The sequence below is a fragment of the Nocardia fusca NBRC 14340 genome (assembly GCF_001618425.1).
GTDB lineage: Bacteria > Actinomycetota > Actinomycetes > Mycobacteriales > Mycobacteriaceae > Nocardia > Nocardia fusca.
Genome location: NZ_BDCU01000033.1, coordinates 56,076 through 110,878, shown reverse-complemented (window position 1 = coordinate 110,878; position 54,803 = coordinate 56,076). Strand labels below are relative to the sequence as shown.

Genomic DNA, 54,803 nt, shown 5'->3' with positions numbered 1-54,803 from the left:
CCGCGATGGTCGAGGCCCGGCTGACCGGCCAGAATCCCGGCGCGTTCGAGCTCACCGTCGTACCCGACGAAGCGGCGGCCCGCGCGGCCATCGGTGACCGCGAGGTCTACGGCGCGATCGTGACCGGTGGCGGCGCGCCGCGGGTGCTGGTCGCTTCCGGCGCGGCCCCCGCGGTCGCCCAGCAGCTCACCCAGATCGGCCAGCAGATGTCCGGGGCGCCGGCCGCGCCGGTCGAGGACGTCGTCCCCGCCGACCCCGACGATCCGCGCGGAGCGGGTTTCGGCGCCATGGCGCTCCCGCTGGTCATGGCCGGTATCGCGGGCGGTGTGCTGCTGACTCTGCTGATTCCCGCCGCCGGTGGTCGTGCGCTCGGGGCGCTCGTCTTCGGTCTCGCCGGCGGTCTGCTGAGCATGCTGGTCACCCAGACATGGCTGTCCATTGTCCCCGGTAGCTACCTCGCCCTGTCGGCGGTGGCCGGGCTGGTCTCGTTCGCGGTGGCCGGCACGGTCGCCGGGCTGGCCACCGTGATCGGCCGGGCCGGTATCGGCATCGCCGCCCTGACCATGCTGCTCATCGGCAACCCGTTCTCCGCCGCCACCGCCGCTCCGGAACTGCTGCCGCAGCCGTGGGGCACGATCGGGCAGTTGCTGCCCCCGGGTGCCGCGGCATCGCTGCTCCGCTCGGTGGCGTTCTTCGACGGCGCGGGCGCGCAGCGTCCGGTGCTGGTCCTGCTGGCGTGGGCGGGATTCGCGCTCGTCCTGTTCGGTATCGGAGCGATCCGCGATCGGGCCCGTGTCGAGCCGGCGCCGACCGCCGAGTCGGCGCCGGTACCGGTCACCGCGTGAGTCGCGGACGGAATACGGCGAAGGCCGCTACCACCCGGTGGTAGCGGCCTTCGCCGTGGTTCGGAGGTGCTCCGAGGTGCTAGCCCCGGCCGACCGCGGAGCAGGAGTGGCAGGTGCCGAAGATCTCCAGCGTATGGCTGACTTCGGTGAACCCGTGGCTGGAGGCGGTGCTGGCCGCCCACGCCTCCACGGTTGGTCCGGCGACCTCGACCGTGCGGCCGCAGTGGCGGCACACCAGGTGGTGGTGATGACCGGTCGAGCACTGCCGGTAGACCGATTCGCCGTTGTCGGTGCGCAGGACATCGACCATTCCGGCGTCGGCCAGTGATTGCAGAGTGCGGTAGACGGTGGTCAGTCCGATCCCCTCGCCGCGCCGGCGTAGCTCGTCGTGTAGCTCCTGAGCCGACCGGAACCTGTCGATGTCCTCCAGTAGCGAGGAGATCGCGTTGCGTTGCCGCGTGGTGCGAATACCGACTGCTCTCTGTGTGGCGGTCCCTTTGCCGGTGACCAGGTTCTCGGACACGAATTACCCTTCTTCTTCGGCGTGCGCTACTGCGTCGACCACGATATGCGCCAGATGGTCGTCGACGAGTTCGTAGAGGACCTCCCGGCCCGAACGCTCACCGTGTACCACCCCGGCCGATTTGAGTATCCGCAGATGCTGGCTGACCAGTGGTTGTGTAACGCCGAGGGCATCCACCAGCTCGTGCACACAGCGCGGCGACTCCCGCAGTTGTAGCACGATGGCGATGCGAACGGGCGCCGCGAGCGCGCGCAGCAGTTCTCCGGCGTTCTCCAGCACGGTCCGGGTGGGTATGGGGACCGGTGCCGGGGAGCGGTAGGGATTGTGCTGCCCGGCGGCGGCAGTGTCGGTTGTCATCGTCCACTCCTTATTGGAAACCGGTCCCATTTTGATATGCATGGGTATGCATGTCAAATATCCATGCCGATACGCACGCGAATCGTGCTCGCGCGGACACGGCGGCGGTACTCCGGGCGCGGGCGGGCTGCGGATGGGCCGGGCCCGCGGGCACCTACTAGGCTGTACCCGATCAGCCGTGCACGGCGGCGCAGCTACCGTGGGCAACTGCGATCACGTAGCCCGATCCGGGCAGCGTAACTACTGGCGATTCGTAGTGGATGGAGAATTCTCGCGTGGCACCCAAGTCGAAGGTGGACACCGTTGCCAACCTCGCCAAGCGCCGGGGTCTGGTGTACCCGTGCGGTGAGATCTACGGCGGTACCAAATCGGCGTGGGACTACGGTCCGCTGGGCGTCGAGCTCAAGGAGAACATCAAGAAGCAGTGGTGGCGGTCCATGGTCACCAGCCGCGAGGATGTGGTCGGCCTCGACTCGTCGGTGATCCTGCCGCGCCAGGTCTGGGTGGCCTCCGGCCATGTCGAGACCTTCTCCGATCCACTCGTCGAATCCCTGCACACGCACAAGCGCTACCGGGCCGACCATCTGCTCGAGGCCTACGAAGCCAAACACGGCCACCCGCCGGTCAACGGACTCGCCGATATCAACGACCCGGAAACCGGCCAGCCCGGCAGCTGGACCGAGCCGAAGAACTTCTCCGGCCTGCTGAAAACTTTCCTGGGCCCGGTGGACGACGAAGAGGGCCTGCACTATCTGCGGCCGGAGACCGCCCAGGGCATCTTCGTGAACTTCGCGAACGTGATGACCACCGCGCGCAAGAAGCCGCCGTTCGGTATCGCCCAGATCGGCAAGAGCTTCCGCAACGAGATCACCCCCGGCAACTTCATCTTCCGCACCCGTGAGTTCGAGCAGATGGAGATGGAGTTCTTCGTCAAGCCCGGCGAGGACGCCGAATGGCACAAGTACTGGATCGACACCCGCTTCTCCTGGTACACCGACCTGGGTATCGACCCGGAGAACCTGCGCCTGTACGAGCACCCGAAAGAGAAGCTCTCGCACTACTCGGCCGGTACCACCGATATCGAGTACCGCTTCGGTTTCCAGGGCGGTGAATGGGGCGAGCTGGAAGGTGTCGCCAACCGCACCGATTACGACCTGTCCACGCACGCCCGGCATTCCGGTGCGGAACTGAGCTACTACGACCAGACCACCGAGGAACGCTACGTCCCATACGTGATCGAGCCGGCCGCCGGCCTCACCCGGTCCCTGATGGCCTTCCTCGTCGACGCCTACGCCGAGGACCAGGCCCCGAACGCGAAGGGCGGCGTGGACACCCGCACGGTACTGCGCCTGGACCGTCGCCTCTCGCCGGTCAAGGCCGCGGTGCTGCCGCTGTCGCGCAATGCCGACCTCACCCCCAAGGCCAAGGACCTCGCCGCCCGGCTGCGCAAGAACTGGAACGTCGAGTTCGACGACGCCGGCGCCATCGGCCGCCGCTACCGCCGCCAGGACGAGATCGGTACCCCGTTCTGCATCACCGTCGATTTCGACACCCTCGACGACCAGGCCGTCACGGTGCGCGAACGCGACACCATGACCCAGGAGCGGATCGCCCTGGATCAGGTCGAGGGATATCTGGCGCAGCGGCTGATCGGCTGCTGATTCCGGCGGCGTGGCGTTGAGGGCCTGAGAACGCCGGCGCGAGACGCGGGACCATCCTACGGCCGCTCCCGCGCCGGCATCCGTGCTCGGGTCAGGTCGGGCGTCGTGGGGTTGTGGTGGTGTCGTAGCGCGTCGTGTCTTTGTTCCGCTTCGCCAGGCCACCCAGCCCGAGCAGACCGAGCAGTCCCAGCAGGCCCCACAAGCCGGTCTTATCGCTCTCCTTCTCGTGCTCGGCGTCCACGTCGTTCTGCGCGACCACCGCCGGCTGTGGCTGTTCCAGTGGATCGGCCGCGACAACGCCGACTCCACCGAAAGTCAGTACGAGGGACGACAGAGCAACTGCAATGGTCTTGCGCATGTATGTCTCCTTTTCCTCGTTGGGCGAGGCGGCATTACCCTGACCCGGTCGCGCTAAACCGCACGCAGAGCAATAGGCTGCCGACCTGGGCTCACGTGGGTCGCACGGCCGGAAGCCCTGGTTCGGGGCTGCGAGCCCGCCGGTTCTCGAGCACTACAGTGGCGCTCGCGCGGCCCACAGCTGCCGCGCATATCGCTAGCATCGGGGGCGTGATCACCATCGATACCTCCTACACCGGCCATGTCACAGCGGGTTCGGCGCCGCAGCGCCGCGAGGTCCCGGGCGCGAGGGTGACCAAGATGTCGGTCGGCCCGATGGACAACAACACCTACCTCGTCCAGTGCGCCGCCACCGGAGCCGCCCTGCTCGTCGACGCCGCCAACGAAGCCGACCGGATCCTCGAGCTGATCGAGCAGGAGACCACCGAGGGGGTCGGCCTGATCGTCACCACCCACCAGCACGGCGACCACTGGCAGGCCCTGGAAGCCGTCGCCGCCGCCACGGGCGCTCCGACGGCGGCCCACTCCCTGGACGCCGACCCGCTTCCGGTACCGCCGCAGCGCATCCTGGCCGACGGGGACACCGTCACCGTCGGCGACCTATCCCTCGAAGTGATCCATCTGGTCGGGCACACGCCGGGGTCGGTAACTCTCGCGCTCACAGACGGGTCCGGCCGGACCCACCTGTTCACCGGCGACTGCCTTTTTCCTGGTGGTGTGGGGAAAACCTGGCGTCCCGAGGATTTCGCCACCCTGCTGGACGGGGTGACCACCAAACTCTTCGACCGCTACGGCGACGATACGGTCGTGTATCCGGGCCACGGTGACGACACCACGCTCGGTGCCGAACGGCCGCAGCTGGCGGAGTGGAAGAGTCGGGGCTGGTAGTTCCTGGCGCGATGCCGTCTCGGCGCGGGGGCGACTCGGGGAGCTGTCCGCGGTAGTGCGTGGGAGGTGAGTCGATGGGACGGGTCCGGGCGCTGCCGGCACCGGTCGGCCGCGCTGACGGAAGCACCGACAGCCGGCCCGGCGGCGGCGTGCGGTATCGGCCGCGGAACTGTCCACGGCGGTCTGACGGCCGGAACTGTCGCCGGTACGCTAGGAGATCCGCGCGCGAACTCCGTCGGCGCGGCGACCGGGGGGTCTTATACAGTGAAAGACTTTCCTGACGGCACTGCCAAGGAGCTGGTCCGGCGGTTGCGGGACGACTTGATAGAGCTGCTCAGCAGACGGGCCGGCGGCCACCTTCACGGCAGAGTGGACGGCATCTCGGATCGCGCCGACCGGGCAGCGGTTACGTATCGAGGCGCCGAAGAACACGGCAGACAGCAGATCCCGGCGGATGGTCCGGAGCGGTTACCGGCGGACTCCAAGCAAGTGTCCGCGGAACGTCCGGCACCGGGATCGCCGCCACTGGAGACGGAAACTTCTCTGCCGGTCAGCGGATCCGGCGACAACGGGCCGGCATCCGATCGCGCACAACATTTCGTTCTGAGACTGACCCAAGCAGACAGAGATGCCTTCGCGAGCCTCGCCGACAAGCTCTCTCTGCACAACATGGTCGGCGACGCCAAGCTTCTTGCGACCTTCGAGGAATTACGCGGGAAGAGGTTTTCGCCGGAGGAGAACAGGCTTATCGGGCTGTTGGACCAAATGCAGGCGGAGCGAGGCGGGAAACTGATCAAAACGAATCTGGAGTTCCGCTGGGTCTCGGCGGAACCAGATCTCGGAGTTCCGAAGCTCGTGGAGGACGCACGCGTGCACGGAGGATCGGAACCGAACAGACCCTGGACGCATATAGGGGGCAGCGTCGTACAGGATTTCATGGCGCGAGATCGCGATCCTGGTGTCCTGTTCGTCTATGACGGCGACAAGCTCAGACCGCCGACCGAGGAAGAAAGAAAGGACCCCAACGGGAAGCACATGTACATGTACGCCAAGAAGCCTGTTGACGGGCTGGAATTGAAAGACGCGCTGTTGGGGATGATCCGCTTCGACCCTCCCAGCGGCTGAGAGTACGGGACGTCGCGAGCCGGCGAGCGCCGGACTTCGGGCCCGACTCGCCGCGTGCCTACTCCATGACCGCAGCGATCACCGACAGATGGTGATCACTCGTCCGGAGGTAGGTCCGAATTGGACCTACCTACACCGCTGCCGGTGACCGCGGCGACAGCGCCGGGAGCGGGCTGATTCAGGACAGTTCGACCAGTTTCTGCCGCAGCCAGTTCAGCGTGGTGACCCCGCCGGCCACCTGGTAGCTCGGGTAGCTCTGGTGAATACCGGATTTCACGAAATCGTCGACCTGCTTCTTGCGCTCCTCGTAGGCGGTGCCGTTGAGCTGGTCGTGCAGCAGGCCGAGGCCGCCGGCGGCGAGGGCGTCGTTGAGCAGCTGCATGCCGAGGGTCTGGTAGTTGCCGAGCTGGGTGGGGTCGGGATTGGAGACCTGGGCGAAGAATCCGGCGATCCGGGCGGCGAAATCGCCGTCGGGGGTCGAGCAGTACAGGTCGCCGACGGCACAGAAGGTGTAGGTGCGGTTGCTCAACCAGCCGAAACCGGTCAGCCGGGGGCCGCCGGCGCCGGCGCCCAGGACCGGTGGGCCGATGAGGTTGTCGAGGGGGGAGCGGCGCGGGTCGGCGATCAGGCCGACCAGGCCCACCCGGTCCGGCGGGACCACGCCGAGTCCGGTGCCGATCTCGGAGGCGAGGTCACCGGCGGCGTCGGCGCCCTGGCTGTAGCCGAGCAGTGCGAATCGGGTGTTGCCGCAGCGTCGTGCCACATCGGAGATCAGGCCGCGGGCTCCGGAGACGGCCTCGTTCTTGGAGCGGCCGTAGACCTCGCCCTCCCAGGGGAAGGCGGTGGCGGTATAGGTGACGTAATCGGTGTGGGCGCTGCCCGGCAGGTCGTCGGCGGCCAGGGCGAGCATTCCCTTGCCGGGGTCGGACTTCGACGTCTCCCAGGTGCCCGGGATCGCGACCACGTACAGGTCGGGGCAGTTCGCGGGCGCCGCCTGGGCGGTCGTGGCCACGGCGGGGGCGAGGACCGACGCGAGGGTTACCGCCATACCGGCGGTGGCGCTCTTCCAACGAGAAAACATCGTGTGCTCCATGTACTCACCGAGACGGCCACGGCCGTTCATCTGTTCACAGGATTCCAAAACAGTCGACGGGCATGCCACGCCTTTGTGGTGTGACGTGTGGGTGCGAGTTCGTCGACCCCGATGGATGGATCAGAGGCACTTCAGATCTCGCCGAGGGATAGCCAAGCACATCGGCGCCCGTTCCGAAAGTCGAATCTACCGGTGTTCGGCCCTGATCAACGGGATATTCACCGTCCGGCGCCGCTGTGCCGCGAAATCCTCCCGCTCACAGTGTTTTCGGTGCCCGGCCGGCGTGGCGCGCTCACTCCGTACCGGCGGTGTGCTCGAGAAAGCGGGCGAGCAGGCCGTGCAGGTTCCGGCGATCCCCCGCGGACAGCGGTGCCGGCAGTCCGGCCATCACCCGGTCGGTCGTGGTCGCCGCGGCGGCGAGCCGTTCGCGGCCGCTCGGGGTGAGGTGCACGGCGTGGCCGTGGCGGTCACATTCGTCGCGGCGGCGCTCGGCCAGTCCCTGCCTTTCCGGGTCGTCCACGATGTGGACCATCGAGGATTTGGGTTTCTTCCCGCGGCGGGAGGGTCGCTGATAACGATTCGGGCCACAAGAAGTGCCCGGCTGGCCGGAGAAGGGGTGCCCACGCTCTCCCTCTCACGTCCCCGGCGGCGGCGCCTCCCCTTTCGTAATTCCGTGACCAGCGCAAACCTCGAATCCCTGCGTTACGGCGGGGCGGGGGACCGGTGCTCGCGCGGTGTCCGGGGCCCCGAGCCTGCCTGGCAGACTTGTGGCGTGACATGGACACCAGTGCGTACACGACCGGATTCGCGTGCCGATTCCGGTGCTGCGCGCGGGATCGGTGCCGGGATCCTGCGCTGGGCAGGACGGCTGCTCGGCGGTGCCCTGGTGGTGGGGATGATCCTGGTGGGCGGTACCGCCGTGCGGGTATGGCAGGTGGCGCGGATCGAGGACTACACACCTGCCGACGCCATTGTGGTGCTGGGCGCCGCGCAGTATTCCGGGACTCCGTCGTCGGTGTTCGAGGCGCGCCTCTATCAGGCGGCGAGCCTGTACGAGCAGGGGGTGTCGGACCTGGTCATCACGGTCGGTGGCAAACAAGAGGGTGATCTGTACACCGAGGCCGCCTCGGGAAAGATGTACCTGATGGACGCGGGCGTCCCGGAGAGCGCCATCCTCGCCGTGGAGACCGGTTCCGATACGCTGCGCAGTGTGGAGGCCGTGGCGGCCGCGATGCAGGAACGCGAACTCGGCTCCGCGGTGCTGGTCAGCGATCCGTGGCATTCGCTGCGAACCCGCACCATGGCCCGCGACGCCGGACTCGACGCCTGGACCGCACCCACCCGCACCGGTCCCGCGGTGTACACCCGGGAATCGCAGGCGCACGGTATCGCCCGGGAGACCGCCGCCCTGCTGTGGTATCAGCTCACCCACTTCTCGGCGGATTTCAACTACACCGCCGGGCAGTGAAACCTTCACCCGCCGGTGCCGCCGGACCTCCCGGCCGGTCACTGCCCGATGGCAGACTGGGTGCGGTGATCTACACCGAGCACGACCGCGAACGCCTGGTCGGGGAGGCGCCCAAAACGGCCGGCCTCGCCGGTGCCGGTGCCCACGGAAACGGGCACCGCACCGAATTCGCGCGTGACCGTGCGCGCGTACTGCATTCGGCCGCGCTACGCCGCCTCGCCGACAAGACCCAGGTGATGGGTCCCCGCGACGGTGACACGCCGCGCACCCGGCTCACACATTCGCTGGAGGTCGCGCAGATCGGCCGCGGTATCGCCGACGGCCTCGGCTGCGACCCCGACCTGGCCGAGCTCGCGGGTCTGGCGCACGATATCGGCCACCCGCCCTACGGTCACAACGGCGAGAAAGCGCTGGATATCTTTGCCACCGATTTCGGCGGATTCGAGGGCAACGCCCAGAATCTGCGGATCCTCACCAGGCTCGAACCGAAGGTCCTCGATTCCTACGGTGGCAGTGTCGGGCTCAACCTCACCCGCGCCGCGCTCGACGCCGCGATCAAATATCCGTGGCATCGCACCGAGGCGGGCGGCAAATTCGGCGCCTACGAGGCGGACGCCGACCGGTTGTCCTGGGTCCGCAAAGGCGCACCGGAGCGGCGGCCGGCGCTGGAATGCCAGGTGATGGACTGGTCCGATGATGTGGCCTACTCGGTGCACGACGTGGAGGACGGCATCATCGCCGGCCGGATCGATCTGCGTGCCCTGGCCGATCCGGTGGAGCGGGTCGCGCTGGCCGAGCTGGGGCATGTGCAGCATCGCGGCCTCTCGGTCGACGATCTGGTGGCCGCCGCGCAGCGGCTGTCCGAATTGCCGGTCGTCGCGGATGTGTTCGTCTACGACGGCACCCTCACCAGTTCGGTTGCCTTGAAACGGCTCACCAGTGAACTCGTCGGCCGATTCGCCAACGCGGCGGTTGTCGCGACGCGCGCGGCCCATCCCGGACCGCTCGCCCGCTACTCCGCCGACCTGGTGGTGCCGCCGGTGGCCGCCGCCGAGGTCGCCGTCCTGAAGACCGTCGCGCTGCGCTACGTCATGTCCGATCCCGACCACAAGTTGCGTCAGGCCGAGCAGCGCGCCCGCCTCACCGCCGTCGCCGAACACCTGCTCGCCACCGGCCCCGCCGCGCTCGACCCGCTGCTGCTGCCCTGGTGGGAGACCGCCGCCGACGACAGCGCCCGGGTCCGGGTGATCGTCGATCAGATCGCCTCCTACACCGAGAGCCGCCTGGAACGGATCGCCGCCACCCTGAATTCGTGACGGCACGCACGGCGTCGCGGCCGGCGTCGGGGTGCTCGGGTTCCGGCGGGTACCCGCTCGCCTAGACTCGACTCCGTGACCGGACGAATACCTGCTCGCGATATCACAGCCATTCGGGAGCGCGTCCGGATCGAGGATGTGGTGGGCGAGTATGTGGCGCTCAAACGGGGCGGCGCGGACTCGATGAAGGGGCTGTGCCCGTTCCACGACGAGAAGTCCCCCTCCTTCCATGTGCGGCCCAACCACGGCCTCTTCCACTGTTTCGGATGCAACGAGGGCGGCGATGTGTATGCCTTCCTGCAGAAGATCGAGCACATCGGTTTCGTGGAAGCCGTCGAGCAGATGGCCGACCGGATCGGCTACCGGATCAACTACGAGGGCGGCGGGACATCGGTCCAGCGCGACCGCGGCACCCGGTCCCGGCTGGTGGCCGCCAACGCCGCCGCCCACGAGTTCTATGTCGAACGGCTGCGCGGCCCCGACGCCACGGTCGCCCGCAAGTACCTCACCGACCGTAACTTCGACGACGCCGCCTGGACCCAGTTCGGCTGTGGTTACGCCCCCGACGGCTGGGACACCCTCACCAAGCACCTGCTGAACCGGGGCTTCGATTTCAAGGAACTCGAGGCGGCCGGTCTGTCGCGGCAGGGCCGGCGTGGCCCGATCGACCGGTTCCATCGGCGGCTGCTGTGGCCGATCCGCAATCTCGGCGGCGATGTGATCGGTTTCGGCGCCCGTAAACTCTTCGAAGACGACACCATGCCGGGCAAATACGTCAACACCCCGGAAACCCTGCTGTACAAGAAATCCCAGGTGCTGTTCGGTCTCGAACACGCCAAGCGGGAAATCGCCAAGGGCCATCAGGCCGTGGTCGTCGAGGGCTACACCGATGTGATGGCCATGCATCTGGCCGGGGTGAAAACCGCGGTGGCCGCCTGCGGCACCGCCTTCGGTGACGACCACCTGGCGATCCTGCGCCGGCTGCTCATGGACGACAACTTCTGGCGCGGCGAGATCATCTTCACCTTCGACGGCGACGCCGCCGGTCAGGCCGCCGCCCTCAAGGCGTTCCTCGGTGACCAGAAGGTCGCCGGGCAAACCTACGTCGTGGTCTCGCCCGACGGCCAGGACCCCTGTGAGATGCGCCAGCAGTCCGGTGACGCCGCCCTGCGCGATATGGTCGCCCGCCGCGAACCGCTGTTCGATTTCGCGCTGCGCCAGGAGATCGCCAAACGCGAGGACAGCCGCACCCGGGCCCTCACCTACGACAGCCAGGTCGAGGTGATGCGCTGGGCGGTTCCCATCGTCGCCCAGATCAAGGACCACGGCCTGCGCAAACGCTACGCGACCCAGCTCGCCGAATGGACCGGCTGGCAGGATCCGCAGCTGGTGTACCGCCGGGTCGATGAGGAGGCCCGCAAGTTGCGCGGCGCGGCGGCCGCCCCGCCCACTCGTGCGCCCCGAGGCGAGCAGTCCGGTCCCACGCCGCCTGCCGCCCGCCCCGACCCCCGGGACCCGGTACTGCGCTCCCAGCGTCAGGCCCTTACCGCCGGACTGCAGTACCCCGAGATCGCCGGCCCGGCGTTCGACGCCCTCGAAGCCGACGCGTTCACCCATCCCGCCTATATCGCCGTCCGCACGCTCATGGCCGAAGCCGGGGGAGTGTCGGCGGGCCTCTCGGGTGCGGACTGGGTGAGCGCGATCACCGACCGCACCGACGACCTCACGCTGCGCGCCCTGGTCTCCGAGCTCGCCAGCGAACCGCTGCCGGTGAAGACCACCGGCGATATCCCCCGGTTCATCACCGGAGTCCTCGCCAACGCCCAGGCCGCCCTGGTCGGACGGCAGATCGCCGAACTCAAGTCACGGCTGCACCGTGTCTCCTCCGTCGACGAACCGGAGACCTATATGGCGCTGTTCGCCGACCTCGTGGCTCTCGAGCAGTACCGCAAGAGTCTGCTGGAACAGGCCATGGGCACCAGCGAATTCGGCGCCGCCTGACCCGTAGTGAGCTATCGCCGCCGTAGCTGGTCGTGCGGGACCATCACGGTGGTGCGCTCGTCGAGCGGCTCCATCGGCTCCAGTTTCGGCTGGGTGCTCAACTTGTCCGACAGCTTCTGTCTGCTCACCTGCACCAGCTTGCGCGTCACCGGGCTCCCCGCGACCGCGCGGGCACTCGCGCTGATCTGTTCATAACGTGCCCGCCCGGCCTTACTGCCCAGCACATAACCGGCAGCGATACCGATGATCAACCGCAACATTGTGGGTGGAGCTCCTCCCAGTAGTCCGTGCCGACCCATCCTGCCCGACCGCACCGACACCTGTCGATCCGGTCCCCACGGCCGGTCGGGCCCCGTTTCGGCCTCCCGCCCCGGCTCGACCCGGCGATTTGGGCACGCACCCACCCATACGCTAGAGTTTCGTCTCGGTCAGCCCGGTACGGGCGAGGCCGCCGAGCAATCCCCTATAGCTCAATTGGCAGAGCAGCCGACTGTTAATCGGCAGGTTACTGGTTCGAGTCCAGTTGGGGGAGCAAGAAAACAACCCCCTACCAGCGCAAACAGGTAGGGGGTTGACCTTTACCCGGCGAATGTGCGTCCGAAAATTCCCGTACTTTCCCCGTACATTCAATCCCGTACTTTCCCGGACGCGTACCGATCGAGCACGACGCGCACATCCGGGCCATGCGTACGGCGCTCGACATAGTGCTGTTCGGTGGTCGACTGGCGGGCGTGCGAGAGCTGGTGCTGTGCCTCGGCAAGGCCGAGTTCACCCGTGATCACGGTCGCCACCGTGCGACGGAACGAATACGGCGTGACCCAATCCAGGCCGTCGTGTTCCTTGAGCGCTGCCCGTAGTGCGCGGCGCAGATTGGCAAGGCTCATCCATCCGCCGTCGCGATTCGCGAACACCTGTCCGTGGTCGCCGGACTGGCCGATCATCTCCGTGAGTGCAGCGACCGCGAGCGCGGGCAGCACGAGGGTGTGAGGCGGCGCCCCACCCTTGCGTTCGTCCTGCCGGTGTACGGGCAGCGGCTTGCCGTCCTCGTCCTCGGCCTGCCCATGGTCAATGATCGTTCCCGTAACCGTCATGGTCGGTGGATCCGCCAGCAGGTCGACCTCATGCCACCGCACGGCCAGCAGTTCATTCGGCCGGCACCCTGTCGACCCGAGAACATCGACGACAGCAGGCAGTAAGCGGCCCGGTTTCGGACCGTTCCGGCGCGGGCGGTCGCAGAATTCCCGGATCGCCGCGCGGATCGCTATGAACTCCGCAGGCGTCGCTGCACGGGCGTCCGCAGTGGACACCTGGACCGTCTCGGTCTCCCGGATCGGGTTCACCTTGATCACGTCGTACCTCACCGCCAAGCCGAACATGCCCACGAGGATCGTCCGCAACTGCTTGCCGGAAGCCGCCGACCGGGCGGAAATGATCTTCAAATGTGCTTCGCCGCGGCTGGTTGGAAACTCCCGGATGCGAAGGGCTCCGATCTGCTTGTCAGCGTTCCTCTCCCAGCCCCGGCGGTACTGAGTGACTGACTGCCGCTTGATCTTCTTGGTTGCCAGCCAGATAGCGAACAGCTCAGACAAGGTCGTCTTATCGGTCACGAGCGCGGCCGCCGTGACGGGTGCCGAGCGTGAACGCAACTCCCGCAGTAGGTTTCGGCGTGCATCTTCGTCGCTGCGGCCGCTGCGCTCGACCTCCCGGCGCTTACCATCCTCGTCACGGATATACGTTGTCGCGGTGAACCTGCCCGGCTCGACCTCGCGCACGGTGATCTTCCCCCACTCGCCGGGGCGCATCCGTTGCCTAGGCATCGTCTATCGGCCATCCGTTCGCGCGTATCTGCTGCTCGATCTCCTCGACCCGATCTTGAGCGATGCGGAACGCCTGCCGTACCTCGTCCGACGCTGAGGCGGGATCTCGGTAGTTGAGGGCTGCTGACTTCCTGACTTCCTTCGCGCGTACGTACTCACGCGCCAGCTGCACGCGTGCATTCGTACTGGCCTCCGTCCACGGGCCGAGGAAGATGTCCGATGCTCGTATCTCTCCTGAAAACCATTGCAGCGCAGTGGCTTCGCTCGTCCCGATCCTGGGCCAAACGTCCACCTGCCCGCCCGGCAATCCCGGGTAGATCAGCTGTACCGGCGGAACGCCGAGCGCCAGCGCCAACGTGATGACCTCCGCGAGGTCGAGCTTCCCCCCGCGGCTGTTGGTCTCGATTTTGGTGATGGCGACACGGTGAATCGGATAACCCAGGTCGCGGGTCCGGTCGGCCAGTTCGGCCGCCTTGATCCCCCGCTCTTTCCGGTAGGTAGCCACCGCATCGCCGAAGCGTTGGGCCAATTCGGATTGCCACGCCTTGGCGGTCTCGTCAATGTTCGGCATCTCGACATGATTGCACACGTACGAGAACATCCGCTATGCTCCCGACAGGCAGTTTGCTCGACAGAAACTGTCGCATTCCCGAACATTGGAGGAAGCGGATATGAGCACTACGGCGCAGCTGCACCCGATCCCGGTTGCGTGCCAGCGACTCGGAATCGGCCGGAGCGGCCTGTATGACCTGATGAATTCGGGGGAGCTGCACTCCGTGAAGATCGGCCGCCGTCGGCTGGTCCCGGAAAGCGCCATCGCGGACTACATCGCACGGCTCGTCGGCGGATCGGATGCCGCCTGATGTCTACCCCCGGAAACCAAGACGGCCCGGGAGCGGTTGCCGCCGCTACCCGGACCAACGAAACCCGCTCATCCCATGAGGAGATTTCCGTGAACCACGATACCAACCCCGCCCCGCTCCGTCCCGGCGACTCCGTACGGCTCCGCACCTCCGGTGAGTTGCTGACCGTTACCGAACTCGCGGGATCGACGGATCGGCCCACGATCGTATGTCGCGATGACGTGCCCGGTTCGTCGCTGCGGTTCTGCCAGCCGTCCGACCTCGAGCCGGTGGAGCTGGACGGACCCACGGAACTGGACTTGATCCGCGCGTTCGCCGACCGCGACCTTGCCGCCGACCGCGCGGCCCAGCTGCGGGCTCAGCGAGAGATCGCGGAAGCGAAAGCTCAGAACTACGCCGAAGGGGTCACCCGGCGCGTCATCGACGCTATCGAGGCATCGGGAACCCCGGTGTTCGACCTGCTGGAAGGCACCGGCATCAGCATCCACCGGTTGGCCCAGGTGTGCGACGGTGCCGATTGCTTCACCGTCAGTGAGGTCTGCGTCCTGACCCTCGCCGCCGGGGTGGGCATCCGCGACATGTTCGGCCCGGTCGACGCCGCGGAGGTGACCCGGTGATCGCGCCTACCCGGATCGAAACCGCGGCCGCCATCGGCGTGCACCTTGACGCGGAGCTCGGCGAACTCTCCATCGTCGGCCGCGCCTTGCGTATCGGAACCATCGTCATCCAGGACGACGGAGAGATCCATGCCGTTCCCCGCCGAGGGATCGGCGCCTACACCGCCGAGCTGCTGGCCGTCGCCGAGGATGTCGCGGTCGCCGGTCGGGACCGGTCGGTTATGGGCCGGGACCGTTCCGCCGCATGGGGATATCAGGCCGATCTCGGTTGGTACGCCGGGGTGGTTGTCCCGCTGCACCGCCGGTCCGAGATCGCTGAGGAGGTGCGGGGATGACGCCCCCTTACCCTGCCCCGGCTCTCGGCAGGGCGATCAAGTGTCCCGAGGACGCGAAGCGGGTCTATGAGCAGCACACGGGCCCCGGTGCTGTGCCGCCCGTGGACTACTCGCCGCAGCGGTGGGCGGTCGCCATGTTCCGTACCCGGGTCGAGACCTTGGCGCGGCACCTGGCGGAACTCGCCATGACCGAACGCACGGATGACCTGCTCGACGACTGGCAGCGCGCCCACGACGAGGTGCAGCGGTTGGCCGCCGAACTCACGAAGGCGACCACCCGCCAGGAGTAACCCCGCACGCATGGAAACGGCCCGCCCCCGAGGTGGTGGGGCGGGCCGCATGAACCCTGTACAGAAAGGAGGTGCCGTATGACCGACGAGTCCACGGTATCGACGCCCGGCGAAGACAAGGACCGCAATCGGACCACGGCCGCGCGGAAGATGCCGGAACCGACCGCCCACTGCGCCGAGCATCAGCACCACGTTCGCGAGTGCCCAGAGTGCTACGTCGCGGCTGAGTTCCAGAAGATGCGGATGCGACAGAGGCGCGAACGTGAACAGGCACGTGCGGGGTTCCGGTCGGTCAGGCTCTCCACGTTCGCCGATGAATCCGACGACGTTCCGGTGTGGGCATGGAATCACGGCGGTAAGGGCCGGATCGCGGTCGGCACGCTCGCTCTGTTTGCTGGCCGGCCCGGCGCGGGTAAGTCGACCGGTGGGCGGTACATGGCCGCTCAAGTGAGTAACGGCACCCTCGAAGGGCATTGGTTCGGCCGCCCGGTCAACGTCGCCTATATCGCGGCCGAGGAGTCAGCGCGATACGTGGTCAAACCTGGCCTGCGCGCCGCTGGTGCTGATCTCAGCCGGGTGTTCATGCCACGGGTAGAACTCGACGGAGAAGAGGTCCGGTTCCTGTCGTCGCATGACATGGCCGACTTGACCCGCGAGCTGAACGACCATGACGTGAGGCTGGTCGTTGTCGACCCCCTCATGTCGACCATCGGCTCGCGCACCGATATCAACCGGAACAACGAGGTTCGTTCCCTGATCGAGCCGTGGGCCAAGCTCGCCGAGGACATCGACGGTGTGGTTCTCGGTATCGCGCATCTGAACAAGTCCGGCAACGGTGATGTCGTCGCGGGCATCAACGGGTCATCGGCGTTCGGTGAGGTCGCGCGAGCGGTGTTCGGGTTCGCCAAGGACCCGGAATCCGAAGACGGTGACCGGATCATGTCGCAGGAGAAAAACTCCATCGGCGAAGAGGATCTTGCGCTGACGTACCGGATCGAGTCGACCACCGTCACGACAGACTCGGGTCGTACCGCGGAGGTGGGTCGGTTCGTCATCGTCGGTGACTCCGACAAGACGGTCGGCGACGTTCTCCGGTTCCAGCCGAAGGCCACCACGGACGGCGCCGGGTACGAGGACATCGACGCCTGGTTGCTTGAGCTACTGAAGAACGGTCCCGTCCTGGCGAAGGATGTCTACGACTCGGCGAATGCTGCCGGGTACTCGACCGACAAAGCCAAGCGTTCGAAGACGCGTATCAACAAGGCACGCGGCGTGGAGTTCATAGAGGCATTCCGGCCGGAGGTTCCCGGGCCGTGGTTCTGGCGCCGAATGGACTTCCCGGAGGAGGCCAAGGGAGCAACGGAGCACCAAGAGAGCGTCCACGCCCAGGAGGATGCTCCCTTGCACTCTTCTGCTCTCTTTGAGGTCAGAGGGGGTGCGGACACTGCCGGTCAGCCCCAAGGGAGCAAGGGAGCAAGGGAGCAAGGGTCTACGCGCGAGACCAACGTGACTCCGCTCGATGCCGCTCGTGCGTCCGACCGACAGCACCAGAAACCCCGCCGCCGGATCACCCGCGGGGGCCGTCCCATAGACCGGAGGCGTACCGATGACGCTTCGTGAGGATGAACTCAAGGCGTGCCGGTACGCCGTCTCCGAGATGCTGCGCGCCCGTCGTCGCATGGGCGCCCCGGTCCCGGAATGGCTCAGGCGCATCGACACCCGCCTCGACGCCGAACTGGTCGAATGCGCGTCCCACACCGGACACGGCCCCGACACCACCGATCGAAACTCGGAAGTGATCGGAGTGACGGAAGCCGCCCGGCTACTCGGGTGCACCGCCCGCCACGTCCGCCGCCTGGCCGCCGACCTCGACGGGCAGCGCGCGGGCCGAGCGTGGGTGTTCGACCGCCGCACCGTCAGCGAATACGCCCAAGGAAGAACGGAGTAACACAGTGGCAGATTTGACCATCCTGCGAGACGCCGCGTACGCCTACGCCGCATCCATGAGCGATGCCGAGTGGGAAGCATTCGCCGCCAGCGTGCGGGAGCCCAGCGACACCGAGGAGGCGCCGCCGACCAGTTCGGAAGCCAAGAAGGCCCGCGCCACCGCGGCATTCCGCCGTGCCGGAGGAGGCACCGCCGCATGAGCAATATCGGACAGTTCCGCAACGCTCAGCCGCAGTTCACTGCGCACCGGACCTGCGACGGTCTCACCCACCGCGGCATCAAGCTCCCCAAGCCGGTCACCGAAGCGCTCGACCTGCTCAACGACGTCGAAGCCGCACAGCCCCGCAACGAGGTCGACCGAGAACCCATCATCGCCGCCTACCTCAACCGGGAATCCGCCGAGCGCATCGAAGCCCTGTCGGCCAGTCAGTACGCCGCGGGACTCAGGTTCACCGCCTGGTCTCAGGCCCGCGACCGCGCCGGCCGGGCAGTGGTCGAAGCCCTGCGAGTTCACCACGACCACCTCACGGCCGAACTCGCCGCACTCGCCGCGCCGCTCATCTCAGCGATCGAGCATGTGGCCGGCCTCGATGACAAGAATCTCTCGGCACTGGTCAAAGGCAACCGCCACGATGACGCGCGGGTGGTAGCCGAGCTGCCCACCAACGTTGCCGAGCTCGACGCGCTCTATGCCCTGCGCCGTGCCACCACCCCGCCCGGATACGGGTATGAGCACAAAGGCGTGGACTGCGGGCAGTGGCGAGACCCGCGGCCCGTGCGCAACGCGAGCGCCACCAGCGTCCCGGACTACTACCTCACCGGCGCCATGGCCGGGGCCGAGCTGTGGTTCCCCACCGCCGATGAGGCCACCACCGCCGCACGCAAGGTCTGGGCGCTCGAGGAGAAAGAGCGGACCGAGACGCGCGATGCAGCGGTACGCGAAGCGATCAGGAACGGCGCATTCTCCGCCGGGTGACGCACAGAGCAGCCACCACCGCACACATCGAGAGAGAGGCAAGGCAATGCCACCGAGGAGACCACGCAGTCAGAAAGTCACCACCAAGGTGACCCGCAGCAAGGGCGTACCGGTCGTACAGCAGACGGTCAGCATCAACGGCCGCCCGGTCATGACCCGAGAGATACCAGTCAGTGCACTACCGGGCCGCAACAGGCAGCAGCGCGGGACAGCCAGCAAGAGCAGGGCCAGCAGCGACGGCTGCGAGTGCGGCTGAGGCGTGTGATCCACCCTGGGGGAGGGGGTCAGCCGCCCGCCGCTCGCCTCCTCCGGCATAGGCGAGTCCTCCCCCCGGGCGAAAAAAACGTATGGAGGTGACAGCGCATGTCCCGGAAAAAACTTCATGTGGTCAGCGACGATGAGCGGCCGCAGGAGATACTTGCCGCCGCCCAGGTCTCGGAACGCGCGCTACTGGTGGCGTTGCGGGACAAGCTGGCCGGCCACCTCGACGACGGGGTGCCGCCCCATGTGATCGCGCGATTGGTCGCCGAGCTCCGCGACGTTGACCGGAGTATCCGGGTGCTCGATCGGTGGGAAGCGGAGGAAGACTCCGTGGTGGTTCCCCTTGAAGTCGAGCCGTGGGACGGAACGGGGTACTGATCCGTCCGGGATACCCCCCCTCCCCCCGGGGGGCAGGTACCCCATAGTCGTAGACGCTCAGGCCGGATACGGGTCTGGGGATCCCGGGGCAAGGGCGTCTGCTGAACCGACACCCCTGGGAGTGAGCCCGGCTCACACTCACCTGTTGCTCCGCGGGCAACGGTAGGCCGGCGCCCACGGTTCAAGGGGGTCAATCTCGCTGACCCCCTTGCGAGGTCCCGGCAGGACCCGGCAACCGTGTCGCTCATCGACGCGGAAGGGGGTACGTCGAACGCACACCCTTTTCGGGGGATCCCCTGAAAACTGCCCTGCTGTCCGCCTGGCTGACACCAGGTATGTCACAGTGACGATTGCTCGAGCTACGCCGGTGTCAGTCGTCGATGCCCGCAGCGTTCGCCAGACTCCGAAGGCTGTCGTTCGCACGCCGCTGCTGCTGGGCCGTGGTGCGGATGGCGTTCTTCACGGCCGGGCTCGATCGGAAGTGCTCCGGCGCGGCCAGACGCGATTCCAGGAGTGCGCCGATCGCGGAATCGGGGTCCCCGTTGAGGAGGTGCGCCCGCGCGGCGTCGACCCAGAAATACGCCTGCCGCTCGGCGGCCATCCCTTGCGGGAGCCGAGTGCCTTTCGCGATGTCGACCGCGCGCCCCGGCTCGCCCAGGTCGACCTCGGCGCACAGCTGATACAGGCGCACGTTCGCGGGCCCGACCGGACTGCCGTAGATCACCCGGTCGCCGATCTGGGGCGCGAGCCGCTCCGCTACCGCGAGGTGGCCGCGGGAGGTATCAGCGTCGCCGGTCGCAGCGGCGATGGTCCCGGCGCGCATATGCAGGATCGAATACACGGCCGCCGCGGTCGCGTCCTCCTCGACGAGCGGCTCGATATCGGACATGGACCGATTCAGCAGCCGCAGAGCGTGTGCAGACGCACCGATACGGGCCAGACTCGCGGCCTTCACGTAGTGCGTGGTCGCCAACAGCAGTGGATCGCCGGACCGGGTGGCTGCCCACTCCATGCGCTCTGTAGCGGTGAGAGACAGGTCGGTGTATCCGAACTTGTGCGCGACTGTGTTCGCGGCCCGGTAGGCGTCGGTCAGCATCGCATAGGCCGGCCGTCCGGTCTGGTCCCCGGCGACCAGCAGGGAGTCCACGAGATCTGGCAGGACATCAGCGATGCGTCGATACCGGGCGTCGATTCGCCAGCGCGCCACCTTGGCCGACAGGCGCCGCAATTCGTCGAGCGGCACGGGCTCGGTATCGGGGTCCAGTGGATCGGTCGCGGCGAGCGCGCGGCGCAGGACCGGCAGGACATCCGCCAGCGGTTCGGGTTCGTGCCCGGCGCCGTAGAGCCGGGAGGCGTCGACCCGTAGCGCGTTGGCGATGGCCCCGACCCATACCGTGGACGCGGATGCCTTCCCGGTTTCCACCTGGGCGAGCATCGACCGGGAGACGTTGGCACGGGCCGCCAGTTGGTGCTGGGTGAGCCCGCGGACCTTGCGCCAGTGTGCAATGTGCTCGCCGACAGTCTCGCCTTGCTGCATGTCCTCGACGGTAGCAGGTTTCGTTTCGAACAATCGTCGAACATTCGTTGTCTACCAGCAGATTTAACGTCACGGTAGCCCCGCCGTCAGGTTTGACCCCGACTGCCCTGGCGGCGGGTGCTCTCCAATCTGCAGAGTCGGGGCGCAAGGGGTGCACAGTGGTCGGGGATATTCAGCGGGCTGTCGCCATGATCCGCAGAGACGTGTTCGGGGACGGGGTGGACGTCTTCAAGGTGGCGGAAAAGCATGGCTACACGATCGTGTGGACGGTCCGTATCGATACCGGGCCGCTGGCAACGTCGTTGATTCTGGCCGGCGCCATCATGGAACACGGCGCGGCGGCGGTGGTGGTCCCATCGTTTGAACACGCCGACGCGGTCCGCCACGCGATCACCGAGCACGCCGCCTTGGTCACGCCGATGCAGATCTACCCGCGCGGGTACCGCTGGCCGGTCGTGCAGCTGTGAGCGGCCACGGCGTCGCCCTGGTCCTGCTCTCCGCGGGGCTGGCCTGGTTCGCCGTGGTGATGTTCCGGGCGTAGGTGCTACTGACCCATTTGGGTCACTTGCCAGCAGGTGAGCACTGTTGCTCACCTGTGCGGGGCTGGTGACCGTGCAGGTTCGAATGCAGTCCGCCGGGCGTAGGGAATTCCCTGGTCGCCCAGCTTGCCGAGGTCGACAACCTGGGATCACAGGAAGTGGCCGGGGTACTCACCACCGAGTACCCCGGCCGATCATTTTGTCGGCGCCAGCAAAATGACCCCGCTGGAGTTCTTCGGCGATCACCGAAATCGGAGGGCAACCGCGTCGATGAGCGACATGGTTGACCTGTACTCCGTACTTTCCCCGTATAAACGGTGTCGGATTCGGCCGGATTTAGGCGGACGGTAGCGGACGCTAATTGGACTGTAATCCACTGTGTAGCAAGGCCTTCCCGGACAACGGTAGACGAGTGCGGACGTACCGGAATGGCCGAAAACGTACCGGCAGGTTACTGGTTCGAGTCCAGTTGGGGGAGCAGAAGCAGCAGGTCAAGCCCAGAGAGTGGCTTGACCTGCTGTTTTTTATCGGTGCATAACCAGGAATACGCCAGAGTTTCCGGGTCGGACTTCCGATATGGGGCACTGTCGCGCAAAAGGGAGTGAGTTCGGCGCGGTTCTCGAACTCGTGAACCAGCTGCGGGGGTCGGGATCGCCTGCCGACGAGCAGGTCATGCACGGGCGAGGGCCTCGGCTTTCCGCTGTCACCGCGCGGCCCAGCGGTCACTCGGCTTGCCGGACTCGGGCTGAGCTGTGGTAGCGATCCTGTCGCGCATTCGGGTCGGCCGCACTGCAACGCCCGCCGGTTCAACAGCCCGTCCGGGCCGCGCAGCTCAACTCCCTGTTCCTCGACCCGCGCAAGTAGTTGCTCGGCAGGCTGCTTCTGGTCACGGATTCGCGTGTCTCCGACATCAATCGATCCTTCCTGCCGAGCACACAGGCTCGGCAGGAAGGATCGAGATCGGATCCGCCGAAGGTCGGAAAGTCCCGGCTGCGGGGCGGGCGGCGGAGCTATGGCGTGCGGGGGATGACCGGCAGGATGATGCGCGAGGGTCGTACCGTGTCGTGGAAGATCGTCTGCCGGGCGGTGCGCATGGTGATGGCGGTTCGGGTGGGTTCGCCTGTGTTGGGGTTGCGGTCCCAGCGGGGGAAGTTGCTGGAGGTGACCTGTACCCGGATGCGGTGGCCGGCGAGGAAGACGTTGCTGGTGGACCACAGGTCGATCTCGTATTCGCCGGGTTCGCCCGGGGTGGCATGGATGCGCTGGATGCCGTCGCAGAGGTTGCGGGAGACACCGTCGGTGTCGACGTCGCACAGCCGCACCACCCAGTCGGTAGCGGGTCCGTCGGTGGCGGCGTGCAGCCGCATACGGACCCGGCCGGTCACTTCGAGGTCCTCGGTGAGGGGCTCGCTGGTGTAGACCAGCACGTCGGGACGTTGCTCGGTGGCGGCCTGGTCGAACTGTCCCGCGGGGAATTCGTAGGCCATCACGAGATGGCCGCCGCGGGTGCGAACCGGGTCCGCGGGGTCGTAGAGGTAGTGATCGGGGGTCTGCTCGGTGGTGGGTGGAGTCGGGGTGAGGGTGGCGTCGGTGCCGAGGTACCAGGGGGTGTCGACAGCGCGGGCGGGCGGCCATTCGGATTCGTCGCGCCACTGGTTGATGCCCATGACGAAAATCTTCACGGGTGGTTCGGCGTCGGCGCCGTTGTCGACGCCTTTGAGCCAGCGGTCGTACCAGTCCAGCTGTAGCTGGTCGAACGCGATGCCCTGATGTGTCGAGGCCAGGCCGAAGTTCACCTCACCGGCGACGCTGCCCGACGCTCCGATTCGGATCATGTGGGTCCACGGCCCGACGATCAACCGGGTGGGTTTGCCCAGAGCCGCCATGGCGGTGTGGTTGTCGAGGGTGCCCTGCAGGAAGATGTCGAACCAGCCACCGGTGTTGAGCGCGGCGGCCTCGACGGTGCTGTGTTTGCCGGCGATCGTCGCTCCGTCGGAATTGGCAGGGTCGGCGAGTGCGCGCTGCACCCCGATATCCGGGACACCGTGGCGGGCGATGGCGGGCAGTTCCCCGGCGGGCAGTTCCCAGTAACCGCGGGGGACGAGCCCGTCGTAGTCGGTGGTGAGGGCGGCGAGGGCGGTGACGGCTGCTGCCGGGTCCTGTGCCCGCGCCGCGATCGCCCCGGCACCGGTCATCAGAGACCAGAACCCGTAGAGGCCCAGTTCGATTGCGCCACCGCGGAAAAGCAGCCCGTCACTCGGGTCGCACCAGGTGACCTGCGGACTGATTGCCCGCAGCTCCGGGGGTGCCGCGACTGCCGCTGCCCACTGGGTGTTGCCGGTGTAGCTGGCACCGAGCATGCCGACGGCGCCGTTGCTGCCGGGCAGGCTCGCCGCCCAGCGCACGGTGTCGTATCCGTCCTCGACCTCGTAGGTGAACGGGAGCCACGGGCCGTCGGAACCGAACCGGCCGCGAGTGTCCTGATGGATCAGGATGTAGCCGCGAGAAACCGTCTCGAACGGGTCGATGAAATTCTGCAGCATGGCGCGTCGGTCATAGGGCGTGCGCTGGATGAGAACGGGCCACGGACCGTCTCCGACCGGGCGATACACATCCGCACGCAGAATGGTGCCGTCGCGCATCGTGGCCTCGACATCGAACTCGATTTCCATACCGGACATAACTGGTGTGCTCTCTTTCTGACGTGCGGAAACGATGGTGAAGAAACCCGTCGGCATTCGAGACGGGTGGAAGGCTGCGGGATTTCAGCGAATGGCGGATCCGATGCCGAGGCCGCCGTCGACATCGAGGACGACGCCGGGCACGTAGCCCGCCGCGGGTGAGCAGAGAGAGGCCGCAGCCTCCGCGATATCGCCGGGGTCACCGGTGCGAGGCAACGGGACCTTGGCTACGAGCTTGTCGCGCGCGAATAGTTCACCGGCGCAAGCGCTCACGTCGGCCCATCGAAGGCGAGATCGACGGTGGAGCCATCCGGCACGACGAACGTGAACGCCACCGCGCGATTGGATTCCGGTCGGCGCAACAGCCACGCGGGATCGGCGTCAGCCGTAGCGGAGACCGCCACGACCTCGCGGACCTGCGCAGCGCTGCCCGCCGTACTCACGTTCGGATCCCGAGCCATGAAACCCTCCATTGGGTACTTTCTTGGGTACTGCCTATCCTGTGAAAGTACCCACAATCGGAATTGATGGCAAGGGGTTCCTGGCATGCAAGGCTTGGAGTAATGCGGGCGATCCCCGCGGATAAGGCCTGGTCGCGTAGTCCTGCGGATTCTGCCGCAGGACTACGCGGCGCGGTCGACGCTCGGTTGAGGTTTCGTGTTCAGGAAATCGATGCCGACCGAGCCCTCCTGAAGGGCTCGGTCCGAGTTGTCGGCGACATGTCCGGCCGCGTGCGGTGTGTTCCGCGACGGTGCACTGCCGGCCGGCGCCCGGACCGGATGGCGGTTCATTCCGGGCTGCGGAGCAACCCGTTCAGCAGCAGTACGGCCAATTCATTGAAAGCATCCGCTGCCGACAGGCCCGTGCGCTCGAGCAGGATGCCGGACTGAACACCCTCGATGGCGAGAGCGACGAGCTGGGAGGCGAAGACGCCGTCGGTGGCGCGGAAACGGCCTTCCTGAATGCCGCCGTCGATCAGTTCGCGGACGCGCTCGGCCGCGCGCGCGGTGTTGCGTGCATAGACCTCCGCGGTGGGCGCGAAGGCCACCATATCCTCGTAGAAGGCCTTCGAGTTGCGCCGCATCGCATTCGCCACGCCACCGAGATAGGTGAGGATTTTCGCCTTCGGATCGTTCTCGGCGGCCACGGCGGCCTCGATCTCGTCGGCCGATTCCCCGAAGAACTGCTTGGTGGCCAGTACGACCAACTGCTCCTTGGTCGCGGCAACGCTGTAGAGAGTGGCCTTGGAGCAATGCAAACGTTCGGTGAGCTCGCCGATCGTGAGGGAGGTGAAGCCCTCGTTCAGAAAGATCTCCTGAACCTGCCGCAACAGGTCGTCACGACGCGCCACATCCACCCGCCGCTTGCGCGGGGTATTGACCGTGGTCCGGCGCGTCGAGGTTGTACGAGGCATGAGATCGAGTGTTGCACATCCGTATCGGACGGCTGTGAGCACTGACTTCTCCGGCGTCTGGCGCTGCGGTACTATTGTGGGTAATAACAAGTTGCTTAAAGTACCCACATGGGAGTGGTAATGAGCCCTGACCCCGCAACACGCGTCGGTGAACTGCTCGAGCAATCCGGGGTTCCCGATGCTGATGTGGCCTGGTTGCTGTGTGACCGCCATCCGGACGCGGCCAAGGCCCTGACGATCGTCGACGAGCATCTGGTCGCGACCGATTACACCTATGGCGAGCTGGCCGAGGCGTCGCGGCGGGCGGCCGCGGTGCTGGCCGAAGCCGGGGTGCAGCGCGGGGACCGCGTCGCGACCGTCATGGGCAAGAGCGCCGATCTGGTCACCGTCCTGCTGGGTATCTGGCGTTTGGGCGCGGTGTACGTGCCGTTGTTCACCGCTTTCGCCGAGGACACGATCGGGTCCCGGCTCGTCGATGCCGGTGCGGTTCTGGTCGTTGCCGACGAGGATCAGCAGGCGAAGGTGCCGCCTGGGGATTGGACGCTCATTGTTGCCGGGACCGATTCTCCCGAGGGTTTGAGTGCCCGGCTCGCCGAAGTGTCGTGGCGTGAGGTCGGGTCGGTCCCGGTGGGTGGTGCCGGTGCGCTGGTGCATATGTTCACCTCCGGTACCACCGGCAAACCCAAGGGCGTGGTGCATCCGGTGCGCTATGCCGCCGGTTGGCAGAGTTACCTGGAGTTCGGGTTGGGTGTTGGCCCGGACAGTGTGTTCTGGTGCGGCGCCGACCCGGGATGGGCCTACGGGCTCTATACCGCGCTCGTGGCACCGCTGGCAGCCGGTGTGCCGACGATCTTGTTGCGCGGCGGATTCTCGGCCGCGACCACATGGGCGGTGCTGAAAGATCTCGAGGTCACCGACTACACGGCTGCGCCCACGGTCTATCGCGGTCTGCGTGCCTCGGATATTCCGGTACCGGAAGGGTTGGCGCTGCGCGGGCTGTCGAGCGCGGGAGAGCCGCTGACACCGGAAGTCAACGACTGGGCGCGCGAGGCGCTCGGGCTGGAAGTGCACGATCATTTCGGCCAGACCGAGCTCGGTATGCCGATCGGATTCCCGCACCACCCCGGCCTGCGACGGCCGGTGCTGGCCGGTGCGATGGGGACCGCACTGCCGGGGTGGAAGATCACCGTCTTGGACGAGGACCACGACGCACCGGCCCCGGCCGGGCAGACCGGGCGGCTGGCGATCGTGGTCTCGGACAGTCCTTTGATGACCTTCCGCGGCTATGTAGGTGGCCGCGGCGCCGACCGGTTCTGCGGTGAGGGGGCCTATTTCCTGACCGGTGATATCGCCTCGATCGACACCGAGGGAATCGTCCGGTTCTCCTCCCGCGACGATGACGTCATCCTCATGGCGGGCTACCGGATCGGTCCTTTCGATATCGAATCGACGCTGCTGCAGCATCCAGCCGTGGCGGAAGCCGCCGTCGTGGCGGGCCCCGACGAGGTGCGGGGCGAGGTGGTCGAGGCGTTCGTGGTTCCCACGCCCGGCACCGAGGTCACCGACGCCCTGGTCACGCAGCTACAGCAGTGGGTCAAGGACAACTACGCCGCGCACGCCTACCCGCGGCGTATCCATTTCATCGAGACCCTGCCCAAGACCCCGAGCGGCAAGATCCAGCGGGCACAGCTGCGGCAACGCCGCCGCGAGGACTCCGGCCCGGTGGCGGGTGCTCGATGACCCGGCCCGCACCGGTCCTGGTCACGCAGTCGGGGCCGATCCGCACCCTGACCCTCAACCGTCCCCACCGCCACAACGCCCTGGACCCCGACCTGATCGAGGCTCTCGATACCGCGTTGACCGAGGCCGAAAACGATCCGCACACCCGGTGCCTGATCCTCGCCGGTGCCGGCAAGAGTTTCTGCGCCGGCGCAGACCTGCAATATTTCCTGAGCACCGCCGACCGCCTCGGCGGCCCGACACAGTTCCTGCATCGGGTCTCGGCCGTGGTCACCCGCCTGGAGACCGGCCGCCTGCCGGTGGTTGCGGCCCTGCACGGACACGCGGTCGCCGGCGGACTCGAGCTCGCCCTGGCCTGCGATGTGGTCGTCGCCGCCGACACCACGCTGATCGGCGACGGCCATATCCGCAACAACCTGCTCCCGGCTGCGGGCTCGAGCGTGCGGCTACCCCGCAAAGTCGGTGATTCCACGGCCCGCTGGCTGGCCCTGACCGGACAGCTGATCCCGGCAAAGCAGTTGGGCGCCACCGGCTGGCTCCACGCGATAGTCCCCGCCGACCAGGTCACGGCCACCGCGCACACCGTTGCCACCGAGCTCGCCGAGGCCGCCGGCCCGGCACAGGAGGCGTTCAAAACCCTGCTGCACGAGCTCACCGGCATGGACGACGAACAAGGCCTGGCACACGAACTCGACGCCTTCGAAAAACACTGGAACACCACCGATGTCCCCGCCTCGCTGACCGCGTTCCTCCACCGCCGATCGGGATCAGAGCACGGCAGCCGAACACCAACGACAGGAATGCCATGAACCGATACACCGATCAAGTAGTCCTCGTGACCGGTGGCGCTCAAGGACTCGGCGCGGCCATGGCCGAACGCTTCGCCGCCGAGGGCGCGACCGTGGCCATCGCGGACGTCAACGAGGTCGCCGCCCACGACCTCGCCCGCCGGCTCGAGGAGCAATACGGCCACACCTGTGTCAGCCATGCTGTCGACGTCACCTCCTCCGCGGACGTCACGGCCTGGGTCGACACCGTCGCCGACACGCACGGCCGCATCGATGCCCTGGTCAACAACGCCGGCATCATCCGCGACAACCGCATCGAAGACATCGACGACCGCGACTGGCATGCCGTACTCGAGGTCTCGCTGTCCGGCGCATTCTTCTGCACCCGCGCGGTCCTGCCGCACATGCGCGAACGCAGCTACGGGCGGATCGTGTCGTTCTCCTCGATGAGCTGGCGCGGCAACTTCGGCCAAGCCAACTATGTCGCCGCCAAAGCCGGCATCGTCGGACTCACCCGTACCACCGCCCTGGAAACCGCCCGCCAAGGTATCACCGCCAACGCCATCGCCCCCGGCCTCATCGAAACCCCCATGCTCGCCTCCATGAACGCACCCGCCCGCGAAAAACTCATCGCCAAAGTGCCCCAACGCCGCACCGGACAACCCGACGACATCGCCGAAGCCGCCGCCTACCTGTGCTCACCGGCCGCCGGATACGTCAGCGGCGTAGTCCTCGACGTCGACGGCGGCCTCGGAATCGGATCCTCCATCCGCTAGCGCCTCGTCCGGAAGGTTGGCGTGGTAGTGGAATGGTGGGGTGATCGCGTGCCTCCCGCCGAGCCAGAGGTTCGTCCGGCGCTGCTCGAGCAGAGCCGGGCGGCCATGACGGGCGAATATTCACGATCGCCTCGACACACAGCGCCACGAGACCCCTGGCCGGCCCGATTCCCGGGCCGGTCCGAGGTCGGGTACTCAGCGCCTGGTCTCGTACCTGGTCAGGACCACGCCGTCAGGGAACGTCCGGGTTTCCACCAGGGTCAGGTTCACCCAGTCGTCCAGGGCCGCGAAGAACGGCGTGCCGCCACCCACCAGGACCGGATGGGTGACGATCGCGTACTCGTCGATCAGCCCGGCCCGCATGGCCACTGCGGCGAGTGTGGCGCCGCCGATATCCATGGGGCCGCCGTCCTCGGCCTTGAGCCTGGTGATCTCGGTGACCGCGTCGCCGGTGACCCGGCGGGTGTTCCAATCGACCGTGCCGGTCGTCGAGGAGAACACCACTTTCGGCATGTCCCGCCAGCGGCGGGCGAACTCGATCTGCGCCGGGGTGGCATCCGGCTGCTGGTCGGCGGTCGGCCAGTCGGAGCTCATCGTCTCCCACAGTTTGCGCCCGTACAGCGCCGTGCCTGTCGCCTGCACCCGGTCGGACCACCACTGGAACAGCTCGTCGCTCGGCACACTCCAGCCGAGGTCGTCGCCGGGCGCGGCGATGTAGCCGTCCAGGCTCAGGTTCATGCCGAACGTCAATTTCCGCATATGTCAGCCTCTCGTGAGTCGGTACTCGATATACAGACCGGTACGGCGCGAAAAGGTAATCGGTCAGGCCACACCGAGGGCCGGTTCACCACCGTCGCCGAGTTCGAGGTCGACCTGCTGCGGATCGCCCCTCGAGGGCATGGCCGTGGCCGAGGCGAAAGGCAAGCTGCGCGCCGAACAGCCCAAGCTGTCGGCGCGTCGGCAGTGCCGCCGTTTATCAGGGCACCTCTCGGTGCGTCGCGCTACCGGAATCGCCCGGCTCCGGGGGTCGCGGATCCGAGTCCTGTGCCGATAAAGAGTTGCGGGTGGCGGCTGCGATGGGCACAGTGTCGGCTTGTGTTGGGGACCGAGGTCAGGGTGCGTGTGGCCGGCGGTGTCTTGTCAGGGGTGGACTTCGGCGGCGAGGGCACCGGAGTGCTCTTGGTGCACGGAAGTGGCCACAACTGTGCGGCGTGGTCGGAGGTGGCGTCGTACCTGGTGGCGCACTGCCGTGCGGTGGCGTTCGATCTTCGCGGCCACGGGCACACGGAGGCCGATTCTCGAACACCCGAGCAGTACTGGCGTGATCTCGGCGAGGTGGTGGCCGCTCTGGGATGGGATCGGCCGGTATTGGTGGGGCATTCCACCGGCGGATACGCCGTCACGGCAGCGACGGCGGCCGGAGTTGTCGATCCGGCGGCGCTGTGCCTGGTCGACGGCCTCGTGCTCGATGATCGTGCGACAGCGATCCGCGGCAACGCGCAATGGCGTGAACCCGAAGCGGCTCAACAGTTACGGGAGATGTTCGTTACGGATGGCGCGCCGACGAACGCCGGATGCTCGACACAACCTGCCGATGACCCGGCCCGCCGACCTCGCGGCGATCATCGTCGACCTGGTACACCAGGTCACCACTGCCACCGAACGACCGAGACGGGAAAGGCCCATCGATGAGACAAAATGCCGACAGTCGCCTCGTCCAGGAGTTCCCGGTGGCCGACGCCGCAGCGGGCCCCTACGGGATCGCCGCGGGCGCTGACGGCGCGCTCTGGATCACGCTGGCGCAGAGCGACGAGATCGCTCGCCTGACCGTCGACGGTGTGCTCGACCGGTATTCGGCCGGGCCCGCTGGGTCCCGACCGACCGTCATCGCCGCGGGCGTGGACGACGCCTTGTGGTTCACCCGTTCCGGTGACGACCACATCGGGCGTATCACCACCGACGGTGTCGTGACGGCATTCCGCTTGCCCGCAGGCAGCAGTCCGTTCGGCCTCTGCGCCGGTCCGGACGAGGCCATGTGGTTCACCGAGATGAACACCGACCGGATCGGCCGCATCACCCCGGACGGACAGACCACCCACTTCGCTCTCCCTGCCCGGGGCGGCTTCCCGTCCATGATCACCTGCGGTCCCGACGGCGCACTGTGGTGCACCCTCAACCAAGCCAACGCCATCGCACGTATCGACTTCGACGGCAACATCACCCGGCACCCGCTGCCCGACCCGGGCGCACCGGTGGGCATCACCCGCGGGCCGGACGCCGTGTGGTTCGTCGATATCGCCGCCGGCCGGATCGGGCGCCTCGAACCCGATGGCACGATGAAGCTGTTCCCGTTGCCCGACCCGACGGCGAAACCGCACGCCATCACCGCGACGGCCGCCGGTGACTGTTGGTTCACCGAATGGGGAGCCAACCGCCTCGGCCGGATCGGCTCCGCCGGCGATATCAGCGAATACGATCTGCCCACACCGGCATCCGAGCCGCACGGCATCACCGTGGGCCCCGACGGCGCGGTGTGGACGGCGCTGGAGATCGGAGCAGTCGCCCGCATCGCGCCGTGACCCGGTCGACCGCCACAGCGCGATCGTGCTCGCCGGGATCCGGCAGCTGGTGAAACCACAGGTAGGCAGTACCAGGTGTGCGCCTACCGAACAGGCTCGCAGGACTCGTCGCCCGGCGAACTGCACTCGCGGCAAGCGTCCATAAATCGAGGCATTTATGAACGGTGAAGCCGGTAATCATCGCTGGTCATCGATGATTACCGGCTCGCGGCTGTCCGTAAAACCCTTATATGAAATTCCGGGAGGGGTCAGGTGAGAGGTAGGCCGGCCAGGGCTGCGGCGAGGCCCAGGGCGGCGCTGATGCCGAGGATTCGCAGCATGGACCAGTTGAGTTTGAAGGCGAGGACTGCGGCGACGGCGGTGATCGCGATGGCGAGGGGCTGGATGCTGGTGAGGTCGGGGAGTTGTAGTTGCAGGGGACCGGTGGTGATGGTGTGGGTGTCGGTGAACAGGGTGTGGAGGGTGAAGTAGAGGCCGAGGTTGGCGATGACGCCGACGACGGCGGCGGTGATGCCGGTCAAGGCGGTGGTGAGGGTGTGGTTGTGGCGGAGGCGTTCGACGTAGGGGGCGCCGAGGAGGATGAACAGGAAGCAGGGCACGAAGGTGACCCAGGTAGTGAGCAGGGACCCGAGAATGCCCGCGGTCCAGGGGTTGAGGGTGCCGGGGTGGTGGTATGCGCCGAGGAACGCGACGAATTGGACCACCATGATCAGGGGACCGGGGGTGGATTCGGCCAGGGCGAGGCCGCGGACCATGTCGGTGGGTGAGAGCCACCCGTAGACCTCGACTGCGCGTTGGGCGACGAAGGCCAGGACGGCGTAGGCGCCACCGAAGGTGACCACCGCGGTACCGGAGAAGAACACGCCCTGGGTGGCGATTGTGCTGGTGGCGCCGAGGAATACCGCGGCGGCCACGACGGGAGCGGCCCAGATGAGCAGTCCGATGCCGAGCACGGTCACTCCGCGCCGGGTCGAGGGCGCCTCGTGGTGCAGGGCGTCATCGGCGATCAGGGGCGCACCCTCGCCGGCGTCCTTGTCGGAGTCGCCGGAATTCGCCGATGTGTCAGGGCTTTTGCGTCCGAGTGCCCATCCGGCGGCCGCCGCGGCGGCGATCACGATCGGGAACGGGACCCCGAACAGGGTGAGCGCGGCGAACGCGGCGACGGCGATCGCGACCAGCCCGGGCCGGGTGAGGGCGCGGCGGCCGACGCGTAGGACGGCTTGGGCGACGATGACCACGACGGCGGGGGCCAGGCCGGCCAGCAGGGCGGTGACCAGGGTGGTGTCGCCGAATCCGACGTAGATCGCCGAGAGCGCCAGGAGTGCGAGCATGCCGGGCAGGACGAACAGGGTGCCGGCGATGAGGCCACCGCGGCGGCCGTTGAGCAACCAGCCGATGTAGATGGCCAGCTGCTGGGCTTCGGGGCCGGGCAGCAGCATGCAGTAGTTGAGGGCGTGCAGGAAGCGCTGCTGGCCGATCCAGCGTTTCTCCTCGACCAGGGTGCGTTGCATGACCGCGATCTGACCGGCGGGGCCGCCGAAGGTCTGCAGGGAGATGAGGAACCACGCCTTGGTCGCGGTGCGCAGCGGGATGACATCTGGGGTGGTGGTGTCGCGTAACACGGGGTGCTCCCCTTCTCCAACCGGATCCATGCCGGGAAATGTAACCGTGGTTGCAGTGTTTAGGAATGTGAGAAATATTGCAACCATGGTTGCGCTATGGTGGGCGGATGGTCACAGAGGGCGAGGGTGTGCGCAGCGCATCGTCCGGGCGGGCGGAGGTCGCGGGGCAGTGGGTGCTGCTGTCGTATCGGATGCCGCGCGAACCCTCCACGGCGCGGATCACGGTGTGGCGCAAACTCAAACGCCTGGGCGTGGCCTCCCTCGGCGACGGGGTGGTGGCGTTACCGGCCGATGCCCGCACCCGTGAGCAGCTGGACTGGATCGCCGAAGAGATCGTCGAAGGCGGCGGGGAGGCGATGGTGTGGCTGGCCCGACCCGCAGCGCTCGGGCCCGAACGACGCCTGGCTCGGGAGATGGCCGATGCCCGTATCGTCGAGTACGCCGCGGTGATCGCCGAAGCCGAACAATCCACCGCGCTGGCCGAGCCGGAACGGCTGCGGGCGTTGCGCCGGCTGCGTGGTGAGCTGCGCCGGATCCAGCGCCGCGATTACTTTCCGCCACCGGAGCGCGCCGTCGCGGTGCGCGCGGTGGCGGGGTTGCATCCCGACCACGTCTCCGAGGAGTCCGCATGAAATGGGCCACCCGCGCCGGTATCCACATCGACCGCGCCGCCTGCGCCTGGTTGATCCGCCGCGAGATCGACCAGGAGGCGGAGTTCGTGTTCGTCGGCGACCCGGCCGAGGTGCCGGCGGAGGCGACACCGTTCGATATGCGCGGGGTCGAACTCGGCCACCACGGCGGGGACTGCAGCTTCGAAACCATCCTGCGCCGCCATGATCTCACCGATCCGGTGCTGTGGCGGATCGCCGAGATCGTGCACGAGGCCGATATCGACGACGAACGCTTCGACGCCCCCGAGGCACCCGGCCTGGACGTGGTCCTGCGCGGGCTGTCGATGATCGGCGACGACACCCACACCCTGGCCGTGGCCGGTCCGATCTTCGACGGCCTCTACGAGTACTACCGCCGTGAAACCCTTCTCGGCCGCGAACCGGCCTGAGCACCCGGTCACCGGAAACGCCGGCGTCGAGTCGGCGGCAGGTCCGCCGCGGCCTCGGCGGGCGCCGGGGTTCGAGGTCTGTGGTGTCGGTTTGTGGCGTGCTGGAACGGCGGTGCTCGATGCGGTGGACGCCGAGATCCCGGGCGGGGTCTGTACCGTGCTCACCGGTCCCAGCGGTGCGGGCAAATCCTCCCTGTTGCGGCTGCTGATCCGACTCGACGACCCCGACACCGGCCGCATCACTTTCGATGGCAGGGACCTGGCGCGCTACGACGTGCTCGCGCTGCGGCGGCGGGTCCAGCTGGTGGCCCAGCACCCGACCCTGCTCACCGACTCCGTGCTCGGCGATCTGCGCTGTGCGCAACCCGATCTGACACGAGAGGACGCCGCGGCCCTGCTCGAACGTGCCGGTCTGCCCGCCGGGTTCTGTGACCGCCCCACCGCCGGGCTCTCCGGAGGGGAGGCCGCCCGGGTGTGCCTGGCCCGGGCATTGGCGATGGATCCGCAGGTGCTGCTGGCCGATGAGCCCACCGCCGCCCTGGACCCGGCCGCCGCGGCCGCGATCGAACACACCCTGGCCGGATTCACCACCGCGGGTGGAACAGTGGTGCTGGTCAGCCATGACTCCGCCCAGATCCGTCGTCTCGCCGGCCAGGTGGTCACCCTCGACCACGGCCGCCGCACCACCGCTGGTGATCGCTCGTGAACGCCACAGCGATGACCTGGTGGCAGGTGGCGGCCGCAGTTCCGTTGGTGGGTGTCGCGGTGGCCGCCGCCGGGTATCAGCGGCTGGGCCTGACCCGCGATCTGGTGACCGCGGCGGTCCGCGCCGCCGCGCAGCTGGCGGCGGTCGGGGCGGTGTTGCTGCTGCTGTTCGCGCACGCCGCTACCGCGGGGATCCTCGGCTGGATCGCGGTGATGCTGCTGATCGCCGGACAGGTCGCCGGCCGCCGCGGCCGCGTCGTGCCCCGCGCCCGGGTTCTGGCCACGATAGCGATCGCCACCGGGTCGCTTCCGGTGCTGGTCGCGCTCACCGTATTCGGTGTCCTGGCGGTTCGGGCCGAGGTGATGATCCCGATCTCGGGCATGGTCATCGCGACCGCCATGCAGGCCGGCGGTGTGACGCTGCTGCGGGTCGCCGAGGACGTGGGCCATCATCGGCCCGCGATCGAAACCCGTCTCGCGCTGGGCATGCCGGCCACTGCCGCGTTCGCCCCGCACCGGCGTTCCGCGGTCCGCACCGCTCTGCTCCCGGCCATCGATTCAACGAAAGTTGTCGGGCTGGTCAGCCTCCCGGGTGCGATGACCGGGCTGATCATCGCCGGTGTTGACCCGCTGACCGCGATCCGCTATCAGGTCGTCGTCATGTACATGCTGTTGGCGGCCGCGACATCGGCGGCGACCACCAGCGCCTATCTCGCCCACCACGCACTGTTCGACACCACCGCCCACCGGCTCCGCACGCCGGAAACCGCCGGCGGGCCGGGCCGGTGGACTATTCGTGGGGTGGTTCGCCGGTGACGACGTGGTCGGCGTGGTTGAAACCTTCGCGGATCAACCGGGACATGTGCCCGCCGCGCAGCCGGTAGATGACGCGGCGGCCGTCCTTGCGGGTGTCGACCAGACCGGTGAAACGGAGTTTCGCCAGATGCTGGCTGACCGCGGTCCGGGACGCACCGGAAGCTTCGGTCAGGGCGGTGACATCGGCCTCGCCCTGGGTGAGCAGCCACAGAATATGTAGCCGGGTCGGTTCGGCCAGCATCCCGAACACCCCAGCGGCAGCATCCAAGCGTTCGGGGTCCGGGGCGCCGGGATGAGTGAGGCTGGGCTCGGGCGACCCGGAAGCGCGGTCGGCCATATGCGTCACCACTTTCATCGCGCTGCCACCAGAGCAGTCGGCTCGCGGGCGGGCCACAACCGGGCGGCTGTGATTGCTGCGAGTGTAGCGATCACCGCTGAGACGGCCGCGGCAGCGACCTGACCCACACCGGTACCCACCCACCCGGCCAACGGATAGGTGAGCAGGAACCCGGCATGCGACAGCGAGAACTGGGCGGTGAACACCGCGGCCCGATCCTCCTCGGCGGTCTGATACCGCAGCAGCCGCGCCGACGGGGTGTTGATCAACGAGGTGCCTGCCCCCAGCATCGCCCACAACCCCAACAGTCCTGCCCACCCGAGCCACTGGCCGGGCTCGGCGGTCAGCAGCAGCGTAGTGCCGGCCAATCCGGTCGCGACCACAGCGGCGCCGGCCAGCATCACCGCCCGATCCGCGATATCGGTCAGCAGCCGCGGCATCCCCAACGCCACCAGCATCGACCCCGCACCATAGGCACCGAGTGCGACCGCGACACCGGTATCGGTGCCACCGAGCAGATCCCGCACATAGACCACCGTGTTGACCAGCACCAGCGCGGTCGCGGCAGCGACCACCAGGTTCAACGCCAGCAGCCCCCGCAGCACCGGCCGCCCCGCCATCACCCGCGCACCGGCCACGATCCGCGCGGTCAGCGGCGCCCGCCGCTCCGCGCTCGGCACGGGCGGCAGCGCGGTGGTCAGCACCAGCACCGCCGACCCGACGAAACCGGCGACCGTCCCGAGAAACAGCGCGTGATAGTCGATCACGGTCAACGCCACCGCCGCCAGCAACGGCGAACACACCGCTTCCAGGTCATAGGCCAGCCGCGACAACGACAACGCCCGCGTGTAATCGGCCTCCCGCGGCAGCACCGACGGGATCAGCGACTGGAACGCCGGAGTGAACGTCGCCGACGCGGCCTGCAAAACGAAGATCAGCACATAGATCTGCCACACCTGATCCACGAACGGCAACGCCAGCGCCACCACCGCCCGCACCACATCCGCCGACACCAGCAGCACACGGCGCGGTACCCGATCGGTCACCGCCGCGATCACCGGCGCCACGCCCACGTAGGCCACCATCTTGATCGCCAGCGCCGTCCCCAAGACCGCACCCGCCGAACCACCGGCCAGGTCATAGGCCAGCAGCCCCAACGCCACAGTCAACAAGCCGGTCCCCACCAACGCCACCACCTGCGCGGTGAACAACCGACCGAACACACGATCTCTCAACACATCGAGCACACAGCAAGAATAGCTACAAGTGCGCAAGTGTGCACATGTATGTAGGTAGGCAGCTGGGGATGATGTTCATCAACCGAAGCATTCTTGGACGCCGCTGCAACAGATAATCGCTGGTGATCAATGCTTTTCCATCCAGTGACTGTCCAACTCTATTGATGAACATGCGTCGGCGATCTTGTTCCGCGATGCTCGGACTTCTGGCCGCGGTGGCACCCACCGCATTCTTGAGGGGTGTCCAAGATAGGCTCGGGTCGGGTGCAACAGCGATGAGTCGGGACCGGAGATGCCTCGAAATAGACGTCCTCGAGATCGTGAGGAGAAGCGGGCCGAGATCGTGGCCGCTGCTCGGCGGCTGTTCACCGAGCAGGGGTACGACGCGGCGTCGATGACACGGATCGCCCAGGACGCGGGCGTGGTGTCCAACACGCTGTACTGGTATTTCCGCGACAAGGACGCTGTGTTGATCGCGGTGCTCGATGAGGTGTTGGCCGAGGCGATGGATCGCTATGGTGCCATGGGCGCTATCGATGTGGTTGATCGTTTGCTGTGGGTGGTCGGAGAGTTGGAGCAGGTGAGCCGGTTGGTGACCACGGTGCACGCCCGCGCCAAGGAATCGCAGGCCGTCCGGGACTGGCATGAACAGTTCCACACGGTAGCCGAGGCGTTGTTCATGGTCGATCTGGCCGAGATCGGAGTTGCCGAGGACGAGTTGGCGGCGATGGTCGAGATCGGGGTTTTCGTCGTCGAGGGATTGCTGATGCATCCGGGTGCGGACTCCCGCAAGCGTGCGGTGATCGAGACGCTGCTACGCAGTGCGCGTGGCATCGCCATTGCGGCCGGCTGACCATTTCCGATCCGGTTCGACGATGCGCCCTGCTACAGCGTGGTGGCCGCGGTGTCACCGAATTGTGTGGCCAGGAAATGGATCTGGTCGCTGACCGCGCGTTCGAAGATGGGCCCTATGTAGATGTCGAAGTGGTCACAGGGATAGGTCCGTACGTCGACATGGGCCAGGCCTTCGGCGCGCCGCAGTGTGGTTTTCGCGGGCGCCGCGGCGTCGTGGTCGCATACGCACAGCAGTGTCGGTGTGGTGGTGCGGGCCATGGCGCGCCCCGGCCGATACAGCGGCAGTCGTAGGACCAGGCGGGCGGCGATTGCGTTGGCGGCGTCGAAATCGCCGTCGGCGCCCCGCAGGACTCCCCACATGCTGTCACGGCCGAGCATCATCGAGTTCTCCGCGCCGTCCTCGACGGCGGTCATGACGATGTTCCTCGACACCTGCGCCCGAAACGACGGCATCCGTGCCAGCAGCGTGCTGGTGCGCCGGGACAACCGGGTACCGGCAGGTAGCAATTCCGAAGCTCCCGCGACCGCATCGGGTGAGGCCACGAACGCCGGCATCCACGACGCGCCCGCCATCGGCATCAAGAGGGGCTTCGCGCCGATCCAGGAGCCGACGGTGTCGACTACACCCAGCGCAGTCAGAGCCACCGCGCTCAGTGGTCCGCTTCGCAGCCGCGACCACAACGAGGCCGGTCCGTCGGTGAACGGACACTGGGCTACCACCGCCACCACCCGCGGGTCCCGAGAGGCGATCTGCAGCACGTGACCACCACCGAAAGAACTGCCCCACAACGCGATCCTGTCGATATCGACCTCCGGCAGCGACCGCACATATGCCAACGCGGCATGCCAGTCGGCGAGCTGTCTGCCGATATCGAGCAGCTGGCGCGGTCGGCCTTCGCTGGCACCGAGATGACGGTAGTCGAACACCAGCACCGACCAACCCGCCGCGGCGAAGCGCTCGGCGTATGCGTCCAACCGCATCTGCCGTACCGCACCCAACCCGTGCCCCATGATCACCAACGGACGCTGCGACTCCGAATCCGAGGGGCTGTACAGCCAAGCCGCACATCGCTGTCCACCTGAGAAGAACGAAACATCACGCCGACCGAACTGCAGTCCCTCGCCCACACGAGCGCTCGATTCGCCACGGTTCACGATATTTTCCTCCGCCTATCTGCCCACGCAGTTTCTTGGACGTCGTCCAAGAAACTTGTCTCGGCCACGATATGAACTTCTTGACTGCCAGTCAAGAAGAAGTGACCGCCTACAAGGCATCGGCCCCACCCCGGTCGATTCAGCTCTACACCACAGGACGCGACCTCTTCCGGTAATCAATCCCGGCCAACAGGCGAGTGCAAAATCACCGCCACTCACCCCTGCGAGTCGCACAATCGGCGTTCTGGCACTCCGTCCAGTGCACCAGTGACGTTCAAAATTGATGCATTCTTGGACAGAATGTAAGGATCATCGCTGGTAAACGATCGTGGAAGACATGAGGTTGTTCGTATTCTGTCCTTTTGCGGACATGAGGCAGTGCGGCCCGTTGGCGAGGGGCCCGTAATCGGCCGCCACGCGGTGCGGCCTGTACTAGTACACAGCGCGGTGGTTGTGGTGCGCGGGAGCGCCTTCAGGGCATCGATTCCTACGGTGTTCTCATGAGGTATCTGGAAGGTCATTTCGCGCCCGTACAGGTAGAGATCACGGCCTACGACTTGCCGCTGACCGGGCGTATCCCGGCCGAACTCGGTGGCCGATATGTGCGCAACGGCCCTAACCCGGTGGGCGTGGAGGATCCGGGCACCCATGTGTGGGGGATGGGTCAGGGCATGGTGCATGGGGTGCGGCTGCGCGACGGGCGGGCCGAGTGGTATCGCAACCGTTTCGTGCGTGTCCCGGGATTTGCGCCCATGGTGCATGTGATCGAACATGCGGGGCAGACCTTCGCCATGGCGGAGGGCGGACTGCCGCCGGCGCTGCTGGACGACGAGCTGAACACCGTGGGATTTTGCCAGTTGGGAGCGACGGCCGAGGGGTTCACCGCGGGAGCGCATTCCAAACACGACCCACGTACTGGAGAGTTGCATTCCCTGTCTTATATGCCCGGCCGTGAGTTCGTGCAGTACATCGTGACCGATACCGTGGGCGCGGTGGTTCGCACCGTGCCGATCGCGATGCCGCGGACACCGTTTCTGCACGACTTCGCGCTCACCGGCGACCATGTGGTGCTCTGGGATACTCCGCTGGGTTTCGACGGATTCGACTGCCGATGGCTGCCGGAGCACCCCACACGTGTGGGCGTGATGCCGCGGACGGGTGGAGAGGTGCGGTGGCACGATATCGACCCTGTGCATGTCAGTCATACGCTCAACGCCTACGACGACGGTGATTCGGTCGTCGTGGACCTGGTCACCGCCCAAGGGCCGTTCGATCCCGCCGACCCCGGCGCGATCCGGCCGGTGTTGGATCGTTGGACCCTCACCACCGACACGGTCCGGCAGCAACGCATCGACGACCGGCCGCAGGACTTTCCCCGCATCAACGACGCCTACGCCGCGCACCCCCACCGCTACGGCTACTCCGCCGCGACGGCCCTGTACGGGATACCGTTCGTATCCGAGGGTGCGGCACCGGACGAGGCCTTCACCAACGCACTGGTCAAACACGATTTTCAGCGGGGCACCGCGGAGGTGCACGCGTTCGGGGCAGCGGAAACTGTGGGCGAGGCGGTGTTCGCGGCCACCGGGCCGGGGGAAGACGAGGGATATCTACTCGCCTACGTACACGATCCGCACCGCAACGCTGCCGATCTGGTCGTGCTGGCCGCTCAGGACTTCACCGGTGAACCCGTCGCGCGTATCCACCTGCCCGCCCGCGTACCACTGGGCCTGCACGGCAACTGGCTGCCCGACCACTGACTCATGCCAGCATGATGGTGTGACCGATCACCGACCGCCCTACCTCCGAATCGTCGCCGAGATCGAGCGGCGCATCGCCGCAGGAGAGCTGCGGCCGGGCGATCCCGTTCCCACCACCAGGGCCATCGCCCGCGAATGGGGCGTCGCTATCGCCACAGCCACCAAAGCCCTGGCCGCGCTCAAACACTCGGGCACCATCGAATCGACCTCCCGCGTCGGCGCCGTGGTCGCTGCGCGTCGGTTGCCCTCGCGAAATACCGCAGGGCTCGAACGCGAGCAGATCGTGCAGGCGGCGATGCAGATCGCCGACAGCCGCGGTCTGGCAGCACTGTCCCTGCGGGCAGTGGCCGCCGAACTCGGCGTCGCGACGCTGACCCTTCGCCGCCACCTCGACGCCGACGCCGAACTCACCCAACTGCTCGCCGACGCCGCGTTCGGCGAGATCGACTACCCCGAACCGGCCCCGGTGTGGCGCTCACACCTGCGAGTGGCCGCACAACTGCAATGGGGTGTCTACCAGCGTCATCCATGGGTGCCGCCGCTGGTGTCCATCACCCGCCCGGCCACCCTGCCGGCGATGATCGCCTACGGACTGTGGACGCTACGCGCCTTCGACGGCCTGGCACTGGATTCCTCCACCCGGCTCCACGTCTACGCCACCCTGGTCAACTACGTGCGGGGCACAGCGATGAACATCGAAAGCGAGGCCCGCGCCGAACTGGACACCGGAATGACGAGCAAACAATGGGGCGCTGCCCGGCTCGCCGTCGACCGGCCGCTGATCACCCAGCTCACCGAACCGAACGCCGAGGTGGACCTGGAATCACTGTTCGCGTTCGGACTGGAACGGTTGCTCGACGGCCTGACCATCGTGATGACACCGCCGAAGACTCGGCGACCGCGGTCACACCACGGTCCGCGGCACTGATCAACAGGCCTGGCGCCCGGCGATGATCGCCGAGATCGATCTTTGGGCCGGGCCGGTCAGTCCTGCTCGAACAAGTGGTCGTAGCCGATCGCGAAGTCGCTGTTGGCGGGATCGACCACCGCCTGGAGCCGGTCACCGATCTGCGGCCGAGGGATACCGGCCGGTACTTCGCAGTCCGCCTTGAACGTATCGAAACCCGGCCCACTGATACGGACTCGAAGTTCGGCAACGTCCGGATTCTCGCCCCCCTTACGTATTCGGACCGCGACGATCTCCGCCGTCGAAACAACCCCGACGGCCCGGAACCGCTTCGCGTCCCATCTCTGCCCGTAGGTGGTCGCCGCAATGGCGAGGCCGATCGGGAAAGTGATGATCGCCGGGCACAACCCATTCCACAGTGAATCACTGGTCAACGCGAGAACAGGCCCCGACAACATCAGACCGGCCGCGATCGAATAGGTGAACACCTGGGCAACAGGTCCGATGAGTTCGACTTGCCTCGGCTCTCTGTCGCTACCGGACACTTCAACATCATAGTGGCGGAACCGCGCCCGGATGGAGGATTCCGCCCCGCGGCGCACCGTGGTCCCAGCAGCGCCTGTACCGCCGGCAGCTGTCGCGATCGTGACCGCTCTACGGGTGTTCGTAAATCGATGCGTTCTTGGACGCCGGACGCCGGCATCATCGCTGGTCGGCGATCAATTCCGTCGCTGATGTGTTCAGAAGGCCGCTCTTCTGAACGCCGCGGATTCCGCTGGCCTGCGCCTCGGGTGAGGGGTGAACCCGCTATGCCATCGAGGATGGCATCCAACTCGCCCTTTTCGACTTGCCGCCGACATCCTGGATATATACGTCTAGAAAGGTTGATAAATGCAGGCACGGATGTCGAACGTGTACAAGCTCGCCGCCGGTGGTTACCGGGGGCTGAATGCCGTGGAGGAATACATCAACAACAGCGGGGTTCCCCGGGGCCTTTTGGAGCTCGTGCGGATCAGAGCCAGCCAGATCAATGGATGCTCGGTCTGTACCGATATGCATTCACATCATGCGCAGGGGGTGGGCGAGAGCGACGAACGGCTGTGGGCGGTAGCCACATGGCGTGAGGCGCCGTTCTTCACCGACACCGAGCGCGCGGCGCTGGCGCTGACCGAGGCGGTTACCCGCATCACCGACAACCCCGAGGGGGTTCCCGACAATGCCTGGGACGAGGCCGGCCGCTCACTTCGCCGACGAGAACTGGCGGCGCTGGTGACCGCGATCGCCTCGGTCAACGCCTGGAACCGAATCAACGTGGCCACGCGACTGGTCGCCGGCAGTTTCCGCTGACCCTGCCCGCCACGTACCTCCCTTGTGTGGACATGCGGACCGGCCGCGTTTCCGCGCCGCAGTGGGATGCGGCGCCGGGCGGCCCGGTGGCAGGCCGCGCTCCGGGCAGGTTTTCGATCGGCTCCTCGGCGTGCGGGCGGAGGCTATTGTCCGACGCGGGTCCTGAGCGCCCGACCGAGCCAGCTGAACACTGGATCCAGGTCTTCGATGGGCGGCCAGTCGTTCACCGCCGCTACGAGCTGCCAGTACCGCGCGACGCGGGAGTCGTTTGCCACTTCCAGTCGTTCGAGCATCCAACGCCGGAGGGCGCTGTCGTCGGGTTTGCCGAAAGTCTCGGCGTAGCGGGCGGTGAGGGTATCCACGATTGGCGCGGCCGCGGCTGATTCCGGGGTGATTCCCGCGGCGAGTGCGCGGCCGACTTCGTCACGCACGGTTTCGGTGAGTGCATGATGCAAGCCGGTGGTATCGCCCTCGGTGCGTTGCGCGGCCTGGTATTCGGCCATCCGGCGTACCGCTGCGCGGAAGTCGCTGTCCTGGACCAACTCGACCAATTCCATCCATGCCTCGACCTGCTCGGAAGTGGGGTCTTCGGGTAGGTCGGGCATGCTGGTGCGCAGCAGTTCGACCATCGCCGGATTGGCGTCGACGCCACCGAAGGTGTCGTCGATGAAGTCGTGGATGAAGCGGTGTCGCTCAGCCTGTGACAGGTTCACCAGTTTGTGCATCAGATCCATCTCCTTGGGGTCGGACTGTCGTTTCGCCACCGCCTGCAGTACCGCCCGCCGCAGCCGCAGACTTCGAATCTGCGCGTCGAGAGCCGATGCGTGTGCGGCGGCGACCTCGGGAAGCGAAGTCTCACGGGCCAGGATGCGCCGCACGGTGGCCAGGTCGATATCGAGCTCACGCAGTGTCCGGACCAGTTCCAGACGGGACAGCGCGTCGATGTCATAGAGGCGGTAGCCCGATGGGGTGTACGAGGACGGCGGAACGAGCCCCTTGTCGGAATAGAACCGAATCGTTTTGACCGAAAGCCCCGTGCGGTCGGCCACAACCCCGATCGGGAACAGCATCTCGTCGTCCATGCCCCCAAGCTTGAGGCCTCCTCCTGATGGAGACTCAAGTCGCCGGGGTGACCAGCGTTCGGCGCAGCCATGCTGTGCGTGTTCGGCGGGCGACCGCGGACAGTGTTGCTCGGGGAAAGAGGGCGTCGAAACCGTGGAATCCGCCGGCCCAGACATGGAGTTCGGCTCGGCCGCCCGATGCCCAGATGCGGCCGGCGAACTCGACATCTTCGTCGCGGAAGACCTCGGCTGATCCGACGTCGATGTAGGTGGGTGGTAGGCCGGAGAGGTCGTCGGCTCGGCTGGGGGAGATGTAGGCGGGGACCTGGTCGTCGGGGAGTTCGGCGAGCAGGGCGTTCCAGGCGAAGGCGTTGGTTTCGTGGGTCCACACCGTGGGTTCGCCCGAGTATTGCCTGCTGGAAGTGCTCGTGTTGCGGTGGTCGAGCATCGGGCAGCTCAGGATCTGCGCGGCGATGGCCGGGCCACCTAGATCGCGGGCCATGAGGGCGACCCCGGCGGCGAGTCCACCGCCTGCGCTGGTGCCTGCCGTGACGATGCGATGTGGGTCGATGCCGAGTTCGTCGGCATGGTCGGTGATCCACCGCAGCCCGTCGTAGCAGTCCTGCACGGGGATGATGCCGGTGGATTCGGGGGCGAGACGGTAGTCGACGGTGATCACGACGGCGCCGATCGCGTCGAGCCATTCCAGTGGGATGTCCAGTTGAGAGAACCGGTCACCCATGATCATTCCGCCGCCGTGCATCCAGTAGACGCACGGCGCCGCGACGGTGGCGGTGCGCGGTGTCAGGACAGTCATCGGGATGTCGAAGCCGCCGGTGCCGGGTACGACGACTTCGCGGCGGTGGATGTGACGGCCGGACAGTACGGTCTCGAGCGGTGTCGAGGCCATCGGCCGCAGCTGAGCAAGGATCTCGGAGGTGATCCTGGGGATGAGTGGCATGTCGGTGATCAATGTGCCGAGTTCGGGGTCGAGGGCGGGGCGTGACATCGGAATCCTTCGCGGTGGTGGGGAGGGGGTCAGAACGCGGCTTTGCCGCCGACAGGGACGTGGTCGGTGTAGGGGCCTTCCGCGGCGACGAGGTCCTTGACTTCGGCGACCAACGCCTGGGCTGCCGCGCCGGCGAACAGTCGATGGTGGTGTTCCTCGCTCGTCCAGCCTTCGGTGACATGGACCAGATCGGGGTCGGACGACGACCGGCAGACCAGGTACACCAGGCAGTGCTCGCTGGCGGCGGGGTTGCCCTCGTCGAGACCGGTCAGCAGTACCTCGACCAACCGGTCTGCCATCCCCGGCTTGGCAGTCAACAGGGCATTGAATCCGTATCCGATGTTCACCGCGACTCCTTCTGTTCTTGTTTGATCCTCCCGATCGATCTATGTTCCGAGCGGCATCGGGAGGGGCTGATGTTCTAATTCAAGCCTCTTGACGTGGTTTAACGATAGGCAAATCGTGCTGGCGTCTTGCCTGATCCTCCAACTGCTTGGATGACTGGTGTAGCGGCGTGGTGTCATCGATTCATGAGCTTCGACGAACTGCGCGCGCTGCTGGCCAGGCATGTGCGTCCCGACGAGACCACCGCGATCGAAGGTCTGTACATCGCCCAGGTGCAACGGTCGGGCCCCCCGGAGACGCAGATGTCGGGCACCGTGCTCGCGGTGCTGGCCCAGGGCGCAAAGCGTCTCGCGGTCGGTGACGAGGTGCTCGAATATCGACCGGGCGACTACCTCGTCACCTCGCTGGACTTGCCGGTCACCGGCTCATTCATCGGAGCGAGCCCGGAGACGCCTGCGCTCGGTCTCGCGCTGGTCCTCGACCCGATCGCGATCGCCGACGTGCTCCTGGAAGTGGGCGCGGGCGAGCTGCCGCGCCCGCAACGCCGAACCGTGCCCGCGGTCGCGGTCGGCAGCCTGACCACCGAAATCCTCGATGCCCTGACCCGACTCGTTCGGCTGCTGGATCACCCGCGTGATCGAGCAGCATTGGCGCCACTGATCAAACGCGAGATCCTGTGGCGGCTGATCACCGGCGAACAAGGCGAAGCTGTGCGCCAGCTCGGGCTGGCCGAGAGCGGCCTGCACACCATCGGCCGGGCGGTGCGCTGGATTCGGGAGCACTACGACGAGCCGTTTCGTGTCGACGACCTGGCCCGCCTGGCCGGGATGAGCTCCTCGGCGTTCTATCGCAATTTCCAGATCGTCACTGCTCAGAGCCCGATTCAGTTTCAGAAGCACATCCGACTCCAGCAGGCCAGACTGCTCCTGGCAGCCAACTCCCGCGACGTCACAGGCGTGGCCCATCGTGTCGGCTACGACAGCCCCTCACAGTTCAGCCGGGAGTACCGTCGTCTGTTCGGCACCACTCCCAGTCGCGCGGCCGCGTTACCGCAATCGATCAGCGAGTGATCGAGTGATCAGGGCGCGGATCTCCTTGGCGACCAGCGCTGGGTCCTGATCGGCCATGAAGTGACCTGCCTCGACGGTGCGGTGCCGCAGATCCGGGGGCCCAGGCTTGCCAGGGGGCAGTGGCGTCGTAGCCGAGTGCGGCGCCTCAGTCCTGTTGCAGCTGTGCTCATAAATCGATCAGTTTTTGAACGGTGGATGGAAGCGGCATTGCGTGCCAACGGAGTTTCCGGAAGCTTCACCTGGATGGCAATGGCCGGCGACCGTTGCTCCGCCGTGCGGAGCGGGGTCCGATAGGGGGATGAGCATCGACGGGTTCGATATCGCGCGGAGTCTGGTCTGGGAACGCTTCCCCAGGGCGCGGGCAGCGTGGCTGGGTGGCAGCACCGTGCTCGACGTCCACCTCGGATCTGGACATCAGCGTGCTCCTCGATGGCCCGCCGGCCCCGTATCGCGAATCGTTGCGGTATCAGGGGTGGCCGGTCGAGCTGTTCGTGCACACTGAAGAAGCGATGCAGCACTTCCTGGCAAAGGACCGCAAGGCCCGGCGGCCGGCGACCCTGCGGCTGATCGGTAGCTCTCTGGTCCTGCTCGATATCGACGGCAGTGGCGAATATCTGCAGGAAGAGTGTGCGGCGCAACTGGCCGCCGGCCCAGACCCGATGACCGCGGACGAACTACGGTCGGCTCGCTACGGGATCACCGACCGGTTGGACGATCTCATGGGCTGCGCGGACGACGACGAACGACTCCTGATCGCCACCGATCTGTGGCGGGCCACCGCCGACCTGCTGCTCACCGGACACGGCCACTGGACAGGGACCGGCAAATGGTTACAGCGGGAGCTGGCAGCCTTCGACCGCCAGGCCGGCACGGAATACGCGAAAGTACTGGCCCAGGGTGTTCGCTCGGTGGTCCGGGGCGACATGGAGCCGATCGCCGAAACCGTCACCCAGGTACTGAACATCTTCGGCGGCCGACTCTTCGACGGATTCACCGCCCAAGGACCCACCTGATCCCCACCGCGAACCCGCTGCCTCCATCGCCCACACCAGCGTGAACTCCCTATGCCGGTGGACGCGACCAAATCACCACTACGATGCGTCGCCCCGAGCCGGGCGACGGAACTCGGACAAGGATCGGGCAAGACCCGATGCGATCAGCGCCGTTCTTCGCGAACTCTGATTCTTCTGCAGGTAGAGGACGCACGCGTTGGTCCCGCCGCGGTAATAGGCTCACAGAGTGTATGTTCCGCGCTCGGTCTTCAGGCGGACTCCGCTGGAACGTGCCGATCAGCGCTTGGCATGGAACCGGGACGACCAGTGGTTCTTCGCGGCCGGCGCTTGCCACATCCTGGCCTATGCGTTTCTCGAAGCGCATCCGGAAGGATGGAAGGCGGTAGCGCTTTGGCCTGAGTGTCAGCGGCCAGTTCGAATTCCCCGCTGGCGGCCACTCAGCGGGGAGCTATGTGGCCACCATGGCAACCCCACCGCAACAAGATGGGCGTCCGACACACGGCGGTGTTACCGCGCGGTCGCGGCCGACAACTCCCTGTTCAGGATACGGCGGCCTGGGCCGGGTGCCCGTCCGGCCGGACCAGCCCTACCGGGGTCTCGACATACTGTCCGGCGCGTAGTCGGTGGAAGAGCCGGCTGCCGTCGGCAAGTGTGTGGTCGGGCACGCGCGGGCCGGTGGCGTAGGCGACGCTCAGTCCGGACAGGCGCTCGGCGAGCTGCTTCGACATGTCCGGCGCGGTAGCGATGAGCCCACTCAGCACCGCCCGAAGGGCCTGTCCCTCGGGCGAGTACGCGGTCATCAACGCCGTCTGGGCCCGCGTGTGCTGCAGCAGTTCGGCCCCAACCGGGTGTCTCTCGGCGTGGTAGGTGTCCAGGAGGTCGGCGGTGGCGCGTCCGGTAGCGACTGCAGCGAGCTTCCAGCCGAGGTTGTGAGCGTCCTGGATGCCGACGTTCATGCCTACGCCGCCGGTGGGAAAGTGCATGTGCGCGGCATCTCCGGCGACCAGCACGTTGCCTTTTCGATAGGATGCAGCCTGGCGTGTGGCATTGCCGAACCGGGACAACCACACCGGGTCGCGCATCCCGAAGTCGCTGCCCGCGATTCGCCGCACCGTTGCACGTAACGTCTCCAAGGTCGGCCTCTCGGGGCGGTTGTCGAACGGGTCGGAGCCGACCAGACGATGAATCCCGCCCGGTAGTGGCACGATCATCACTCCGCCCGTGGGCCCGGCGATCTGCGCCACGCCGCTTGCTGGTGGCTCGTCGAGCACGACGTCCGCGAGGTACCCCCAGGTGGTCGATTCCGTGCCGGGAAAGTCGATACCCGCCGCTTGCCGCACGATGCTGTTGACGCCGTCGCAGCCGACGACGTAGCGCGCCTTTACGACTGTGCGGTCCTCCAGTTCTACGCCGTCGCTGGTGAGGCCGACGACCTTCCGGTCGCGCAGGATGGTCGCGCCCGCCGCGAGTGCGCGTTCTTCGAGCAGCTCCTCGGTGCGCATCTGCGGTAGCGCCAGTGTGTATGGGTGCGGCGTGTCCAGGGCCGAGAAGTCCATCCGGTCGGGTAGCGCGCCGAAGTGGCCGTTCGGGATCGACAGCGACTCCTTCAGGAAGGGCTCGACGACTCCGCGGCAATCGAAGATCTCCACGGTCCTGGGATGGATCGTGAGTGCCTTGGAGTTGGGGTCGGGGTTCCGGCGAGCCTCCAGGATCGTGACCGACGCCCCGCCCAGTCGCAGTTCCCCGGCGAGCCACAGGCCGGTCGGTCCGGCTCCGACGATGACGACATCCAGCATGACACCCTCCTTGGTCGCTGACCAATACTCAGCCTCGAGTACACTTGGTCAGTGACCAAAAGTCAAGCGGATGTCGTCCGGACCGCACTCGAACTACTCGACGAAGAGGGCGCGGCCGCCGTATCACTACGGGCGATTGCCAAGCGGCTCGGCGTGCGAATGAACACCGTCCTGTGGCACGCCAAGTCCAAGACTCGCCTGGAAGAACTCATGGCCGACGCGATCGTCAGCGGCGCCACACTCGACGGGCTGCCTGACCCCTGGCGGGAGCGGGCCACCGAAATCGTCCGCCGCTACCGGGCCGCACTGCTCGCACACCGGGACGGCGCCGCAGTGGTGGCCGGCACCTTCGTGGCCGAACCCGCCACCCTCGACCTCGCCGAAGCTCTGATTGCCGCCCTGCTCGACAGCGGGCGGCCGGCCCGGGAGGCGGCCTGGACCTGCTGGAGCCTCGTTTACTTCGTCCTCGGACTCACCCAGGAGCAGCAGGCGCTGCCCGGCCGCTTCGCACTCGATCTCGACGTCGGCGACCGTCCCGCGCTGCGACGCGTGCTCCCCGCACTGACCGACGAAACGTTCGAGGAACGCTTCGAATACGGCGTCGCCCGGCTCCTCGGCTGACCCCGGCGCAGGGTGGAATACCCGAGACCAAGCCTCGCGACCCCGCAGCACGCTACGACACTCGGTCATCGGCATGAGCGTGCGCACGGGCGGGATGCTGGCGGTGTGCCAGATGCCCACAACTGGCCGCCCGTGGGGAATCACAACTGGCCGTACGCGGGGGATCTTCCCTGGCCGCTGACACCTGAGGGGGGTCTCGATCCCGGCCACGTCTACGCAACCGACGGCGCATGGGCCTTCGATCACTGCGGCTGGACGCTGGAAACCGAACTGCTCGAGACTTCCCGAGCGGCCGAGCCACACGCGCACTACCACCGCCGGCCGCTGAGCATGGACCTGGATGAGCTCTGCGCACGGCACTGGCACCGCACTCGCACCGAGTTCGCCCACGACCCCTGGCCCCGAGCTCGGGCCTACCTGGCACGATTCACCGACCCCGCTCCTGAGCAAAACCGGTGTCCATAAGAGGGGTGTTTATGGACGATTCGAGACCGCTCTCCTGGGTCCATCGAGGTGACATCGCCGTGGAACTGGTTCCCGGTCAGAGAGATCGTCGCGCCGCCGGCGGGGGCCGGGGCGGAAGGCGCGGGGGGACCGGGCGTCAGGGCCGCGCCGTACCGGGGGTCCGGCGCCTCCGTAAAACCCGCGCGCACCCCGCTGATCTTCACCGCCCCGGCGATCTCACTGTCGCTCACCCGCACACCGTCACCGGCGGAAGCGAATACGGGCGGCGATATGTTCGCGCGCGTGCTCACATTCGGCGAGGCTGCGCGGGCAGGCGAGAGCATGTTCGATCAGTTCCTTGGCTGCTCGTGCCTGTGCGATACGCCGCTCGAGCTCTTGAACGTGGTGGTACAGCAGATCCCGGTGGTCCCTCGGGTCGGCGGTGGACAGCACCGTGGCCAGCTCCCCCAGCGTGAGACCGGCCTCCTTGCCCATCAGGATCAACGCCACGCGTTCGAGGTCCGCGTGCTCGTATAACCGCTGGCCACCTGCGCGGCGTGCAGGCTCCAGCAGGCCCATGCTCTCCCAGTACCGCAGAACGTGCGTGCCCAGGCCGAACCGCTGAGCCAGCTCGCCGATCGTCAAAGTCCGACTTGACTTCATGTATCCATTAACCGGAACGCTGAGGGCATGAGCAAGTCATCGACCGCGGTCACCCGCCTCGTCCATTCCGGTCTCCTGCTGAACCCGGACGACCACGACCTCCTCGGATCGGACTCCGGTATGGGCCGAGAACTCTTTGTGTGGTCGAAACCGCAGCAACCCGAGTGCCCCCTTCGGCGGTGAAGCCGCCGAAGTCACGCGCCCCTACCGAATGATCAGGAAACGGTATGCCGAACAACAAAATACGAATCACGACGGCGCTCATGGCATTTGGTGTCATGTCGCTGCTGACCACCGTGGTCAGCGGCTGTGGAGCCGACGATGGCGAGGCGCAGACGCCCGCAGCGGACCCGGTCGAGATCCTCGAAGTCAAGGTTGAGAACGATCAGTACGCAGCCCCAGATCTGGACCGCGCGGGGATGAGCATCGGCGATATGGATGTCTTCTCCGGAACCGCCGTGAAGGACGGGCGAAAAGTGGGACGCGGGGGCGGCTCGTGCCAGGTCATCCATATCGACGGAGAAAAGATCACCGCGCAGTGCTTGCTCACGATGGAGCTCGAGCAGGGCTCGGTCACCATGCAGGCTCTGTGGGTCAGGGGTCCGAACCCGCTCGACATGGCCATCACCGGCGGCACGGGCGTCTACCGCAATGCACGGGGCACTGTTCGGTTCTGGGACATCGGCACACCGAACGAGAGAGTGCGCGCCGAAATCATCCGTTGATACGGCCGCGAAATCCCAGGACATCGACCTGAAGGGCAGGATCGTCGCCGAACTCGCCGACCAGGTACTTCCCGCCCTGACCGCGGCCGTGGACCTGCTCGCCGACCAGGATCCGGCCGAGGCCGACAACTTCCGCCGGACCGTCCTGGTCGCCGTCGCGCCCGGCGGCCGCTCCCGCACCGGCGAGCCCGGACCGGTCACCGCCGAGAAGACCTGCAAGATCACCGCGGCACTGCGGCCCGCGTAAGAAGCTCCCGGCGTGTGGTCGCGCTTCGGGGGTGAACGCCGGCAGGCCCCGAATCGATAACGGCAGGTTACTGGTTGGCCGCCTACCGCTACGGCCCGGCCGGGCGGGCCGTCAGGGCAGCCGGGCCGCGAGCCCGTCGAGGAGAACGCCGAGCTGCCGTTCGAACCTCGGGTCGCCGTCGTCGCGGAGATGTCCGGCGGCCTTGACCAGTTCGGCGCCCTCGCCGAGCCATGCGTCCCGTCCGGCGAGCGAGTATCGCGCGGGGTCGTCGCCGGTCGGCCGGCGGCGTTCCTGTTCCTCGATGACGAAGCCGACCACGAAGGCGGTGACCAGATCGAGGGTGTCGTCTGCCTCAGCCAGTGAGAACCCGGTCGCGGTCAAGCGCTCGAGCCAGGGTTCTTTCGCTTTCACGATTGCTGGGTCGGCGAGGCGCGTGCCGCTGAAGATGCGCGCCCCGTCCCGGTGCCGCAGGTACTCCGATCGCAGGACGCGGGCGTAGGCGGCTACGGCATCACGCCAGTCGCCGCCGGGCGGGATCGCCGCGAGGGCGTCGGTGACGCGGCGCATGACGAAGGTGGCCATCTCGTCGAGCAGCTCCTGTTTGTTGCGGACGTGCCAATACAGGGCGGGGGCCTTCACGTCGAGCCGGGACGCGAGCGCACGGACGGTGAGGGCGTCCATGCCGTGCTCGTTGAGCAGTTCGAGGGCCGCCGCGACGATCTGCTCCCGGGTGATTCCCTTTGCCACGATTGACACCTTAACAAAGTTCAGGCACAGTGGGCGGCAGCGAATTTAACTTAGTTAAGGAGTGTGCCATGCGTGCTGCAGTCGTCAAAACCCCTGATACGACACCGGTTTGCGCGGACTTCCCGGATCCTGAACCGCGGCCGGGCCGGGCGCCGCTGAGACTCGTGGGCGCGGGTCTGCACCATGTCGTCCGTGGGATGGCCTCCGGCCGCCATTACGGCAGCGACCGGGTATATCCCCTCGTGCCGGGCATCGACGCGGTGGCCCGGACCGTGGATGGGCGGCTGGTCTTCACAGGCTTCGCCCGGTCGCCGTGGGGGACCATGGCGGAATGGCTGGTCACGCCGTTCGAGGTGGAGCTGCCCGCCGGGGCCGATCCGCTCGCGGTCGCCGCCGGTATCAATCCCGCCCTCTCGGGCTGGATGCCGCTGGTTGCCCGGGGCGAGGAAGCGGGCGAACTCGGTACCGTGCTGGTACTCGGCGCGACCGGTGTGTCGGGCGGCCTGGCGGTTCGGGCGGCGCTGTCCCTCGGCGCGAAACAGGTAGTCGCGGTCGGGCGCGACCGCGAAGCGCTGGAGCGGCTGCGTGGTTCAGGCGTAGTCACTGTTCCGCTCGCGCCCGACGCGCCCGCTGCTTGGTCGGCCGCTCTCGGTGCCGCCGTCGCCGAAGCGCAGCCCACCCTCGTCCTCGACTACGTGTGGGGCCCCGTCGCCGAGGCCGCTTTCGCGGCATTGGGAAGGTCCGGCCCGGATGATGACAGCGCGGCGGTCGACTACGTGCAGATCGGCTCGCTCGCCGGAGCCGAGGCGGTGCTGCCCGCGGCATTACTGCGCAGCCGGCGGATCCGGGTCAGCGGCAGCGGCAAGGGCTCGGTCTCGAAGGAGCAGATGATCGCCGAGATTCCCGGCATCCTCGCCCGGTTCGCCGACGGCACCTTCGACGCGCCGTACACCGTGTACCCGCTCGGCCGCGTCGGCGAGGCCTGGGCGCACCAGGGGCGGACCCGGGCCGTCGTCGTACCCGAGTGACCAAGATCGAGTCGAACCGGCCGCGCGCTGCAACATGTCCGACCGGGAGACCGGGCCGCCGACCGCCGACACCATCGGCATAGCCCTGATCGCTCGCGATCAGGGCGGCGATGTGACCGGCTGTGGCACCCTACGCCCGCCGGACGACGGGGTGGAGTGTTTCATGCCGTTCAAGAATCAGCCTCAGGCGGTCGCGCCGCCGAGCCACCCGGTGTCGATATCGCCCGGCGGCTCTTCGCAGGCCGCGGCGGCGGCCTGGAGGATCAGGGCGGCGGCGGCCGCGCCCGGGTCGAGCACGCCGCGCGCGACCTCGCCGACGTAGCTGGCCCGGCCGCGTTTGGCCACCAGGGATACGGTGCCGGACGCGCCCGTCACCGCGGCGTCGGCGGTGGCGGTGAGGGCCGCGGCGGGGTTGCTGTCGGTGGCGAGGGCGGCGAGGGTTTCCGCGGCCGGTGCGAGCGCGTCGACCATGGTCTTGTGCCCGACTTGGGCTTTCCCGTATCGCTGCACGGTGGCCACACCGGCGGTCAGGCCCTGGGAAAACTCCGCCAGGGTGGGTTCGGAACCGGTTGTGCAGCGGGCGAGTTCGCGGAAGAACATGCCGAACAGCGGTCCGCTGGTGCCACCGGTGCCGAGGAAACCGCGGGATACCGCGGTCAGCCAGTCCGCGTAGGAGGCGGGGTCGGTCGTGTCGATGTTGTCGCGGGCGCGGCGGAGGGCGGCGGCGATATTGGCGCCGAAATCGCCGTCACCGGCGCGGCGGTCGAGATCGGCGAGCGCCTCGGTGCGGTCGAGGAAGGCGTCGAACATGGTGTGCACCCAACGTTGCCCGAATCCCGCGGGTAGTGCTTCGTTGTTCATGAAGGCTCCTTCACCAGGTCAGGGCCGGGGTGCGCACGGGCGCGTCCCAGAGCGGAAGCAGATCGGCGTCGGCGGGCAGCAGGGTGAGCGAGACCCCGACCATATCGAGCGAGGTGACGTAGCTACCGGCCAGTGAGCGGGCGACGGTGATACCGCGTCCGGTGAGTTGCCGGTGCACCGCGCGCGCCGCGATGGACAG

At 67.2% G+C, this 54,803-nt stretch carries 62 protein-coding genes, 1 tRNA gene and 1 pseudogene (2 of these 64 cut by a window edge); 38 read left to right on the top strand and 26 right to left on the bottom strand.

The window, feature by feature from the left end; genetic code table 11:
* A protein-coding gene (locus NF4_RS22555; protein WP_063129362.1) for a hypothetical protein crosses the window boundary here: on the top strand, window positions 1-845 show its 3' portion. It extends 136 nt beyond the left edge of the window; the window shows 845 of its 981 coding nt (coding positions 137-981); its start codon lies off the left edge, out of view; it ends in the stop codon at window positions 843-845.
* Between the two features lie 79 nt (window positions 846-924).
* Here the strand turns inward: NF4_RS22555 and NF4_RS22550 are convergent, their stop codons facing one another.
* Both NF4_RS22550 and NF4_RS22545 read right to left on the bottom strand, forming a co-directional pair.
* A complete protein-coding gene (locus NF4_RS22550; protein ID WP_198165420.1) occupies window positions 925-1,368 on the bottom strand; it encodes a Fur family transcriptional regulator in 444 nt (147 codons plus the stop codon).
* Between the two features lie 3 nt (window positions 1,369-1,371).
* Window positions 1,372-1,725 carry an ArsR/SmtB family transcription factor gene (locus NF4_RS22545; RefSeq protein ID WP_030523140.1) on the bottom strand — a complete coding sequence of 118 codons (354 nt, stop codon included), beginning with the start codon at window positions 1,723-1,725 and terminating at the stop codon, window positions 1,372-1,374.
* A gap of 260 nt (window positions 1,726-1,985) precedes the next feature.
* Here NF4_RS22545 and NF4_RS22540 point away from each other — a divergent pair, with 260 nt between their 5' ends.
* Window positions 1,986-3,386: a glycine--tRNA ligase gene (locus tag NF4_RS22540; RefSeq protein WP_198165419.1), complete on the top strand. Its 1,401-nt coding sequence runs from the start codon at window positions 1,986-1,988 to the stop codon at window positions 3,384-3,386.
* Window positions 3,387-3,477: 91 nt separating this feature from the next.
* Here the strand turns inward: NF4_RS22540 and NF4_RS22535 are convergent, their stop codons facing one another.
* Entirely contained in the window at window positions 3,478-3,744 is a 267-nt protein-coding gene (locus NF4_RS22535; RefSeq protein ID WP_063129361.1) for a WGxxGxxG family protein, read from the bottom strand.
* 209 nt (window positions 3,745-3,953) lie between these two features.
* Here NF4_RS22535 and NF4_RS22530 point away from each other — a divergent pair, with 209 nt between their 5' ends.
* Together NF4_RS22530 and NF4_RS22525 are read left to right on the top strand one after the other, a co-directional pair.
* Window positions 3,954-4,631, top strand: coding sequence for an MBL fold metallo-hydrolase (locus tag NF4_RS22530; RefSeq protein ID WP_063129360.1), 678 nt, complete (start codon window positions 3,954-3,956; stop codon window positions 4,629-4,631).
* 264 nt (window positions 4,632-4,895) lie between these two features.
* A complete protein-coding gene (locus NF4_RS22525) occupies window positions 4,896-5,756 on the top strand; it encodes a hypothetical protein (RefSeq protein ID WP_063129359.1) in 861 nt (286 codons plus the stop codon).
* A gap of 178 nt (window positions 5,757-5,934) precedes the next feature.
* Here NF4_RS22525 and NF4_RS22520 read toward each other — a convergent pair whose 3' ends face one another.
* Both NF4_RS22520 and NF4_RS22515 read right to left on the bottom strand, forming a co-directional pair.
* The gene (locus tag NF4_RS22520; RefSeq protein WP_063129390.1) at window positions 5,935-6,837 is read right to left on the bottom strand and encodes a cutinase family protein; all 903 of its coding nucleotides are present in this window, start codon (window positions 6,835-6,837) and stop codon (window positions 5,935-5,937) included.
* Window positions 6,838-7,141: 304 nt separating this feature from the next.
* Window positions 7,142-7,369, bottom strand: a complete 228-nt coding sequence (locus tag NF4_RS22515) for a winged helix DNA-binding protein (protein ID WP_157120514.1) — start codon at window positions 7,367-7,369, stop codon at window positions 7,142-7,144.
* A gap of 375 nt (window positions 7,370-7,744) precedes the next feature.
* Here NF4_RS22515 and NF4_RS22510 point away from each other — a divergent pair, with 375 nt between their 5' ends.
* From NF4_RS22510 to dnaG, 3 genes are all read left to right on the top strand, one after another.
* Window positions 7,745-8,317, top strand: a complete 573-nt coding sequence (locus tag NF4_RS22510; RefSeq protein ID WP_084533346.1) for a YdcF family protein — start codon at window positions 7,745-7,747, stop codon at window positions 8,315-8,317.
* Between the two features lie 68 nt (window positions 8,318-8,385).
* Window positions 8,386-9,633 carry a deoxyguanosinetriphosphate triphosphohydrolase gene (locus tag NF4_RS22505; RefSeq protein WP_439956770.1) on the top strand — a complete coding sequence of 416 codons (1,248 nt, stop codon included), beginning with the start codon at window positions 8,386-8,388 and terminating at the stop codon, window positions 9,631-9,633.
* Window positions 9,634-9,708: 75 nt separating this feature from the next.
* Window positions 9,709-11,634 carry a DNA primase gene (gene dnaG, locus NF4_RS22500; RefSeq protein ID WP_063129356.1) on the top strand — a complete coding sequence of 642 codons (1,926 nt, stop codon included), beginning with the start codon at window positions 9,709-9,711 and terminating at the stop codon, window positions 11,632-11,634.
* Between the two features lie 11 nt (window positions 11,635-11,645).
* Here dnaG and NF4_RS22495 read toward each other — a convergent pair whose 3' ends face one another.
* Window positions 11,646-11,894: a hypothetical protein gene (locus tag NF4_RS22495; RefSeq protein WP_030523130.1), complete on the bottom strand. Its 249-nt coding sequence runs from the start codon at window positions 11,892-11,894 to the stop codon at window positions 11,646-11,648.
* Between the two features lie 199 nt (window positions 11,895-12,093).
* Between NF4_RS22495 and NF4_RS22490 the strand changes: the two genes are divergently transcribed.
* Window positions 12,094-12,166 (top strand) — tRNA-Asn (locus NF4_RS22490).
* Between the two features lie 94 nt (window positions 12,167-12,260).
* Here the strand turns inward: NF4_RS22490 and NF4_RS22485 are convergent.
* A complete protein-coding gene (locus NF4_RS22485; RefSeq protein ID WP_063129355.1) occupies window positions 12,261-13,451 on the bottom strand; it encodes a site-specific integrase in 1,191 nt (396 codons plus the stop codon).
* Window positions 13,444-14,022 carry a helix-turn-helix domain-containing protein gene (locus NF4_RS22480; RefSeq protein ID WP_198165418.1) on the bottom strand — a complete coding sequence of 193 codons (579 nt, stop codon included), beginning with the start codon at window positions 14,020-14,022 and terminating at the stop codon, window positions 13,444-13,446. The genes NF4_RS22485 and NF4_RS22480 overlap by 8 nt, the downstream gene beginning before the upstream one ends.
* A gap of 100 nt (window positions 14,023-14,122) precedes the next feature.
* On the opposite strand from NF4_RS22480, the gene NF4_RS22475 reads away from it, so the two are divergent.
* From NF4_RS22475 to NF4_RS22430, 9 genes are all read left to right on the top strand, one after another.
* Entirely contained in the window at window positions 14,123-14,314 is a 192-nt protein-coding gene (locus tag NF4_RS22475) for a helix-turn-helix domain-containing protein (RefSeq protein WP_063129353.1), read from the top strand.
* A gap of 89 nt (window positions 14,315-14,403) precedes the next feature.
* Entirely contained in the window at window positions 14,404-14,931 is a 528-nt protein-coding gene (locus NF4_RS22470; RefSeq protein ID WP_063129352.1) for a hypothetical protein, read from the top strand.
* Window positions 14,928-15,266 carry a hypothetical protein gene (locus NF4_RS22465; RefSeq protein ID WP_063129351.1) on the top strand — a complete coding sequence of 113 codons (339 nt, stop codon included), beginning with the start codon at window positions 14,928-14,930 and terminating at the stop codon, window positions 15,264-15,266. The genes NF4_RS22470 and NF4_RS22465 overlap by 4 nt, the downstream gene beginning before the upstream one ends.
* Window positions 15,263-15,556, top strand: coding sequence for a hypothetical protein (locus NF4_RS37940; protein WP_157120513.1), 294 nt, complete (start codon window positions 15,263-15,265; stop codon window positions 15,554-15,556). The genes NF4_RS22465 and NF4_RS37940 overlap by 4 nt, the downstream gene beginning before the upstream one ends.
* Window positions 15,557-15,634: 78 nt before the next feature.
* Entirely contained in the window at window positions 15,635-17,176 is a 1,542-nt protein-coding gene (locus NF4_RS22455) for an AAA family ATPase (RefSeq protein WP_232330602.1), read from the top strand.
* Window positions 17,163-17,504, top strand: a complete 342-nt coding sequence (locus NF4_RS22450; RefSeq protein ID WP_063129349.1) for a helix-turn-helix domain-containing protein — start codon at window positions 17,163-17,165, stop codon at window positions 17,502-17,504. Before NF4_RS22455 ends, NF4_RS22450 begins: the two co-directional genes overlap by 14 nt.
* 4 nt (window positions 17,505-17,508) lie before the next feature.
* Entirely contained in the window at window positions 17,509-17,703 is a 195-nt protein-coding gene (locus tag NF4_RS22445; protein WP_063129348.1) for a hypothetical protein, read from the top strand.
* Window positions 17,700-18,479, top strand: coding sequence for a hypothetical protein (locus NF4_RS22440; RefSeq protein WP_063129347.1), 780 nt, complete (start codon window positions 17,700-17,702; stop codon window positions 18,477-18,479). The genes NF4_RS22445 and NF4_RS22440 overlap by 4 nt, the downstream gene beginning before the upstream one ends.
* 363 nt (window positions 18,480-18,842) lie before the next feature.
* Window positions 18,843-19,118 (top strand): hypothetical protein, encoded by a 276-nt coding sequence (locus tag NF4_RS22430; RefSeq protein ID WP_157120512.1) that lies wholly within the window; start codon window positions 18,843-18,845, stop codon window positions 19,116-19,118.
* Between the two features lie 370 nt (window positions 19,119-19,488).
* Here the strand turns inward: NF4_RS22430 and NF4_RS22425 are convergent, their stop codons facing one another.
* Window positions 19,489-20,655 carry a helix-turn-helix domain-containing protein gene (locus NF4_RS22425; RefSeq protein ID WP_063129344.1) on the bottom strand — a complete coding sequence of 389 codons (1,167 nt, stop codon included), beginning with the start codon at window positions 20,653-20,655 and terminating at the stop codon, window positions 19,489-19,491.
* 218 nt (window positions 20,656-20,873) lie between these two features.
* Here NF4_RS22425 and NF4_RS22420 point away from each other — a divergent pair, with 218 nt between their 5' ends.
* Window positions 20,874-21,122 carry a hypothetical protein gene (locus tag NF4_RS22420; protein ID WP_232330601.1) on the top strand — a complete coding sequence of 83 codons (249 nt, stop codon included), beginning with the start codon at window positions 20,874-20,876 and terminating at the stop codon, window positions 21,120-21,122.
* Window positions 21,123-22,204: 1,082 nt separating this feature from the next.
* On the opposite strand, the gene NF4_RS22415 is transcribed toward NF4_RS22420, so the two are convergent.
* The 4 genes from NF4_RS22415 to NF4_RS22400 all read right to left on the bottom strand — a co-directional run bounded on the left by NF4_RS22415 (window position 22,205) and on the right by NF4_RS22400 (window position 25,289).
* Window positions 22,205-23,875, bottom strand: a complete 1,671-nt coding sequence (locus NF4_RS22415) for a CocE/NonD family hydrolase (RefSeq protein ID WP_063129342.1) — start codon at window positions 23,873-23,875, stop codon at window positions 22,205-22,207.
* Window positions 23,876-23,959: 84 nt separating this feature from the next.
* Complete coding sequence (locus NF4_RS22410) at window positions 23,960-24,148, bottom strand: SDR family oxidoreductase (protein WP_063129341.1); 189 nt, start codon at window positions 24,146-24,148, stop codon at window positions 23,960-23,962.
* On the bottom strand, window positions 24,145-24,336 hold the full coding sequence (locus NF4_RS39420; protein WP_232330600.1) for a hypothetical protein: 192 nt from the start codon (window positions 24,334-24,336) through the stop codon (window positions 24,145-24,147). The genes NF4_RS22410 and NF4_RS39420 overlap by 4 nt, the downstream gene beginning before the upstream one ends.
* A 326-nt stretch (window positions 24,337-24,662) precedes the next feature.
* Entirely contained in the window at window positions 24,663-25,289 is a 627-nt protein-coding gene (locus NF4_RS22400; RefSeq protein ID WP_063129339.1) for a TetR/AcrR family transcriptional regulator, read from the bottom strand.
* Between the two features lie 120 nt (window positions 25,290-25,409).
* Between NF4_RS22400 and NF4_RS22395 the strand changes: the two genes are divergently transcribed.
* From NF4_RS22395 to NF4_RS22385, 3 genes are read left to right on the top strand one after another with little or no spacing between them, the layout of a single operon-like run.
* Window positions 25,410-27,029 carry an AMP-binding protein gene (locus NF4_RS22395; protein ID WP_063129338.1) on the top strand — a complete coding sequence of 540 codons (1,620 nt, stop codon included), beginning with the start codon at window positions 25,410-25,412 and terminating at the stop codon, window positions 27,027-27,029.
* On the top strand, window positions 27,026-27,838 hold the full coding sequence (locus tag NF4_RS22390; protein WP_063129337.1) for an enoyl-CoA hydratase/isomerase family protein: 813 nt from the start codon (window positions 27,026-27,028) through the stop codon (window positions 27,836-27,838). The genes NF4_RS22395 and NF4_RS22390 overlap by 4 nt, the downstream gene beginning before the upstream one ends.
* Window positions 27,835-28,593: an SDR family NAD(P)-dependent oxidoreductase gene (locus NF4_RS22385; protein ID WP_063129336.1), complete on the top strand. Its 759-nt coding sequence runs from the start codon at window positions 27,835-27,837 to the stop codon at window positions 28,591-28,593. Before NF4_RS22390 ends, NF4_RS22385 begins: the two co-directional genes overlap by 4 nt.
* Before the next feature lie 195 nt (window positions 28,594-28,788).
* Here the strand turns inward: NF4_RS22385 and NF4_RS22380 are convergent, their stop codons facing one another.
* Complete coding sequence (locus NF4_RS22380) at window positions 28,789-29,352, bottom strand: dihydrofolate reductase family protein (RefSeq protein WP_063129335.1); 564 nt, start codon at window positions 29,350-29,352, stop codon at window positions 28,789-28,791.
* On the opposite strand from NF4_RS22380, the gene NF4_RS40120 reads away from it, so the two are divergent.
* Entirely contained in the window at window positions 29,353-30,285 is a 933-nt protein-coding gene (locus NF4_RS40120; protein WP_369690947.1) for an alpha/beta fold hydrolase, read from the top strand. It begins immediately after the preceding gene.
* Window positions 30,282-31,172: a Vgb family protein gene (locus NF4_RS22370; protein WP_063129333.1), complete on the top strand. Its 891-nt coding sequence runs from the start codon at window positions 30,282-30,284 to the stop codon at window positions 31,170-31,172. Before NF4_RS40120 ends, NF4_RS22370 begins: the two co-directional genes overlap by 4 nt.
* A 248-nt stretch (window positions 31,173-31,420) precedes the next feature.
* Here the strand turns inward: NF4_RS22370 and chrA are convergent, their stop codons facing one another.
* Window positions 31,421-32,824 carry a chromate efflux transporter gene (gene chrA / locus NF4_RS22365; protein WP_063129332.1) on the bottom strand — a complete coding sequence of 468 codons (1,404 nt, stop codon included), beginning with the start codon at window positions 32,822-32,824 and terminating at the stop codon, window positions 31,421-31,423.
* Between the two features lie 77 nt (window positions 32,825-32,901).
* On the opposite strand from chrA, the gene NF4_RS22360 reads away from it, so the two are divergent.
* The 4 genes from NF4_RS22360 to NF4_RS22345 all read left to right on the top strand — a co-directional run bounded on the left by NF4_RS22360 (window position 32,902) and on the right by NF4_RS22345 (window position 35,375).
* Entirely contained in the window at window positions 32,902-33,426 is a 525-nt protein-coding gene (locus NF4_RS22360; protein WP_198165416.1) for a Chromate resistance protein ChrB, read from the top strand.
* Window positions 33,423-33,854 carry a chromate resistance protein ChrB domain-containing protein gene (locus NF4_RS22355; protein WP_063129331.1) on the top strand — a complete coding sequence of 144 codons (432 nt, stop codon included), beginning with the start codon at window positions 33,423-33,425 and terminating at the stop codon, window positions 33,852-33,854. The genes NF4_RS22360 and NF4_RS22355 overlap by 4 nt, the downstream gene beginning before the upstream one ends.
* Before the next feature lie 112 nt (window positions 33,855-33,966).
* On the top strand, window positions 33,967-34,560 hold the full coding sequence (locus tag NF4_RS22350; protein WP_198165415.1) for an ABC transporter ATP-binding protein: 594 nt from the start codon (window positions 33,967-33,969) through the stop codon (window positions 34,558-34,560).
* Window positions 34,557-35,375, top strand: a complete 819-nt coding sequence (locus tag NF4_RS22345) for an ABC transporter permease (RefSeq protein WP_232330599.1) — start codon at window positions 34,557-34,559, stop codon at window positions 35,373-35,375. Before NF4_RS22350 ends, NF4_RS22345 begins: the two co-directional genes overlap by 4 nt.
* Here NF4_RS22345 and NF4_RS22340 read toward each other — a convergent pair.
* Window positions 35,350-35,730: an ArsR/SmtB family transcription factor gene (locus NF4_RS22340; RefSeq protein ID WP_063129330.1), complete on the bottom strand. Its 381-nt coding sequence runs from the start codon at window positions 35,728-35,730 to the stop codon at window positions 35,350-35,352. The two genes, NF4_RS22345 and NF4_RS22340, sit on opposite strands and share 26 nt — an antisense overlap.
* Window positions 35,727-36,959 (bottom strand): MFS transporter, encoded by a 1,233-nt coding sequence (locus tag NF4_RS22335; RefSeq protein ID WP_063129329.1) that lies wholly within the window; start codon window positions 36,957-36,959, stop codon window positions 35,727-35,729. Before NF4_RS22335 ends, NF4_RS22340 begins: the two co-directional genes overlap by 4 nt.
* A 283-nt stretch (window positions 36,960-37,242) precedes the next feature.
* Between NF4_RS22335 and NF4_RS22330 the strand changes: the two genes are divergently transcribed.
* Complete coding sequence (locus NF4_RS22330; RefSeq protein ID WP_063129328.1) at window positions 37,243-37,803, top strand: TetR/AcrR family transcriptional regulator; 561 nt, start codon at window positions 37,243-37,245, stop codon at window positions 37,801-37,803.
* 32 nt (window positions 37,804-37,835) lie between these two features.
* Here NF4_RS22330 and NF4_RS22325 read toward each other — a convergent pair whose 3' ends face one another.
* Window positions 37,836-38,933, bottom strand: a complete 1,098-nt coding sequence (locus tag NF4_RS22325; RefSeq protein ID WP_232330604.1) for an alpha/beta hydrolase — start codon at window positions 38,931-38,933, stop codon at window positions 37,836-37,838.
* Between the two features lie 527 nt (window positions 38,934-39,460).
* Between NF4_RS22325 and NF4_RS22320 the strand changes: the two genes are divergently transcribed.
* Both NF4_RS22320 and NF4_RS22315 read left to right on the top strand, forming a co-directional pair.
* Window positions 39,461-40,720 (top strand): carotenoid oxygenase family protein, encoded by a 1,260-nt coding sequence (locus NF4_RS22320; protein WP_063129326.1) that lies wholly within the window; start codon window positions 39,461-39,463, stop codon window positions 40,718-40,720.
* 19 nt (window positions 40,721-40,739) lie between these two features.
* Window positions 40,740-41,648, top strand: a complete 909-nt coding sequence (locus NF4_RS22315) for a GntR family transcriptional regulator (protein WP_063129325.1) — start codon at window positions 40,740-40,742, stop codon at window positions 41,646-41,648.
* A 56-nt stretch (window positions 41,649-41,704) separates the two neighbouring features.
* Here NF4_RS22315 and NF4_RS22310 read toward each other — a convergent pair whose 3' ends face one another.
* The gene (locus tag NF4_RS22310) at window positions 41,705-42,172 is read right to left on the bottom strand and encodes a hypothetical protein (RefSeq protein ID WP_157120511.1); all 468 of its coding nucleotides are present in this window, start codon (window positions 42,170-42,172) and stop codon (window positions 41,705-41,707) included.
* A 346-nt stretch (window positions 42,173-42,518) separates the two neighbouring features.
* Here NF4_RS22310 and NF4_RS22305 point away from each other — a divergent pair, with 346 nt between their 5' ends.
* A complete protein-coding gene (locus NF4_RS22305; protein WP_063129323.1) occupies window positions 42,519-42,974 on the top strand; it encodes a carboxymuconolactone decarboxylase family protein in 456 nt (151 codons plus the stop codon).
* Window positions 42,975-43,117: 143 nt separating this feature from the next.
* Here the strand turns inward: NF4_RS22305 and NF4_RS22300 are convergent, their stop codons facing one another.
* From NF4_RS22300 to NF4_RS22290, 3 genes are read right to left on the bottom strand one after another with little or no spacing between them, the layout of a single operon-like run.
* Complete coding sequence (locus NF4_RS22300) at window positions 43,118-44,056, bottom strand: MerR family transcriptional regulator (protein WP_063129322.1); 939 nt, start codon at window positions 44,054-44,056, stop codon at window positions 43,118-43,120.
* Window positions 44,057-44,090: 34 nt separating this feature from the next.
* On the bottom strand, window positions 44,091-45,044 hold the full coding sequence (locus NF4_RS22295) for an alpha/beta hydrolase (protein ID WP_063129321.1): 954 nt from the start codon (window positions 45,042-45,044) through the stop codon (window positions 44,091-44,093).
* A 29-nt stretch (window positions 45,045-45,073) separates the two neighbouring features.
* Window positions 45,074-45,391 (bottom strand): putative quinol monooxygenase, encoded by a 318-nt coding sequence (locus NF4_RS22290; protein WP_084533338.1) that lies wholly within the window; start codon window positions 45,389-45,391, stop codon window positions 45,074-45,076.
* A gap of 183 nt (window positions 45,392-45,574) precedes the next feature.
* On the opposite strand from NF4_RS22290, the gene NF4_RS22285 reads away from it, so the two are divergent.
* Together NF4_RS22285 and NF4_RS22280 are read left to right on the top strand one after the other, a co-directional pair.
* Window positions 45,575-46,459 carry an AraC family transcriptional regulator gene (locus NF4_RS22285; protein WP_063129320.1) on the top strand — a complete coding sequence of 295 codons (885 nt, stop codon included), beginning with the start codon at window positions 45,575-45,577 and terminating at the stop codon, window positions 46,457-46,459.
* Between the two features lie 374 nt (window positions 46,460-46,833).
* Window positions 46,834-47,472, top strand: coding sequence for a hypothetical protein (locus NF4_RS22280; protein WP_198165414.1), 639 nt, complete (start codon window positions 46,834-46,836; stop codon window positions 47,470-47,472).
* Window positions 47,473-48,011: 539 nt separating this feature from the next.
* Here the strand turns inward: NF4_RS22280 and NF4_RS22275 are convergent.
* Entirely contained in the window at window positions 48,012-49,268 is a 1,257-nt protein-coding gene (locus tag NF4_RS22275) for an FAD-dependent monooxygenase (RefSeq protein WP_063129318.1), read from the bottom strand.
* A 51-nt stretch (window positions 49,269-49,319) separates the two neighbouring features.
* Here NF4_RS22275 and NF4_RS22270 point away from each other — a divergent pair, with 51 nt between their 5' ends.
* The gene (locus NF4_RS22270; RefSeq protein ID WP_084533337.1) at window positions 49,320-49,889 is read left to right on the top strand and encodes a TetR/AcrR family transcriptional regulator C-terminal domain-containing protein; all 570 of its coding nucleotides are present in this window, start codon (window positions 49,320-49,322) and stop codon (window positions 49,887-49,889) included.
* A 705-nt stretch (window positions 49,890-50,594) separates the two neighbouring features.
* On the opposite strand, the gene NF4_RS22265 is transcribed toward NF4_RS22270, so the two are convergent.
* Window positions 50,595-50,978, bottom strand: coding sequence for a MerR family transcriptional regulator (locus NF4_RS22265; RefSeq protein WP_063129316.1), 384 nt, complete (start codon window positions 50,976-50,978; stop codon window positions 50,595-50,597).
* A 45-nt stretch (window positions 50,979-51,023) separates the two neighbouring features.
* Between NF4_RS22265 and NF4_RS37935 the strand changes: the two genes are divergently transcribed.
* The 3 genes from NF4_RS37935 to NF4_RS22255 are packed head-to-tail and all read left to right on the top strand — an operon-like array spanning window position 51,024 to window position 51,968.
* The gene (locus tag NF4_RS37935) at window positions 51,024-51,179 is read left to right on the top strand and encodes a hypothetical protein (RefSeq protein ID WP_157120509.1); all 156 of its coding nucleotides are present in this window, start codon (window positions 51,024-51,026) and stop codon (window positions 51,177-51,179) included.
* 44 nt (window positions 51,180-51,223) lie between these two features.
* Window positions 51,224-51,721 (top strand): allene oxide cyclase barrel-like domain-containing protein, encoded by a 498-nt coding sequence (locus NF4_RS22260; protein ID WP_063129315.1) that lies wholly within the window; start codon window positions 51,224-51,226, stop codon window positions 51,719-51,721.
* Window positions 51,648-51,968 (top strand): hypothetical protein, encoded by a 321-nt coding sequence (locus NF4_RS22255; RefSeq protein WP_063129314.1) that lies wholly within the window; start codon window positions 51,648-51,650, stop codon window positions 51,966-51,968. Before NF4_RS22260 ends, NF4_RS22255 begins: the two co-directional genes overlap by 74 nt.
* Before the next feature lie 111 nt (window positions 51,969-52,079).
* Here NF4_RS22255 and NF4_RS22250 read toward each other — a convergent pair whose 3' ends face one another.
* Window positions 52,080-52,715 (bottom strand): TetR/AcrR family transcriptional regulator C-terminal domain-containing protein, encoded by a 636-nt coding sequence (locus tag NF4_RS22250; protein ID WP_063129313.1) that lies wholly within the window; start codon window positions 52,713-52,715, stop codon window positions 52,080-52,082.
* A gap of 68 nt (window positions 52,716-52,783) precedes the next feature.
* Between NF4_RS22250 and NF4_RS22245 the strand changes: the two genes are divergently transcribed.
* Window positions 52,784-53,743, top strand: a complete 960-nt coding sequence (locus NF4_RS22245; protein ID WP_063129312.1) for a zinc-binding alcohol dehydrogenase family protein — start codon at window positions 52,784-52,786, stop codon at window positions 53,741-53,743.
* Between the two features lie 183 nt (window positions 53,744-53,926).
* Here NF4_RS22245 and dhaL read toward each other — a convergent pair.
* Window positions 53,927-54,803 (bottom strand): annotated as a pseudogene (dhaL, locus tag NF4_RS40290) (dihydroxyacetone kinase subunit DhaL) (it continues 813 nt past the right edge of the window).

Coding starts and splice junctions, on each gene's coding strand:
- NF4_RS22545 (WP_030523140.1), bottom strand. CDS start 1,725: ATGACAACCGACACTGCCGCCGCCGGGCAGCACAATCCCTACCGCTCC.
- NF4_RS22540 (WP_198165419.1), top strand. CDS start 1,986: ATGGAGAATTCTCGCGTGGCACCCAAGTCGAAGGTGGACACCGTTGCC.
- NF4_RS22535 (WP_063129361.1), bottom strand. CDS start 3,744: ATGCGCAAGACCATTGCAGTTGCTCTGTCGTCCCTCGTACTGACTTTC.
- NF4_RS22520 (WP_063129390.1), bottom strand. CDS start 6,837: ATGTTTTCTCGTTGGAAGAGCGCCACCGCCGGTATGGCGGTAACCCTC.
- NF4_RS22510 (WP_084533346.1), top strand. CDS start 7,745: ATGATCCTGGTGGGCGGTACCGCCGTGCGGGTATGGCAGGTGGCGCGG.
- NF4_RS22495 (WP_030523130.1), bottom strand. CDS start 11,894: ATGTTGCGGTTGATCATCGGTATCGCTGCCGGTTATGTGCTGGGCAGT.
- NF4_RS22485 (WP_063129355.1), bottom strand. CDS start 13,451: ATGCCTAGGCAACGGATGCGCCCCGGCGAGTGGGGGAAGATCACCGTG.
- NF4_RS22480 (WP_198165418.1), bottom strand. CDS start 14,022: ATGCCGAACATTGACGAGACCGCCAAGGCGTGGCAATCCGAATTGGCC.
- NF4_RS22475 (WP_063129353.1), top strand. CDS start 14,123: ATGAGCACTACGGCGCAGCTGCACCCGATCCCGGTTGCGTGCCAGCGA.
- NF4_RS37940 (WP_157120513.1), top strand. CDS start 15,263: ATGACGCCCCCTTACCCTGCCCCGGCTCTCGGCAGGGCGATCAAGTGT.
- NF4_RS22455 (WP_232330602.1), top strand. CDS start 15,635: ATGACCGACGAGTCCACGGTATCGACGCCCGGCGAAGACAAGGACCGC.
- NF4_RS22450 (WP_063129349.1), top strand. CDS start 17,163: ATGACGCTTCGTGAGGATGAACTCAAGGCGTGCCGGTACGCCGTCTCC.
- NF4_RS22440 (WP_063129347.1), top strand. CDS start 17,700: ATGAGCAATATCGGACAGTTCCGCAACGCTCAGCCGCAGTTCACTGCG.
- NF4_RS22430 (WP_157120512.1), top strand. CDS start 18,843: ATGTCCCGGAAAAAACTTCATGTGGTCAGCGACGATGAGCGGCCGCAG.
- NF4_RS22425 (WP_063129344.1), bottom strand. CDS start 20,655: ATGCAGCAAGGCGAGACTGTCGGCGAGCACATTGCACACTGGCGCAAG.
- NF4_RS22415 (WP_063129342.1), bottom strand. CDS start 23,875: ATGTCCGGTATGGAAATCGAGTTCGATGTCGAGGCCACGATGCGCGAC.
- NF4_RS39420 (WP_232330600.1), bottom strand. CDS start 24,336: ATGGCTCGGGATCCGAACGTGAGTACGGCGGGCAGCGCTGCGCAGGTC.
- NF4_RS22400 (WP_063129339.1), bottom strand. CDS start 25,289: ATGCCTCGTACAACCTCGACGCGCCGGACCACGGTCAATACCCCGCGC.
- NF4_RS22395 (WP_063129338.1), top strand. CDS start 25,410: ATGAGCCCTGACCCCGCAACACGCGTCGGTGAACTGCTCGAGCAATCC.
- NF4_RS22390 (WP_063129337.1), top strand. CDS start 27,026: ATGACCCGGCCCGCACCGGTCCTGGTCACGCAGTCGGGGCCGATCCGC.
- NF4_RS22385 (WP_063129336.1), top strand. CDS start 27,835: ATGAACCGATACACCGATCAAGTAGTCCTCGTGACCGGTGGCGCTCAA.
- NF4_RS22380 (WP_063129335.1), bottom strand. CDS start 29,352: ATGCGGAAATTGACGTTCGGCATGAACCTGAGCCTGGACGGCTACATC.
- NF4_RS40120 (WP_369690947.1), top strand. CDS start 29,353: ATGTCAGCCTCTCGTGAGTCGGTACTCGATATACAGACCGGTACGGCG.
- NF4_RS22370 (WP_063129333.1), top strand. CDS start 30,282: ATGAGACAAAATGCCGACAGTCGCCTCGTCCAGGAGTTCCCGGTGGCC.
- chrA (WP_063129332.1), bottom strand. CDS start 32,824: ATGGATCCGGTTGGAGAAGGGGAGCACCCCGTGTTACGCGACACCACC.
- NF4_RS22360 (WP_198165416.1), top strand. CDS start 32,902: ATGGTCACAGAGGGCGAGGGTGTGCGCAGCGCATCGTCCGGGCGGGCG.
- NF4_RS22355 (WP_063129331.1), top strand. CDS start 33,423: ATGAAATGGGCCACCCGCGCCGGTATCCACATCGACCGCGCCGCCTGC.
- NF4_RS22340 (WP_063129330.1), bottom strand. CDS start 35,730: ATGAAAGTGGTGACGCATATGGCCGACCGCGCTTCCGGGTCGCCCGAG.
- NF4_RS22330 (WP_063129328.1), top strand. CDS start 37,243: ATGCCTCGAAATAGACGTCCTCGAGATCGTGAGGAGAAGCGGGCCGAG.
- NF4_RS22320 (WP_063129326.1), top strand. CDS start 39,461: ATGAGGTATCTGGAAGGTCATTTCGCGCCCGTACAGGTAGAGATCACG.
- NF4_RS22305 (WP_063129323.1), top strand. CDS start 42,519: ATGCAGGCACGGATGTCGAACGTGTACAAGCTCGCCGCCGGTGGTTAC.
- NF4_RS22300 (WP_063129322.1), bottom strand. CDS start 44,056: ATGGACGACGAGATGCTGTTCCCGATCGGGGTTGTGGCCGACCGCACG.
- NF4_RS22295 (WP_063129321.1), bottom strand. CDS start 45,044: ATGTCACGCCCCGCCCTCGACCCCGAACTCGGCACATTGATCACCGAC.
- NF4_RS22285 (WP_063129320.1), top strand. CDS start 45,575: ATGAGCTTCGACGAACTGCGCGCGCTGCTGGCCAGGCATGTGCGTCCC.
- NF4_RS22275 (WP_063129318.1), bottom strand. CDS start 49,268: ATGCTGGATGTCGTCATCGTCGGAGCCGGACCGACCGGCCTGTGGCTC.
- NF4_RS37935 (WP_157120509.1), top strand. CDS start 51,024: ATGAGCAAGTCATCGACCGCGGTCACCCGCCTCGTCCATTCCGGTCTC.
- NF4_RS22260 (WP_063129315.1), top strand. CDS start 51,224: ATGCCGAACAACAAAATACGAATCACGACGGCGCTCATGGCATTTGGT.
- NF4_RS22255 (WP_063129314.1), top strand. CDS start 51,648: ATGCACGGGGCACTGTTCGGTTCTGGGACATCGGCACACCGAACGAGA.
- NF4_RS22245 (WP_063129312.1), top strand. CDS start 52,784: ATGCGTGCTGCAGTCGTCAAAACCCCTGATACGACACCGGTTTGCGCG.